The sequence below is a fragment of the Streptomyces gamaensis genome, assembly GCF_042656465.1.
GTDB classification, from domain to species: Bacteria; Actinomycetota; Actinomycetes; order Streptomycetales; family Streptomycetaceae; genus Streptomyces; species Streptomyces gamaensis.
In genome coordinates this window covers 40,886-98,556 of the sequence record NZ_JBHSPB010000003.1, presented here as the reverse complement: position 1 = coordinate 98,556, position 57,671 = coordinate 40,886, and the positions used below count along the sequence as shown (strand labels likewise).

General features: G+C 71.1%; 48 protein-coding genes. 39 read left to right on the top strand and 9 right to left on the bottom strand.

The annotated features are described in order from the left end of the window. The first annotated feature begins 244 nt into the window (after positions 1-244). The 3 genes from ACFP1Z_RS05325 (at position 245) to ACFP1Z_RS05315 (ending at position 1,595) form a co-directional block, all read left to right on the top strand. Entirely contained in the window at positions 245-409 is a 165-nt protein-coding gene (locus ACFP1Z_RS05325) for a hypothetical protein (protein ID WP_390314709.1), read from the top strand. Positions 410-492: 83 nt separating this feature from the next. Continuing rightward, complete coding sequence (gene dcd / locus ACFP1Z_RS05320; protein WP_390314708.1) at positions 493-1,068, top strand: dCTP deaminase; 576 nt, start codon at positions 493-495, stop codon at positions 1,066-1,068. Positions 1,069-1,097: 29 nt separating this feature from the next. After that, the gene (locus tag ACFP1Z_RS05315) at positions 1,098-1,595 is read left to right on the top strand and encodes a phosphoribosyltransferase (RefSeq protein WP_390314707.1); all 498 of its coding nucleotides are present in this window, start codon (positions 1,098-1,100) and stop codon (positions 1,593-1,595) included. Positions 1,596-1,687: 92 nt separating this feature from the next. On the opposite strand, the gene ACFP1Z_RS05310 is transcribed toward ACFP1Z_RS05315, so the two are convergent. Together ACFP1Z_RS05310 and ACFP1Z_RS05305 are read right to left on the bottom strand one after the other, a co-directional pair. Continuing rightward, positions 1,688-2,671: a Yip1 family protein gene (locus ACFP1Z_RS05310; protein WP_390314706.1), complete on the bottom strand. Its 984-nt coding sequence runs from the start codon at positions 2,669-2,671 to the stop codon at positions 1,688-1,690. 185 nt (positions 2,672-2,856) lie between these two features. Further along, a complete protein-coding gene (locus ACFP1Z_RS05305) occupies positions 2,857-5,199 on the bottom strand; it encodes a (Fe-S)-binding protein (RefSeq protein ID WP_390314705.1) in 2,343 nt (780 codons plus the stop codon). Between the two features lie 293 nt (positions 5,200-5,492). Here ACFP1Z_RS05305 and dnaK point away from each other — a divergent pair, with 293 nt between their 5' ends. The 4 genes from dnaK to ACFP1Z_RS05285 are packed head-to-tail and all read left to right on the top strand — an operon-like array spanning position 5,493 to position 9,686. After that, complete coding sequence (gene dnaK / locus ACFP1Z_RS05300; protein ID WP_390314704.1) at positions 5,493-7,358, top strand: molecular chaperone DnaK; 1,866 nt, start codon at positions 5,493-5,495, stop codon at positions 7,356-7,358. Further along, positions 7,355-8,020, top strand: coding sequence for a nucleotide exchange factor GrpE (gene grpE, locus ACFP1Z_RS05295; protein WP_390314703.1), 666 nt, complete (start codon positions 7,355-7,357; stop codon positions 8,018-8,020). Before dnaK ends, grpE begins: the two co-directional genes overlap by 4 nt. A 42-nt stretch (positions 8,021-8,062) precedes the next feature. After that, positions 8,063-9,217 (top strand): molecular chaperone DnaJ, encoded by a 1,155-nt coding sequence (gene dnaJ / locus ACFP1Z_RS05290; RefSeq protein WP_390314702.1) that lies wholly within the window; start codon positions 8,063-8,065, stop codon positions 9,215-9,217. Between the two features lies 1 nt (position 9,218). Next, complete coding sequence (locus ACFP1Z_RS05285; protein WP_390314701.1) at positions 9,219-9,686, top strand: heat shock protein transcriptional repressor HspR; 468 nt, start codon at positions 9,219-9,221, stop codon at positions 9,684-9,686. Positions 9,687-9,756: 70 nt separating this feature from the next. Here ACFP1Z_RS05285 and ACFP1Z_RS05280 read toward each other — a convergent pair whose 3' ends face one another. Continuing rightward, positions 9,757-10,161, bottom strand: coding sequence for a pyridoxamine 5'-phosphate oxidase family protein (locus tag ACFP1Z_RS05280; protein WP_390314700.1), 405 nt, complete (start codon positions 10,159-10,161; stop codon positions 9,757-9,759). Positions 10,162-10,356: 195 nt separating this feature from the next. Here ACFP1Z_RS05280 and clpB point away from each other — a divergent pair, with 195 nt between their 5' ends. Next, entirely contained in the window at positions 10,357-12,990 is a 2,634-nt protein-coding gene (gene clpB / locus ACFP1Z_RS05275) for an ATP-dependent chaperone ClpB (protein WP_390314699.1), read from the top strand. A gap of 106 nt (positions 12,991-13,096) precedes the next feature. Then, on the top strand, positions 13,097-13,630 hold the full coding sequence (locus ACFP1Z_RS05270) for a YbjN domain-containing protein (RefSeq protein ID WP_390314698.1): 534 nt from the start codon (positions 13,097-13,099) through the stop codon (positions 13,628-13,630). Positions 13,631-13,646: 16 nt separating this feature from the next. Here the strand turns inward: ACFP1Z_RS05270 and ACFP1Z_RS05265 are convergent, their stop codons facing one another. After that, the gene (locus ACFP1Z_RS05265) at positions 13,647-14,861 is read right to left on the bottom strand and encodes a hypothetical protein (RefSeq protein ID WP_390314697.1); all 1,215 of its coding nucleotides are present in this window, start codon (positions 14,859-14,861) and stop codon (positions 13,647-13,649) included. 425 nt (positions 14,862-15,286) lie between these two features. Between ACFP1Z_RS05265 and ACFP1Z_RS05260 the strand changes: the two genes are divergently transcribed. The 3 genes from ACFP1Z_RS05260 to ACFP1Z_RS05250 all read left to right on the top strand — a co-directional run bounded on the left by ACFP1Z_RS05260 (position 15,287) and on the right by ACFP1Z_RS05250 (position 19,071). Next, complete coding sequence (locus ACFP1Z_RS05260) at positions 15,287-16,393, top strand: aminotransferase class I/II-fold pyridoxal phosphate-dependent enzyme (RefSeq protein ID WP_390315051.1); 1,107 nt, start codon at positions 15,287-15,289, stop codon at positions 16,391-16,393. A 376-nt stretch (positions 16,394-16,769) separates the two neighbouring features. After that, positions 16,770-17,288 (top strand): DUF2617 family protein, encoded by a 519-nt coding sequence (locus tag ACFP1Z_RS05255; protein ID WP_390314696.1) that lies wholly within the window; start codon positions 16,770-16,772, stop codon positions 17,286-17,288. Positions 17,289-17,511: 223 nt separating this feature from the next. Next, a complete protein-coding gene (locus tag ACFP1Z_RS05250) occupies positions 17,512-19,071 on the top strand; it encodes a polyamine aminopropyltransferase (protein ID WP_390314695.1) in 1,560 nt (519 codons plus the stop codon). Between the two features lie 35 nt (positions 19,072-19,106). Here the strand turns inward: ACFP1Z_RS05250 and ACFP1Z_RS05245 are convergent, their stop codons facing one another. Then, on the bottom strand, positions 19,107-20,018 hold the full coding sequence (locus ACFP1Z_RS05245) for a helix-turn-helix domain-containing protein (protein ID WP_390314694.1): 912 nt from the start codon (positions 20,016-20,018) through the stop codon (positions 19,107-19,109). A 118-nt stretch (positions 20,019-20,136) separates the two neighbouring features. On the opposite strand from ACFP1Z_RS05245, the gene ACFP1Z_RS05240 reads away from it, so the two are divergent. The 13 genes from ACFP1Z_RS05240 to ACFP1Z_RS05180 all read left to right on the top strand — a co-directional run bounded on the left by ACFP1Z_RS05240 (position 20,137) and on the right by ACFP1Z_RS05180 (position 33,315). Beyond that, positions 20,137-20,769: a DsbA family protein gene (locus ACFP1Z_RS05240; RefSeq protein ID WP_390314693.1), complete on the top strand. Its 633-nt coding sequence runs from the start codon at positions 20,137-20,139 to the stop codon at positions 20,767-20,769. A 59-nt stretch (positions 20,770-20,828) separates the two neighbouring features. Beyond that, positions 20,829-21,479, top strand: coding sequence for an NAD(P)-dependent oxidoreductase (locus ACFP1Z_RS05235; protein WP_390314692.1), 651 nt, complete (start codon positions 20,829-20,831; stop codon positions 21,477-21,479). 166 nt (positions 21,480-21,645) lie between these two features. Continuing rightward, positions 21,646-22,539 (top strand): SRPBCC domain-containing protein, encoded by an 894-nt coding sequence (locus tag ACFP1Z_RS05230; protein WP_390314691.1) that lies wholly within the window; start codon positions 21,646-21,648, stop codon positions 22,537-22,539. Between the two features lie 256 nt (positions 22,540-22,795). After that, complete coding sequence (locus ACFP1Z_RS05225) at positions 22,796-23,668, top strand: aldose epimerase family protein (RefSeq protein WP_390314690.1); 873 nt, start codon at positions 22,796-22,798, stop codon at positions 23,666-23,668. A 10-nt stretch (positions 23,669-23,678) separates the two neighbouring features. Then, complete coding sequence (gene pyrE / locus ACFP1Z_RS05220) at positions 23,679-24,218, top strand: orotate phosphoribosyltransferase (protein ID WP_390314689.1); 540 nt, start codon at positions 23,679-23,681, stop codon at positions 24,216-24,218. Positions 24,219-24,413: 195 nt separating this feature from the next. Continuing rightward, positions 24,414-25,436 (top strand): class II fructose-bisphosphate aldolase, encoded by a 1,023-nt coding sequence (fbaA, locus tag ACFP1Z_RS05215; protein ID WP_390314688.1) that lies wholly within the window; start codon positions 24,414-24,416, stop codon positions 25,434-25,436. 191 nt (positions 25,437-25,627) lie between these two features. Further along, positions 25,628-27,130 carry an MFS transporter gene (locus ACFP1Z_RS05210; protein WP_390314687.1) on the top strand — a complete coding sequence of 501 codons (1,503 nt, stop codon included), beginning with the start codon at positions 25,628-25,630 and terminating at the stop codon, positions 27,128-27,130. A 59-nt stretch (positions 27,131-27,189) separates the two neighbouring features. Beyond that, positions 27,190-27,603, top strand: a complete 414-nt coding sequence (locus ACFP1Z_RS05205) for a DUF3151 domain-containing protein (RefSeq protein ID WP_390314686.1) — start codon at positions 27,190-27,192, stop codon at positions 27,601-27,603. Positions 27,604-27,815: 212 nt separating this feature from the next. Further along, entirely contained in the window at positions 27,816-28,652 is an 837-nt protein-coding gene (locus ACFP1Z_RS05200) for a tryptophan 2,3-dioxygenase family protein (protein ID WP_390314685.1), read from the top strand. 33 nt (positions 28,653-28,685) lie between these two features. After that, on the top strand, positions 28,686-29,900 hold the full coding sequence (gene kynU, locus ACFP1Z_RS05195; protein ID WP_390314684.1) for a kynureninase: 1,215 nt from the start codon (positions 28,686-28,688) through the stop codon (positions 29,898-29,900). A 415-nt stretch (positions 29,901-30,315) separates the two neighbouring features. Continuing rightward, positions 30,316-31,260 (top strand): alpha/beta fold hydrolase, encoded by a 945-nt coding sequence (locus ACFP1Z_RS05190; RefSeq protein WP_417801277.1) that lies wholly within the window; start codon positions 30,316-30,318, stop codon positions 31,258-31,260. A 73-nt stretch (positions 31,261-31,333) separates the two neighbouring features. Continuing rightward, on the top strand, positions 31,334-32,659 hold the full coding sequence (locus tag ACFP1Z_RS05185) for a histidine kinase (protein WP_390314683.1): 1,326 nt from the start codon (positions 31,334-31,336) through the stop codon (positions 32,657-32,659). Then, positions 32,656-33,315, top strand: coding sequence for a response regulator (locus ACFP1Z_RS05180; protein WP_390314682.1), 660 nt, complete (start codon positions 32,656-32,658; stop codon positions 33,313-33,315). The genes ACFP1Z_RS05185 and ACFP1Z_RS05180 overlap by 4 nt, the downstream gene beginning before the upstream one ends. Before the next feature lie 380 nt (positions 33,316-33,695). Here ACFP1Z_RS05180 and ACFP1Z_RS05175 read toward each other — a convergent pair whose 3' ends face one another. Then, entirely contained in the window at positions 33,696-34,676 is a 981-nt protein-coding gene (locus ACFP1Z_RS05175) for a hypothetical protein (protein ID WP_390314681.1), read from the bottom strand. A gap of 289 nt (positions 34,677-34,965) precedes the next feature. On the opposite strand from ACFP1Z_RS05175, the gene ACFP1Z_RS05170 reads away from it, so the two are divergent. The 9 genes from ACFP1Z_RS05170 to ACFP1Z_RS05130 all read left to right on the top strand — a co-directional run bounded on the left by ACFP1Z_RS05170 (position 34,966) and on the right by ACFP1Z_RS05130 (position 44,739). Further along, complete coding sequence (locus ACFP1Z_RS05170) at positions 34,966-36,249, top strand: adenylosuccinate synthase (RefSeq protein ID WP_390314680.1); 1,284 nt, start codon at positions 34,966-34,968, stop codon at positions 36,247-36,249. A gap of 116 nt (positions 36,250-36,365) precedes the next feature. Then, entirely contained in the window at positions 36,366-37,637 is a 1,272-nt protein-coding gene (locus ACFP1Z_RS05165) for an AAA family ATPase (protein ID WP_390314679.1), read from the top strand. Further along, positions 37,637-38,371, top strand: a complete 735-nt coding sequence (locus tag ACFP1Z_RS05160) for an RloB family protein (RefSeq protein WP_390314678.1) — start codon at positions 37,637-37,639, stop codon at positions 38,369-38,371. Before ACFP1Z_RS05165 ends, ACFP1Z_RS05160 begins: the two co-directional genes overlap by 1 nt. 131 nt (positions 38,372-38,502) lie before the next feature. Further along, positions 38,503-41,238, top strand: a complete 2,736-nt coding sequence (locus ACFP1Z_RS05155; RefSeq protein ID WP_390314677.1) for an N-6 DNA methylase — start codon at positions 38,503-38,505, stop codon at positions 41,236-41,238. A gap of 262 nt (positions 41,239-41,500) precedes the next feature. Then, positions 41,501-42,487 carry a restriction endonuclease subunit S gene (locus tag ACFP1Z_RS05150; RefSeq protein ID WP_390314676.1) on the top strand — a complete coding sequence of 329 codons (987 nt, stop codon included), beginning with the start codon at positions 41,501-41,503 and terminating at the stop codon, positions 42,485-42,487. Positions 42,488-42,574: 87 nt separating this feature from the next. Further along, positions 42,575-43,435: a Scr1 family TA system antitoxin-like transcriptional regulator gene (locus tag ACFP1Z_RS05145; protein ID WP_390314675.1), complete on the top strand. Its 861-nt coding sequence runs from the start codon at positions 42,575-42,577 to the stop codon at positions 43,433-43,435. Beyond that, complete coding sequence (locus ACFP1Z_RS05140; protein ID WP_390314674.1) at positions 43,426-43,635, top strand: DUF397 domain-containing protein; 210 nt, start codon at positions 43,426-43,428, stop codon at positions 43,633-43,635. The genes ACFP1Z_RS05145 and ACFP1Z_RS05140 overlap by 10 nt, the downstream gene beginning before the upstream one ends. 508 nt (positions 43,636-44,143) lie before the next feature. Next, entirely contained in the window at positions 44,144-44,419 is a 276-nt protein-coding gene (locus tag ACFP1Z_RS05135; RefSeq protein WP_390314673.1) for a hypothetical protein, read from the top strand. Next, positions 44,419-44,739, top strand: a complete 321-nt coding sequence (locus tag ACFP1Z_RS05130; protein ID WP_390314672.1) for a hypothetical protein — start codon at positions 44,419-44,421, stop codon at positions 44,737-44,739. The genes ACFP1Z_RS05135 and ACFP1Z_RS05130 overlap by 1 nt, the downstream gene beginning before the upstream one ends. A gap of 113 nt (positions 44,740-44,852) precedes the next feature. Here ACFP1Z_RS05130 and ACFP1Z_RS05125 read toward each other — a convergent pair whose 3' ends face one another. After that, the gene (locus ACFP1Z_RS05125) at positions 44,853-45,599 is read right to left on the bottom strand and encodes a hypothetical protein (protein WP_390314671.1); all 747 of its coding nucleotides are present in this window, start codon (positions 45,597-45,599) and stop codon (positions 44,853-44,855) included. Continuing rightward, positions 45,599-47,944: a hypothetical protein gene (locus ACFP1Z_RS05120; protein WP_390314670.1), complete on the bottom strand. Its 2,346-nt coding sequence runs from the start codon at positions 47,942-47,944 to the stop codon at positions 45,599-45,601. The genes ACFP1Z_RS05125 and ACFP1Z_RS05120 overlap by 1 nt, the downstream gene beginning before the upstream one ends. Before the next feature lie 305 nt (positions 47,945-48,249). Between ACFP1Z_RS05120 and ACFP1Z_RS05115 the strand changes: the two genes are divergently transcribed. After that, positions 48,250-51,972, top strand: coding sequence for a type I restriction endonuclease subunit R (locus ACFP1Z_RS05115; RefSeq protein ID WP_390314669.1), 3,723 nt, complete (start codon positions 48,250-48,252; stop codon positions 51,970-51,972). A 5-nt stretch (positions 51,973-51,977) separates the two neighbouring features. Continuing rightward, positions 51,978-52,790: a M48 family metallopeptidase gene (locus tag ACFP1Z_RS05110; RefSeq protein ID WP_390314668.1), complete on the top strand. Its 813-nt coding sequence runs from the start codon at positions 51,978-51,980 to the stop codon at positions 52,788-52,790. 119 nt (positions 52,791-52,909) lie between these two features. Here the strand turns inward: ACFP1Z_RS05110 and ACFP1Z_RS05105 are convergent, their stop codons facing one another. Then, positions 52,910-53,113 carry a cold-shock protein gene (locus tag ACFP1Z_RS05105; protein WP_390314667.1) on the bottom strand — a complete coding sequence of 68 codons (204 nt, stop codon included), beginning with the start codon at positions 53,111-53,113 and terminating at the stop codon, positions 52,910-52,912. A 252-nt stretch (positions 53,114-53,365) separates the two neighbouring features. On the opposite strand from ACFP1Z_RS05105, the gene ACFP1Z_RS05100 reads away from it, so the two are divergent. The 3 genes from ACFP1Z_RS05100 to ACFP1Z_RS05090 all read left to right on the top strand — a co-directional run bounded on the left by ACFP1Z_RS05100 (position 53,366) and on the right by ACFP1Z_RS05090 (position 57,457). Next, positions 53,366-54,727 carry an aspartate aminotransferase family protein gene (locus ACFP1Z_RS05100; RefSeq protein WP_390314666.1) on the top strand — a complete coding sequence of 454 codons (1,362 nt, stop codon included), beginning with the start codon at positions 53,366-53,368 and terminating at the stop codon, positions 54,725-54,727. 134 nt (positions 54,728-54,861) lie between these two features. Further along, a complete protein-coding gene (locus tag ACFP1Z_RS05095) occupies positions 54,862-55,536 on the top strand; it encodes a GntR family transcriptional regulator (protein ID WP_390314665.1) in 675 nt (224 codons plus the stop codon). A 58-nt stretch (positions 55,537-55,594) separates the two neighbouring features. Continuing rightward, positions 55,595-57,457 carry a glycosyltransferase family 2 protein gene (locus ACFP1Z_RS05090; protein WP_390314664.1) on the top strand — a complete coding sequence of 621 codons (1,863 nt, stop codon included), beginning with the start codon at positions 55,595-55,597 and terminating at the stop codon, positions 57,455-57,457. Positions 57,458-57,671: the final 214 nt, after the last annotated feature.

The window sequence follows — 57,671 nt, the reverse complement described above, 5'->3', positions numbered from 1 at the left end:
GCCCCCGGCGCATCTGTCGCAGGGGGCCTTGCTGTGTGGGCCGGGCGGCGTGGGGGAGGTTGTGGGAGGGGTTGCGGAAGGGGTGGGGATGCGGGCGTGGCGCGCGGGAGTTGGGGCGTACCGTACGGTCGCGGGAGCCGGTCCGGGGGTGCGGGGGACGTCCCGTGCGAGCCGCGTACAAGTCCGTCCCATGCATCCCCTAATGTGGCTTTTGTCTTTCACGTACATGGGGAAAGGGAGCTCGATGGAGCGCACCGTCGTTCGTTGTGCCGAGGGGCACGTGTTCAGCACCGCTTCGTTCCCGATGCAGAACCTCGGACCCGGCCGGATCGGCCCCGGGCGGCTGCTGCGCTGCCCGCGCTGCGCCCGGCTGCGGCAGTCCGTGCCGGTGGCGCTCCGCAAGCGCTGATCATAGAGCGTCGACGAGCACGCGGGCCCGGTCCGAAACGGACCGGGCCCGCGTTGTCCGTCTTCTCCGCGTATCCTCGACCCGTGCTTCTCTCAGACAAGGACATCCGGAAAGAGATCGAATCCGGTCGGGTGCAGATCGACCCGTACGACGAGTCGATGGTGCAGCCGTCCAGCATCGATGTACGGCTCGACCGTTACTTCCGGGTGTTCGAGAACCACCGGTATCCCCACATCGACCCCGCAGTCGAGCAGGCCGACCTCACCCGCGAGGTGGAGCCGGAGGGCGACGAGCCTTTCATCCTGCACCCGGGGGAGTTCGTGCTCGCCTCCACCTACGAGGTGATCACGCTCCCCGACGACATCGCCTCCCGACTGGAGGGCAAGTCCAGCCTCGGCCGGCTCGGCCTGCTGACGCACTCGACGGCCGGCTTCATCGACCCGGGCTTTTCCGGGCACGTGACGCTGGAGCTGTCGAACATGGCCACGCTGCCGATCAAGCTGTGGCCGGGGATGAAGATCGGGCAGCTGTGCATGTTCCGGCTCAGCTCTCCCGTGGAGCACCCCTACGGGTCCGCGAAGCACGGCTCCCGCTACCAGGGGCAGCGCGGGCCGACGCCCTCGCGCTCCTTCCAGAATTTCCATCGCACGCAGGTCTGAGCGACCACGGACAGGGCGAAGAGCAACAAGTGAGTGAGAACCGCGAGAACCTGACCTACCCGGTCTTCGGGCAGGCCATCCGTGAGCTGGCGCAGACCATCGCGGACGACGGCTACGAGCCGGACATCATCCTCTCCATCGCGCGCGGCGGCGTCTTCGTCGCCGGTGGTCTGGCGTACGCGCTGGACTGCAAGAACATCCACCTGGTCAACGTGGAGTTCTACTCGGGCGTCGGGGAGACCCTGGAGATGCCGGTCATGCTGGCCCCGGTGCCCAACGCGATCGACTTCTCCAACAAGAAGGTCCTGATCGCCGACGACGTCGCCGACACCGGCAAGACCCTCAAGCTGGTGCACGACTTCTGCCTCGACCACGTCGCCGAGGTCCGCTCCGCCGTGATCTACGAGAAGTCGCACTCGCTGGTGAAGTGCGAGTACGTGTGGAAGCGCACGGAGGACTGGATCAACTTCCCGTGGTCGGTCGAGCCGCCGGTCGTCCGCCGCGAGGGCCAGGTCCTCGACGCGTGAGCGCACGCGCATGAGCGCACACGCGTGAGACATGGGGAAGGGCCCGGGTCGACATCGACCCGGGCCCTTCCCCCGTGCGCCTGCCAACTCCCCTACAGCGTCCCCAGCTTGATGATCGACAGCAGGGCGATCAGCTGGATCGACGAGGCGCCCAGCGCCTTCGGCCACGGCAGGTCGTGGGACTTGCTCACCATCGACGTGAACAGCCAGCCCGCCGCGAGCCAGGTCGCCCAGCCCAGCAGTTGCACGAAGCCGCTGTCGCCGCCCAGGAACATCGCGAACAGCAGCCGCGGCGCGTCCGTGATCGACATGATGAGCATCGACAGGCCGACGGTGGGCTGCCAGATGCCGTCGCCGCCGAGCTGCCGGGCCAGGGTGTGGGTGACCGCGCCGAGGATCAGCCCGGAGACCACCACGATCACGCCGGTGATCAGCACCCAGGGGATGCTGTTGGAGAGCGTGGCGTTCAGTACGTCCGAGCGGGCCTTGTCGAAGCCGAAGACCGCGAGCAGCCCGTAGACGAACGTGACGATCAGGGCGGGCCCCCACACCGCGTGGTCGCGTGCCTGCCAGAAGGTCGCGTTGGGGCGCAGCACGATGCCCGACAGCAGTTCCTTCCAGTGCGGGCGGGGGCCGACGGGCGGCGCGGGCGGCTGCGCGCCCGCCTGGTAGGTCCCGGAGTCGTGCCAGCCGTCGTCGTACGGATCCCGCGGCGGGTACGGGCCGGGGCCCGGGCCGCCGTGCGTGCCGCCGCCGGTGCCGTACGGGCCGTACGCGTCCGGTGACTCGCCGACGCCGAACTGCTGGGTGTGGCCCGGGGCGTCGCCCTGCGGCCGCGGGGTGTAGGCGCCCCGGGGGGCGTGCGGGTGCGGCTGTCCCTGGCCGGGGTACGGGCCGCCCGGCGCCGGTCCGGCGGGCTCGCCGAAGTACTCCGGCTCACCGTGCGCGGAGGGGCGCTGCCACTGCGGGGCGCCGGGGCCCGCGTACCCGCCCTCGTACGGCCCCGGGCGCTGTGCTTGCTGCGCGGGGCCGGGGTCGTGAGACTCCCGTCCGCGTCCGATCCTGAATCCAGCCACGTCTTCGAACGTACCCGCTCCGCAACGGGCGGAGCCGGGCCGGGGACCGCCCGGTGGCCTTTGCTGCCGAGCTGTGACATCCCCTAGGGGAAAGCCGGGGACCGGGGTCCGTCGCCGGTACGACGACGGCCGGTCCCCCGGCACTTCGGGGGGACCGGCCGTCCTGCGCGCGGCGGCGGTCGCTGCTACTTCGCGGGCTCCGGCTCCGGGGCCTTCGCGCCCTCGCCCTCACCGTTGCCGTCGTTGTCGTTGTCGCTGTCGTGATCGCTGTCGTCGTCGCTGTCGTTCTCCGGCGCGGCCGGGGTCTTGACCGAGTCGAGGAGCAGCTGGGCCACGTCCACGACCTGGATGGACTCCTTGGCCGTTCCCTCGTTCTTCTTGCCGTTGACGGAGTCGGTGAGCATCACGAGGCAGAACGGGCACGCGGTGGAGACGATGTCCGGGTTGAGGGACAGGGCCTCGTCCACGCGCTCGTTGTTGACGCGCTTGCCGATCCGCTCCTCCATCCACATGCGGGCACCGCCCGCGCCGCAGCAGAAGCCGCGCTCCTTGTGGCGGTGCATCTCCTCGTTGCGCAGGCCCGGCACCTTGGCGATGATCTCGCGCGGCGGGGTGTAGACCTTGTTGTGGCGGCCCAGGTAGCAGGGGTCGTGGTAGGTGATCAGACCCTCGACCGGGGTGACGGGGACGAGCTTGCCCTCGTCGACGAGGTGCTGCAGCAGCTGGGTGTGGTGGATGACCTCGTACTCGCCGCCGAGTTGCGGGTACTCGTTGGCGATCGTGTTGAAGCAGTGCGGGCAGGTCGCGACGATCTTCTTCTTGGCCTTCTCGACCTTGACGCCTTCGTCGCCCGTGGCGGAGCCGCTGTCGGACGGGGTCTCGCCGAAGGCCATGTTCAGCATCTCGACGTTCTGCTGGCCGAGCTGCTGGAAGAGGAACTCGTTGCCCAGGCGCCGCGCGGAGTCGCCGGTGCAGTTCTCCTCGCCGCCCATGATCGCGAACTTCACGCCCGCGATGTGCAGCAGCTCGGCGAAGGCCTTGGTGGTCTTCTTCGCGCGGTCCTCCAGGGCGCCCGCGCAGCCGACCCAGTACAGGTAGTCGACCTCGGTGAGGTCCTCGACGTCCTTGCCGACGACCGGCACCTCGAAGTCGACTTCCTTCGTCCACTGGAGGCGCTGCTTCTTCGCCAGCCCCCAGGGGTTGCCCTTCTTCTCCAGGTTCTTGAGCATCGTCCCGGCCTCGGACGGGAAGGCGCTCTCGATCATCACCTGGTAGCGGCGCATGTCGACGATGTGGTCGACGTGCTCGATGTCGACGGGGCACTGCTCGACGCAGGCGCCGCAGGTGGTGCAGGACCACAGGACGTCCGGGTCGATGACGCCGTTCTCCTCCTGGGTGCCGACGAGCGGGCGCTCGGCCTCGGCCAGGGCGGTCGCCGGGACGTCCTTGAGCTGCTCCTCGGTCGCCTTCTCCGCGCCTTCCGCGGTCTTGCCGCCGCCGGCCAGCAGGTAGGGGGCCTTGGCGTGCGCGTGGTCGCGCAGGGCCATGATGAGCAGCTTCGGGGAGAGCGGCTTGCCGGTGTTCCAGGCGGGGCACTGCGACTGGCAGCGGCCGCACTCGGTGCAGGTGGAGAAGTCGAGCAGGCCCTTCCAGGAGAAGTGCTCGATCTGGGAGACGCCGAACTGGTCGTCGTCCTTGGGGTCCTCGAAGTCGATGGGCTTGCCGCCGGAGGTCATCGGCTGGAGCGCGCCGAGGGCCGGGCCGCCGTCGGACTCGCGCTTGAACCAGATGTTGGGGAAGGCCAGGAAGCGGTGCCAGGCCACACCCATGTCGGTCTTGAGCGCGACCGTGATCATCCAGATGAAGGAGGTCGCGATCTTGATGCCGGCGAAGAGGTAGGTGAGGTTCTGGAGCGTGCCCAGGCTCAGCCCCTTGTACGCCAGGACCAGCGGGTACGAGGCGAAGAACCCGGCCTCGTAGCCGTCGGTCCCGTGCTGGAGGCCCTCCAGCGCGCGCAGGTTCATGATGCACAGGCCGACGATGAGGATGACGGCCTCGACGAAGTAGGCCTGGCCGAAACTGGAGCCCGCGAAGCGGGACTTGCGGCCCGCCTTGCCCGGCTTGCTCAGCTGCCGGATGGCGATCAGGGTGATGATGCCGAGCGTCGTCGTCGCGCCGAGGAACTCGGTGTAGAGCTCGTAGGGCAGCCAGTCGCCGATGAACGGCAGCAGCCAGTCGGCCTTGAAGAGCTGGCCGATGGCGTTGACGATCGTCAGCAGCAGACCGAAGAAGCCCACCGCCACGAACCAGTGGGCGACGCCGACGACGCCCCAGCGGTTCATCCGGGTGTGGCCGAGGAACTCCTTGGCCACCGTGACCGTGCGCTGCTTGGGGTCGTCGGTCCGGGAGCCGGCGGGGACGGGCTGGCCGAGCCGCATGAAGCGGTAGAGCTGCAGAAGTGCGCGGCCGAACAGCGCGACGCCGACCGCGATGAGGACCAGCGACACGATGATCGCGGCGAGTTGCATGGCAGGAGCTCCTCGAACCTGCGAGAGCGACAGGGGATCGATCGGGGTGATCGGGTCGATCGGAATTACCAGGCAGTAACTTATCCGGTCTTCGCCGACACTACCCAGGAATCAAGAGCCCATGAACCCGCCTTGCCGGTGATATGCGTCGCGCAGGCCACCCTTTTCGGGGACGGGGTCGCGGTTGGCCGCGGTCACGAAAGTTGAGCGGGACCGACTCATGTCTGTTGACACCCTCGGATCGCTGTTGCACCCTTGAGTCTGTTCCACTCAAGTCAGCTGGAGGAATCGACATGGCACGTGCGGTCGGCATCGACCTGGGTACGACGAACTCCGTCGTCAGTGTTCTCGAAGGCGGTGAGCCCACCGTCATCACCAACGCCGAGGGCGCCAGGACCACGCCGTCCGTCGTCGCCTTCGCGAAGAACGGTGAGGTGCTCGTCGGCGAGGTCGCCAAGCGCCAGGCCGTCACCAACGTCGACCGGACGATCCGCTCGGTCAAGCGCCACATGGGCACCGACTGGAAGATCAACCTCGACGGCAAGGACTTCAACCCCCAGCAGATCAGCGCCTTCATCCTGCAGAAGCTGAAGCGGGACGCCGAGGCCTACCTGGGCGAGAAGGTCACCGACGCGGTCATCACCGTCCCGGCGTACTTCAACGACTCCGAGCGCCAGGCCACCAAGGAGGCCGGCGAGATCGCGGGCCTGAACGTCCTGCGGATCGTCAACGAGCCGACGGCCGCCGCCCTGGCCTACGGTCTCGACAAGGACGACCAGACCATTCTCGTCTTCGACCTCGGTGGCGGCACCTTCGACGTCTCGCTGCTGGAGATCGGCGACGGCGTCGTCGAGGTCAAGGCCACCAACGGTGACAACCACCTCGGTGGTGACGACTGGGACCAGCGCGTCGTCGACTACCTGGTCAAGCAGTTCGCGGGCGGCCACGGCGTCGACCTGTCCAAGGACAAGATGGCGCTGCAGCGTCTGCGCGAGGCCGCCGAGAAGGCGAAGATCGAGCTGTCCTCGTCCACCGAGACCTCGATCAACCTGCCCTACATCACGGCCTCCGCCGAGGGCCCGCTGCACCTGGACGAGAAGCTCACCCGCGCCCAGTTCCAGCAGCTGACCGCGGACCTGCTGGAGCGCTGCAAGACCCCGTTCCACAACGTCATCAAGGACGCGGGCATCAGCCTGTCCGAGATCGACCACGTGGTCCTGGTCGGCGGTTCCACCCGCATGCCCGCCGTCGCCGAGCTCGTCAAGGAGCTGACCGGCGGCAAGGAGGCCAACAAGGGCGTGAACCCGGACGAGGTCGTCGCCATCGGCGCCTCGCTCCAGGCCGGTGTCCTCAAGGGCGAGGTCAAGGACGTCCTGCTGCTCGACGTCACCCCGCTGTCCCTCGGTATCGAGACCAAGGGCGGCATCATGACCAAGCTGATCGAGCGCAACACCACGATCCCGACCAAGCGCTCCGAGATCTTCACGACGGCCGAGGACAACCAGCCGTCCGTGCAGATCCAGGTCTACCAGGGCGAGCGTGAGATCGCGGCCTACAACAAGAAGCTCGGCATGTTCGAGCTGACCGGTCTGCCGCCGGCCCCGCGCGGCGTCCCGCAGATCGAGGTCTCCTTCGACATCGACGCCAACGGCATCATGCACGTGACCGCCAAGGACCTGGGCACGGGCAAGGAGCAGAAGATGACCGTCACCGGCGGCTCCTCGCTGCCGAAGGACGAGGTCGACCGCATGCGCGAGGAGGCCGAGAAGTACGCGGAGGAGGACCACAAGCGCCGCGAGGCCGCCGAGTCCCGCAACCAGGGCGAGCAGCTCGTCTACCAGACGGAGAAGTTCCTCAAGGACAACGAGGACAAGGTGCCGGCCGAGGTGAAGACCGAGGTCGAGACCGCCGTCGCCGAGCTGAAGGAGAAGCTCAAGGGCGAGGACACGGCCGAGATCCGCACCGCGATCGAGAAGGTCGCCACCGTCAGCCAGAAGCTGGGCCAGGCCATGTACGCCGACGCCCAGGCCGCGCAGGGCGCCGCCGGTGCCGGTGCCGGCGCCGCGGGCGGCGCGCAGCAGCAGCCCAAGGCCGAGGACGACGTGGTCGACGCCGAGATCGTCGACGACGAGAAGCCCAAGGGTGGTGCGTCGGCGTGACGGAGGAGACCCCGGGTTTCGACGAGAAGCCTGACGGCCCTTCGGACGCCGCGACCCCTGACGACGCGGCGCAGGCCGCCGAGTCCGCCGAGCAGGCGGGCCCGGCGGCCCCGGCCGGGGAGGAACTCGTCGAGGTCGGCCTCAAGGCCCAGCTGGACCAGGCCCAGTCCGCGCTCAACGAGCGCACGGCGGACCTCCAGCGGCTCCAGGCCGAGTACCAGAACTACCGCCGGCGCGTCGAGCGGGACCGGGCCGCGGTCAAGGAGGTCGCCGTCGCGAACCTCCTGGCCGAGCTCCTGCCCACGCTCGACGACATCGGCCGCGCCCGTGACCACGGCGAGCTCGTGGGCGGCTTCAAGTCGGTGGCCGAGTCCCTGGAGACGGTCGTCGCGAAGATGGGGCTGCAGCAGTTCGGCAAGGAGGGCGAGCCCTTCGACCCGCTGGTGCACGAGGCCCTGATGCACTCCTACGCCCCGGACGTCACCGAGACCACGTGCGTGCAGATTCTGCAGCCGGGGTACCGTCTCGGCGAGCGCACCATCCGCCCCGCGCGGGTCGCGGTCGCCGAGCCGCAGCCGGGCGTGCAGGCCAAGGGCCAGGAGGCGGCGGACGCCCCGGAGGCGGCCGGCGACGAGGAGAGCGGTGGCCCGGAAAAGGGCTGACGCGATGACCGACCGCAGGGACAGGGAGGAGGGACGCCGGCGGTGAGCACCAAGGACTACGTGGAGAAGGACTACTACAAGGTCCTCGGCGTCCCCAAGGACGCCACCGAGGCGGAGATCAAGAAGGCGTACCGGAAGCTCGCCCGCGAGTACCACCCGGACGCCAACAAGGGCGATGCCAAGGCCGAGGAGCGCTTCAAGGAGATCTCCGAGGCGGCCGACGTCCTCGCCGACCCCAAGCGCCGCAAGGAGTACGACGAGGCCCGCGCGCTGTTCGGCAACGGGGGCTTCCGCCCCGGTCCGGGCGGCGGCGGCTCGTTCAACTTCGACCTGGGCGACCTCTTCGGGGGCGCCCAGGGCGGCGGCTTCGGCGGCGGTCTGGGCGATGTCTTCGGCGGCCTGTTCAACCGCGGCACGGGCACCCGTACCCAGCCGCGGCGTGGCCAGGACATCGAGTCCGAGGTGTCGCTGAGCTTCACCGAGGCGGTGGACGGGGCCACGGTCCCGCTGCGGATGTCCTCCTCGGCGGCGTGCAAGGCGTGCTCCGGCACGGGCGACAAAAACGGTACGCCGCGGGTCTGCCCGACCTGCGTGGGCACCGGGCAGGTCTCCCACGGCTCGGGCGGCGGCTTCTCGCTGACCGACCCCTGCCCGGACTGCAAGGGCCGCGGGCTGATCCCGGAGAACCCGTGCGAGACCTGCAAGGGCAGCGGACGGGCCACCTCCTCGCGCACCATGCAGGTCCGTATCCCGCCGGGGGTCACCGACGGGCAGCGGATCCGGCTGCGCGGCAAGGGAGCCCCGGGCGAGCGCGGCGGCCCCAACGGCGACCTGTACGTCGTGGTGCACGTCGGCACGCACCCGGTCTTCGGGCGCAAGGGCGACAATCTCACCGTGACCGTGCCGGTCACCCTCCCCGAGGCCGCCCTCGGCGGCGAGGTGAAGGTGCCCACGCTCGGCGGCCCGCCGGTGACGCTCAAGCTGCCGCCCGGCACGCCCAACGGGCGGACGATGCGCGCCCGCGGCAAGGGCGCGGTGCGCAAGGACGGCACCCGCGGCGATCTGCTGATCACCGTCGAGGTGACCGTCCCGACGACGCTCGACGGCACGGCGCGGGAGGCCCTGGAGGCCTACCGCGCGGCGACGGCGGGTGAGGATCCGCGGGCAGAGCTGTTCCAGGCCGCGAAGGGAGCATGAGATGGACGGCCGACGACGACGCTTCGGCGAAGGACCGAACCCTTACGAGCTGACCGACGAGTCGCCGGTCTATGTCATCTCCGTCGCGGCCCAGCTCTCGGGGCTGCATCCGCAGACGCTGCGTCAGTACGACCGCCTCGGCCTGGTCTCCCCGGACCGTACGGCCGGGCGCGGCCGGCGCTATTCGGCGCGTGACATCCAACTGCTGCGGCAGGTCACGCAGTTGAGCCAGGACGAGGGCGTCAACCTGGCCGGGATCAAGCGCATCATCGAGCTGGAGAACCAGGTGGCCGCGCTCCAGGAGCGCATCGCCGAGCTCCAGGGCGCGGTCGAGGGCGCCGCCACGGCCATGCGCCAGCGCGAGGCCGCCGTGCACGCCTCCTACCGGCGCGACCTGGTGCCCTACCAGGATGTGCAGCAGGCGAGCGCGCTGGTGGTCTGGCGGCCCAGACGCGACCAGGAGCGCTGAGCTCCCGGACGGCGGTGCCCGTCACCCGTGACCGGGTGGCGGGCACCGTGCGTTGCGGGGCGTGCCGGGTTCAGACGTTGCCCAGGGCCCGGGTGACCGTGATCTCTATCAGGACCCGCTCCGGGTTGGGGCGGGGCGTACGGCCGTAGCGCTCCGCGTAGCGGGCCACCGCGTCGGCGACGGCGGGCGCGTCGGTGCGTACGACCGCCGTGCCCTCCAGGGTCGCCCAGCGCGGGCCCTCGAACTGGCAGAGGGCGACGGGCGCCCCGGCCGAGCCGGCTGCCAGCACATTGGTGACCTTGCGGCTGGTCTTGCGGGTGATGACGCGCGCGGTGCGGGTGTCCGGGTCGTACGTGGCGCCCACGGGGACGACGTGCGGGGTGCCGTCGGGGCGCAGGGTGGTGAGGGAGCAGAGGTGCCGCTCGCGCCAGAAGTCGAGGTAGGCGGGGTCGGGGTCGCGCAGGTCCTGGGCCATGCGCGGCAGCGTAGTGCGTGGTCCGGGCGTTCGGCGCGGTGGTCGTCGGGGGAGCGGATCCCCGGCTCAGGCTGGATCATGGGAAATGTCCACTTTGGTTGGTAGCGCCGCCAAGGTTGAGTGGAATAGGCTCAACTTATTGGACGTTGTCCCAGGCAAGGCCGGCCGGGCCGGAGAGCAGAGGAGCGCACAGTCGTGGATGCCGAGCTGACGAACAGGAGTCGGGAGGCGCTGAACAGCGCCGGGGAGCGGGCGGTGTCCGCGGGGCACGCCGACATGACGCCCGCGCATCTGCTGCTGGCGCTGCTGGCCGGGCAGGACAACGAGAACATCATGGATCTGCTGGCCGCGGTCGAGGCCGACGCGGCCGCGCTGCGCTCGGGGGCCGAGCGGCAGCTGGCGGGCATGCCGAGCGTGCAGGGTTCGACGGTCGCCCCGCCGCAGCCCGACCGCGAGACGCTGGCCGTCATCGCGGACGCCTCGCAGCGCGCCCGCGACCTGGGCGACAGCTTCATCTCCACCGAGCACCTGCTGATCGCGCTCGCGGACAAGGGCGGGCGGACCGGTGAACTGCTGCGGCAGCAGGGCGCGTCCGCCAAGCGGCTGCTGACGGCGTTCGAGGCCGCGCGCGGCGGCCGGCGCGTGACGACGCCGGACCCGGAGGGCACGTACAAGGCGCTGGAGAAGTTCGGTACGGACTTCACGGCCGCCGCCCGCGAGGGCCGCCTCGACCCGGTGATCGGGCGGGACACCGAGATCCGGCGCGTGGTGCAGGTCCTCTCGCGGCGCACGAAGAACAACCCGGTGCTCATCGGCGAGCCCGGCGTCGGCAAGACAGCGGTCGTCGAGGGGCTCGCGCAGCGCATAGTCAAGGGCGACGTCCCCGAGTCCCTGAAGAACAAGCGGCTGGTCTCCCTCGACCTGGGCGCGATGGTCGCGGGCGCGAAGTACCGCGGCGAGTTCGAGGAGCGGCTCAAGACCGTCCTCGCGGAGATCAAGTCCAGCGAGGGCCAGATCATCACGTTCATCGACGAGTTGCACACCGTCGTCGGCGCGGGCGCCGGCGGCGACTCGGCGATGGACGCGGGCAATATGCTCAAGCCCATGCTCGCGCGCGGCGAGCTGCGCATGGTCGGCGCGACGACGCTCGACGAGTACCGCGAGCGCATCGAGAAGGACCCCGCCCTGGAGCGCCGCTTCCAGCAGGTCCTGGTCGCCGAGCCCTCCGTGGAGGACTCCATCGCGATCCTGCGCGGGCTGAAGGGCCGTTACGAGGCGCACCACAAGGTGCAGATCGCCGACGCCGCCCTCGTCGCCGCCGCCACCCTCTCCGACCGCTACATCACCTCCCGCTTCCTGCCCGACAAGGCCATCGACCTCGTCGACGAGGCCGCCTCCCGGCTGCGCATGGAGATCGACTCCTCGCCCGTGGAGATCGACGAACTCCAGCGCGCCGTCGACCGGTTGAAGATGGAGGAGCTGGCCCTGTCGAAGGAGGTCGACGAGGCCAGCAAGGCGCGCCTGGAGAAGCTGCGCCGCGACCTGGCCGACAAGGAGGAGGAGCTGCGCGGGCTGACGGCGCGCTGGGAGAAGGAGAAGCAGTCCCTCAACCGCGTGGGCGAGCTCAAGGAGCGCCTGGACGACCTGCGCGGGCAGGCCGAACGCGCCCAGCGCGACGGCGACTTCGACACCGCCTCCAAGCTGCTCTACGGCGAGATCCCCACCCTGGAGCGGGAGCTGGAGGCCGCCGCCGAGGCCGAGGCCGAAGCGGAGGCGGAGGCGAAGGACCTGATGGTCAAGGAGGAGGTCGGCCCGGACGACATCGCCGACGTCGTCGCCTCCTGGACGGGCATCCCCGCCGGCCGGCTGCTGGAGGGCGAGACGCAGAAGTTGCTGCGCATGGAGGACGAGCTCGGCAAGCGGCTCATCGGCCAGGCCGAGGCCGTGCGCGCCGTCTCCGACGCCGTGCGCCGCTCCCGCGCCGGGATCGCCGACCCCGACCGGCCCACCGGCTCCTTCCTCTTCCTCGGCCCCACCGGTGTCGGCAAGACCGAACTGGCCAAGGCGCTCGCGGACTTCCTCTTCGACGACGAGCGGGCCATGGTCCGTATCGACATGAGCGAGTACAGCGAGAAGCACTCGGTGGCCCGGCTCGTCGGCGCCCCGCCCGGCTATGTCGGCTACGAGGAGGGCGGCCAGCTCACCGAGGCCGTGCGCCGCCGCCCGTACTCGGTGGTGCTGCTGGACGAGGTGGAGAAGGCCCACCACGAGGTCTTCGACATCCTGCTCCAGGTCCTCGACGACGGCCGGCTCACCGACGGCCAGGGCCGCACCGTCGACTTCCGCAACGCCATCCTCATCCTCACCTCCAACCTGGGCTCGATGTTCCTGGTCGACCCGCTGCTGAAGGAGGAGCAGAAGCGCGCGAAGGTCCTGGAGACGGTCCGGGCCTCCTTCCGGCCCGAGTTCCTCAACCGGCTCGACGACCTCGTGGTCTTCCACCCGCTGGGCACCGACCAGCTGGAGGCCATCGCCGGCATCCAGATCGACCACCTCCAGCGCCGGCTCGCCGAGCGCCGTCTGACGCTCGATGTCACCCCCGCCGCCCTGCGCTGGCTGGCCACCCTCGGCCACGACACGCCGGACGGCGCCCTGCCCGACCTCAGCTACGGGGCCCGGCCGCTGCGCCGCCTGGTGCAGAGCGCGATCGGCGACCGGCTCGCCCGCGCGATCCTCGCCGGTGAGGTCCGCGACGGCGACACCGTCCGCGTGGACCGGGCGTCCGGCGAGGACGAGGGACTGTCGGTGACGGCGGTCAGGGCGGCGTGAGCGGCGCCCGTGTGCCCGCCCCTGTAGCGCGCGTGCGCTGCAGGGGTTGCGGGGCGGGGGCGGGTGTGGGGGAGGATGGCGGCATCCGTACGAAGGGAAATACACGGTGAGCATCGACCCGTCCGGGATTCCGAATTTCGGGGGACAGCAGCCCGAGCCGAACGAGACGGGACCGGCCGGCCCGGTCATCCCCGACCAGGACCTGGTCAAGCAGCTCCTGGAGCAGATGGAGCTGAAGTACGTCGTGGACGACGAGGGGGACCTCGCCGCACCGTGGGAGCAGTTCCGTACGTACTTCATGTTCCGCGGCGAGGCCGAGCAGCAGGTCTTCTCGGTCCGTACGTTCTACGACCGGCCGCACGCCATCGACGGCAAGGGCCGCCTGCTGGAGGCCATCGACGACTGGAACCGCCGCACCCTGTGGCCGAAGGTCTACACCCACACCCACGACGACGGCACCGTCCGGCTGATCGGTGAGGCGCAGATGCTCATCGGCACGGGCGTCTCGCTGGAGCACTTCGTCTCCAGCACCGTCAGCTGGGTGCGCGCCTCGATCGAGTTCGACAAGTGGCTGCTGGAGGCGCTGGGCCTGGAGGCCGACGCCGAGTCCGGCGAGGACAAGCCGGACGACGAGGCGTAGCCGAAAGGCCAGCGCCTCACATGGGCATGCGGGCGACCGTCAGCAGGTACGTCCCGTAGAAGAACGAGAGCCCGGCCAGCGCGGTGACCGTCACCACGACGGTGCGCGGCCGGGCTCTCGCCATGGCCAGCGCCGCCGGCAGCAGCAGAGGGAAGGCCGGCAGCAGGAAGCGCGGCTTGGACGCGAAGTAGCTGGAGCCGCCGACCGCGATGACGGTGAGCACCACCGCGTAGACGAGGACCGCCGTCGGCGGCCGGTCCAGGGCCAGCAGCACCAGGGCGACGAGCGCGAACAGCAGGATCGCCACCGTCACGTAGTAGGCGAGCGCGTCCCGGGCGATGATCAGGTGGCGCAGGAACTTCAGCGCGTCCCGCCCGAAGTCGAAGCGCGAGCCCCACAGCCGCTGCACCTCGAAGTAGCCCAGCGGCCCGTAGCCGGAGCGGTAGCCGGCCCAGACCACGTAGCCGGTCCAGCCGAGCGGGGCGAGGGCCGCGCCCGTCCACAGCCGCCAGTCGCCCGTCACCTTGGTCCCGCGGCCGCGCCACAGCACGAGCCCGGCCGCGAGGCACACGGCGGCGGCCACGGCGACCGCGTTCGGCCGGGAGAGCCCCGCGAACAGCGAGAGGGCTCCCGCCCACACCCGGCGGCCGGTGATCGCCGCGTACAGCGCCCAGGCCGCGAACGCGGTCATCAGCGGCTCGGTATAGGCCATCGACTGCACGATCGCGTGCGGCAGCAGTCCCCACAGCAGCACCAGCAGGGTGGCCACGCGCCGGCCGTGCAGCCGCTCTCCGACCGCGTAGATGCCCCAAGCGGCGGCCCCGGCGGCGCTCCAGGCCACGAGCAGCCCCGCGGTGACGACCGTCACCGGCAGGACGGTTGCCACCGCGCTCTGCAGACCGGGGAAGAGCGGGAAGAAGGCGAGGTCGTTGAAGACGATGTGGCGCGAGGTGGGCGGGTGCACGATCAGCCCGTAGCCGTGGCGTGCGATCCCCGCGTACCAGATGCCGTCCCAGGAGTGGCCGAGCAGGGTGCGCGGGTGGCGTCCGATCCACCAGGCCCAGCCCGCCATGAGGCCCATGCCGGTCAGCCGGGCCGCGGCGTACAGGCCGAGGGCGGGCGCGGCCCGGCGCAGGGCGGCGCGCACCCGGTCGGCGCGGGCGGTGCGGGGGCTGAGGGCCGCTCTGCGCGGCTCGGGTGGTCGTACGGGCACGGCGGTGTCGGCTGACACGGGGCGGTTACCTCCGGTGCGGGTCGTGGCCGGGTGTTCCCGTCGCCGCGCACCGGCCGGGCGCTGCGCCGGTCGGGCCCGGGTACGGACGAGGTGGCGGGCTCGGCATACCGACGATGCGGCCGAAGCCTCGCGCGCGCGACCCGGAACGCCCGGAAGCGGTGCGCCTTCCACCCGCTCGGGCGCACGGCGGCGTGTCGTTCTTGCGCGCGGGGGTGCCGTTGTGCTGTGCCCGGACGGCAAGATCGCGGAAGATTGCGGGGGAGCCGCGGCCGGACACGGCCGCGGGACGACTGCTCGGAGCAGGAGGCGGGGACGGGATGAACGACGCGACGGACAACGGGGAGAACACCGGCTGCACGGCCTTCACGGGCTTCACACCGGCGGAGCGGGTGCGGGGCCTGGGCACCTCGGTCTTCACGGAGATGACCGAGCTCGCGCGGCGCACGGGCGCGGTCAACCTGGGCCAGGGCGTGCCGGAGCTGCCGAGCCCGCCGGGGCTGCTGGAGGAGGTGGCCGGGGCGGTGCGCGCGGGCAGCAACCAGTACCCGCCGGCGGCGGGCTTCCCGGCGCTGCGCGAGGCGGTCGCCGGGCACCAGCGGCGCCGCTACGGGCTGGAGTACCGGCCGCAGGACGAGGTGCTGGTGACCACGGGCGCGACCGAGGCGCTCGCCTCCGCGCTGCTGGCGCTGTGCGACCCGGGCGACGAGGTCATCGCCTTCGACCCCGTCTACGACGCCTACCCGGCGGGCGCGCGCTTCGCGGGGGCGCGTCTGGTGCCCGTGCCGCTGGCCGAGGACGGCGACGGCTTCGTGCTCGACGCGGACGCGCTGCGGGCTGCGGTGACCCCGCGTACGCGCGTGCTGCTGCTCAACACCCCGCACAACCCGACCGGCAAGGTCTTCACGGAGGCCGAGCTCGCGGTTGTCGCCGGGCTGTGCGTCGAGCACGGGCTGACGGTCGTGACGGACGAGGTCTACGAGCACTTGGTCTACGACGAGGGGGTGCACCGCCCGCTCGCCGCGCTGCCCGGGATGCGCGAGCGGACCCTGGTGATCTCCTCCGCCGGCAAGACCTTCAACGTGACCGGCTGGAAGGTCGGCTGGGTGTGCGGGCCGGCGCCCCTGGTGGCGGCGGTGGCCGCGGCCAAGCAGTTCCTCACCTACGCCTCGGGCACCCCGTACCAGGAGGCGCTCGCGCGGGCGCTGGGCGGCGTGGAGGCGTGGGCGGCGGAGCTGAGGGGCACGCTGCGGCGCAACCGTGATCTGCTGAGCGAGGGGCTCTCACGCGCGGGGCTGCGCCCGCTGCGCGCGGAGGCGGGGTATTTCCTGCAGGCGGACGTCCGCGCGTGGGGTTACACGGACGGCGTGCGATTCTGCCGCGAACTCCCTCTGCGCGCCGGGGTGGTGGCGATTCCGACCAGCGCCTTCCAGCTGTACCCGGACGCGCCCTCGCATTTCGTGCGTTTCTCGTTCTGCAAGCGTGAAGAGTCGGTGCTGGCGGCCGTGGAGAAGCTGCTGAAGGCTGCTTGAGGGACGGATGTGCAACTGGCCCAGGGCGCACCGCATATGCGCCCGGCGGGTTCTCAAGAACCCCCGGGCGCATGGAGGTTGAACGTTTGAGCTGTGCCGCCCCCGGGCGGATGGAAAGCCTTATGAGATGGGTAAAAACCCTGTGAGCGCTGCTCATTCCATGATTCCCTCTCATTCAGAGACACGTGCCCGGACGCAGGCTCCCGCCGGGGCCCCGGCGGCACGGTCCCCGGACCCACGGAACACTCGCCTGTGGGCATGAGCCGGCGCACTCGAAGACCGTGATCTCCTCGCTCCTCGGACAGGGGATCGGCAAGAGACTGGTCCTCCTCGGCGGGCCGGCCCACCCTCCACTGCGTGCTTGCGGAGCCGACCCATGCTCACCACCCTCAAGACCACCTACACCGATACCCGTGCCGCCGATCTGGCCTGGTGTCTGGGGAAGGCCCCCCTCCCCGCGCTGGCCGTGCTCGATCTCAGGCTCGCCGACTCCCTCGTGCAGCTGCGTCTGCTGGGCGCCTCCCACCAGGTGCTGCTGGAGGAGGAGGGCGGGGTCTGCTCGGAGACCGTCGCCTGTCTGCCGGGCAGCCAGACCCCCCTGCCGCTGGGGGTGGCCAAACGGGTCGGGGCGTGGGAGTACGAGTTCGCGGCGCGGATAGAGACGCTCTCGCACGGCTCCTTCGCGGGGCGGGCACAGGAGCTGCTGGCGCTGGTCGCGGAGCATCCGCACGGGCTGGCGGGCGTCTTCCCGGGCAGTCCGCACGCCTTCACGGCGCTGCTCGCGCAGCGCTGCGACGGGCGGGTCGGCTGGCGCACGTGGCACGCGTATCCGCAGGAGGGGCGCCTGGTGGCGACCCGTACGCGGGTGGGCGCGCGGCAGCCGGCGTCGCTGTAGCGGGGCGCGGATCGTGGCGGGTCGCGTGCCGTCCGGGGGTCGCCCGCGAGGTGTCGCGCGCCCCTGCGGTGCGCGGGGCGTCGCGTCGCACCGCCCCAACACGCCCTGCGGCGCGCATAGTTCTACCGTCTGCCCCGGCCCCCCGGGGTTCGCACGCAGTTCGCAGGCAATAAACCCGTGTGGGTGACAAAAGGTTGTCGGACCGTGACGTAGCGTTCCCATCATGATCTACCGCCCGGTACCGGCGCGGCTGCCCGTACCGGCCGGGCTCGGCCGCTTCGTGGTGCTGACCACCGTCTTCGTCTGCGCCGCCTGCGGGCTGGTGTACGAGCTCGAACTCGTCGCGCTGGCCTCGTACTTGATCGGCGACTCCGTCACCCAGGCATCCGTGGTGCTCTCCGTGATGGTGTTCGCGATGGGCATGGGCTCGCTGCTCGCCAAACGGCTGCGTACGCGCGCCGCGCTCGGCTTCGCCGTCGTCGAGGCGCTGCTCGCGGCGGTCGGCGGGCTCTCGGCGATGGCGCTGTACGCGTGCTTCGCCTGGCTCGGGCAGGCGCGCCCGGCCCTGGTGGGCTTCTCGCTGGCCATCGGCGTGCTCATCGGCGCCGAGGTGCCGCTGCTGATGACCCTCATCCAGCGCATCCGCCGCCAGGACGCGGGCGGTGCCGTCGCCGACCTCTTCGCCGCCGACTACGTCGGGGCGCTGGTCGGCGGGCTCGCCTTCCCGTTCCTCCTGCTGCCGGTCCTGGGGCAGTTGACGGGCGCGCTGGTGACCGGAGCGGTCAACGCGGTCGCCGGCGGGGCCCTCGTGCTGTGGCTGTTCCGGGGCGATCTGACGCGCCGCGCCCGCTGGCTGCTGCTGGCCGCCAACGGGCTGCTCCTGGCCGTGCTCGCCGTGTGCTCGGCCCTCACCGGCCCCTTCGAACAGGCGGCGCGCCACGCGGTGTACGGGGCGGAGGTGCGTGTCGCGGTGCAGTCCGACGTCCAGGAGGTCGTGCTCGCCGGCGGCGGCAGCAGCGGCCGGCCGCTCGCCCTCTTCCTCGACGGGCGGCTGCGGGTGAGCGGCGAGGACGAGGCCCGCTACCACGAGGCGCTCGTGCACCCCGCGATGGCCGGCCCGCGCCGGCGGGTCCTGGTGCTCGGCGGCGGGGACGGCCTCGCGGTCCGCGAAGTGCTGCGCTACGCGGACGTCGCCTCGGTCACCGTCGTCGAACTCGACGACGCCGTCCTGCGCCTGGCCCGTACGGACCCCGGTCTCCTCGCCCTCAACCACGACGCCTTCCGCGACCCGCGGGTGCGGGTGGCCGGCGCCGACGCCTTCGAGTGGCTGCGGGCCCGGCGGCCCGGCGAGGCCCCGTACGACGTGGTCGTCTGTGATCTGCCGGACCCCGCCGGCACGGCCGGCGCCAAGCTGTACACGCAGGAGTTCTACGGGCTCGTCGCCCGCCGGCTGGCCCCCGGCGGCCGGCTCGCGCTGCACGCGGGCGGGGACGGGGCCCGCCCGCGCGTGCTGTGGACCGTGGACGCCACGGTGCGCTCCGTGGGCCTGGTGAGCCGGCCGTACCGGGTCCCGGCCGGAGCCGCGGACCGCTGCGCGCGGGGCGACGGCTGGGGGTTCGTGCTCGCGGCCCGTACGCCCGTACCGCTGCGACTGCCCGACGACCGGCCGCCGTTGCGCGCCCTGACCCCGTGGGGGCTGCGCGAGGCGCGGGCCGGGGCCGAGCGCGGCAGGATCACGGGCGTGCTGCCGTCCACGCTGATGCACCCGCGCTACGGGCAGTGAGAGCCGCGGATGGCGAGGGCCGCGGGCGGTGAGGGCTACGGCGCCGGGGCGGGCGGTTCCGCCCCCGCGCGCAGGGCGGCACGGAAGGCGCCGGGCGAGCAACCGGCCCGGTGCTGGAAGAACTTGGAGAAGTTCGCCGCGTCGTCGAAGCCGAGCCGCCGCGCGATCCGCGCCGCGGGCATCCCGCTGTGCGCGAGCAGCCGCTTGGCCTCCAGCATCACCCGCCGGTCGATGAACTCCTTCGCGCCCACCCCGGCGGCCGCGACCGTCGCCCGGGAGAGGGTGCGTGGCGCGTAGCCCAACTCCCGTGCGTAGTCGGCGACCTTGTGGCGCGTGGCGAAGCGCGCCTCCACGGCGGCCCGGAACGTGACGAACGCGTCCCCGGGCGCGGGCATCCCGCTGCCCACCGGCGCCGTCAGGTGCGCCAGCCGCAGCACCAGCGCCGACAGCAGGTGCCGCAGGATGGCGGTGTGCACGTCGGCGGGCAGCCCGCCGCCCGTCGCGAAATCGGCCTCCAGATGGGTCACCGCGCAGAACACCGCCTGCCGGTCCACGTCCACCGGCTGCCACAGCACCGGCCGGAACGGATCGTCCGCGACCGCCGCGACGGCCGTACCCGGCGGCAGGAAACCCGGCTGGACGAGGATCACGACCCCCTCGATCTCCTCGACCGCGCCGAACTGCTGCACCTGCCCGGGCCGCACCCACAGCACCGAGCCCTCCTCCAGCCGGTAGCCGGTGAAGTCCACGGTGTGCCCGGCCGAGCCCGAGCGCACGGCGACGATCTGGTGGAAGTCCAGCCGCTGCGGCCGCTGGAGCAAACCCTCCGGCGCGCGGCGGCGCAGCTCCGCGAGCGACATGACCTCGACGCCGGCGGGCGTGCCGGGCGGGGCCCGGTAGGCGAGCTCGACGATGGGGGCTTCTTCTGGGTGTCGCTTTTTCACCATGAGGAGACCCGAGCGTACCTGGTTGTGCAGGGGAGCGGCGCTTACGTTGGTCACAACGCACCACACGAGCGGTGCGGACCCCCCACAGGAGACAGCAAGGGAAGGACAGGAAAGGACCATGGCACGGCACAAGCTCACCTACGCGTTCGACGCCTACTGCGGCTGGTGCTACGGCTTCGGCCCGACCGTGCGCGAGTTCGCGACAGCGAACGCCCACCGGATCGAGCTGACCGTGCTCAGCGGCGGCCTGTTCACCGGGAACCGCGCGAAGCCGGTGTCCGCGTACCCCTACATCCCCGCCTCCGACGTGCGCATCGGCGAACTGACCGGCGCGGTCTTCGGCGAGGGCTACACCCGGGCCGTCGCCGAGGGCACCGCCGTCCTCGACTCGGCCGCCGCCGCGACGGCCCTGGCCGCGCTGCGGAAGCAGGCCCCCGGCAGGACACTGGAGTTCGCGGCCGCCCTGCAGCGGGCCTGGTACCGCGACGGACGCGGCCTCGCCGACCCGGCCACCCTGCGCGCGGTCGCCGAGGACCTCGACGGCGTGGACGCCGACGCCGCGGTCGCCGCCTTCACGGACCCCGCGACGCGCCGCGAGGCCGAGCGGGACTTCCGCCAGGTGCGCAGCCTCGGGGTCGACACCTTCCCCACACTGCTGCTGCACACGCCGGGCGGCGTGCAGCGGCTGGGCGGGCCCATGACCAAGGCGCACGCCCTGACCCGCGCGCTCGACCAGTACGAGCAGCGCTGACCCCCACCCCCTGCTTTCTGCATCGTCCGCCTCCCCCCCCATGACTGAGGAGAACCCCCATGGCGAAGATCGCCCTCTTCGGAGCCACCGGCACCATCGGCAGCCGCGTCCTGCGCGAGGCCCTCGACCGCGGCCACCAGGTCACGGCCGTCGTCCGCGACCCCAAGAAGCTCACAGAGACCCACCCGAACCTGACCGTCGTCACCGGTGACGTCCTCGACCCCGCGTCGGTCGCGGCCGTCGCCAAGGGCCAGGACGTCGTCGTCAGCGCCGTCGGCGGCGGCGACGGCCCCGGCCACATCGCCACCATCAAGCCCGCCGCCGAGTCCCTGGTCGCCGGGGTGCGCACGCTCGGCGGCGACGCCCCGCGCGTCATCGCGGTCGGCGGCGCCGGTTCGCTGCGCAAGGCCGACGGCACCCAGGTGTGGGACGCCGAGGGCCTCCCGGAGTTCCTGCTCCAGATCATGCACGCGCACGGCGACGCCCTGGACTTCTACCGCACCGTCTCCGACGTGCGCTGGACCAACCTCAGCCCCGCCGCCCTGATCGAGCCGGGCGAGCGCACCGGCGCGTACCGCACCGCGCTGGACGACCTCGTCGTCGACGCGGACGGCAACAGCCGGATCACCGCCGAGGACTACGCGGTCGCCCTCGTCGACGAGATCGAGAAGCCGCAGCACGTCGGCGAGCGCTTCACCATCGGCTACTGACCGCCACCGCGGGCACCGCGCGCGGCCGCCCCGCCCGGACGCCGGGCGGGGCGGCGCGCCCGTGGACCGAGGCCGTGTACTGCGGCTGTGTACTGCCGCTGTGGACTGCGAAAACTTCCTCCCGGAGCGGTACTGGCGAAGGGCCCGGTGGGTAGGCTCACTTGCCATGGAGCATGAGGTGTTCGTTCCGTTTCCCGTCGACGCCGTGCGCCGGGTCCTCGCCGACCCCGCCCGCGTGGCCCGCTGCGTGCCCGGACTGCAGCAGGACGCCGGGAAGGACGCGGCCGGCGACAGCACGACGGTGGCCGGCCGGCTGCGGCTGCGCATAGGCGGTTCCACCATCACCTACCGGGGCTCGCTGCGGCTGACCGAGCGCGAGGGCGCGTACGAGCTGTCCGGCGAGGGTGCCGAGGTGCGCGGTACGGGCACCGTGACGCTCGCGCTGCGGGCGCGGCTCGCCGGGGCGCCGGGCGGTTCCCGGCTGGACTGCACGGCGAGCGTCGGCAGCGCGGGCCGGCTGGCCGAGTTCGACGAGAAGACCACGGAGGCCACGGGCCGCCGTCTGCTGGAGCGTTTCACCGCCGCGCTGGTGGAGGAGTTGCGCGAGGACGCCGAGGAGGACGCCGGCGGCGGGCCCCGGCTGGAGGGCGGCAGCGTCTTCGCCACCGGTGCCGCCGCGGCCGCGTCCCCGCGCGACGGTGCCGCCGGCACGGCCCCGGACGACGCTCTCGACGGCGACGCTGTCGACGACGCCCTGGACGACGAAACCCTGGACGACGAACTCGACGAACTCGACGGGCTCGACGAGGAGTTGGCCGACGAGCTGCGAGGCGGCGCCGACGGCGAGCCCCCGGCCGAGGCCGCGCACGCCCGCCGCACGATGATCGGCCGCAGCGCGGAGGAGGTCGACCACGCCCCGCCGCGCGGCCGCTACGCGCCCGTCCCCGCCCCCGAGTCGGGTTCCGCCACCGCGACGGCCCTGCGCTGGGCCGCACCCGCCGCCGCCGTGGCCCTGGCCTCCGCCGTCGTCGTAGGCCGGGTCCTGCGCCGCCGCCGCTGACCTTCCCGCCGCGGTCCCGCTGCCGCGAAGGGGGCGGGGGCCGCGCGCCCGTGCTCCTGCTTCGGGGCCGCTCGCGTGCGTACGGGCCGTACCGTCCGCTGCCGCGACGGGTGCGGGCCCGCTGCGGGCCGCGTGTCCGGGCCAGGTGCCGCCGACGGGGCCGCCGTACGTTCCGCTCGTGCTTCCGTGACCGCCCCGCCCGCTCCCGCGCGCGGTCACCCCGGCGTGGCCCTGGCCGCCCCGCTACTGTCGCACCGTGAGCAACGACGTGAGCAAGCACGACGAGACGAGCCCCGCCGGTGTGACCCTGAAGGCGGGCGACGCCGAGGTGACGGTCGATCCGGGCCTCGGCTGCCGGCTGACGAGTCTGCGCATCGGCGGCAGCGAACTCCTGCGGCAGGGCGCGAAGTACGGGGCGTTCCCCATGGTGCCGTGGTGCGGCCGGATCGCGCTCGGACAGTTCCGCAACGGCGGCGAGCTGCACCAGATGCCCGTCAACCACCCCCCGCACGCGATCCACGGGACCGGCCGGGACACCGTCTGGACAACCGTGCGCGCCGACGACAGCTCCGCCGCGTTCACCTACGACCTCGGGGACCCCTGGCCGTACCCGGGCCGCGTCACCCAGCTGGTAGAACTCGCCCCCGACTCCCTCACGCTGACCCTCGGGGTCGAGGCGGCCGAGGACTCCTTCCCGGCCCAGGCCGGCTGGCACCCCTGGTTCCTGCGCAGCCTCGATCCCGGAGAGTCCGGGGCGTCCGGAGAGTCCGGGGAAGCGGTGCGGCTGTCCTTCGACGCCGCCTGGCAGGAGGAGCGCGGCGAGGACCATCTGCCCACCGGCCGCCGTATCCAGCCGCTGCCCGGCCCCTGGGACGACTGCTTCGGCATGCCCGAGGGCGTCGACGTCACCCTGACCTGGCCCGGCCGGCTGGAGCTGAAGGTGGCCAGCCGTGCCGAGTGGGTCGTGATCTACGACGAGCAGGCCGAGGCCGTCTGCGTCGAGCCGCAGTCCGGCCCGCCGAACGGGCTCAACACCCTGCCGCGTCTGGTCACCCCCATCGATCCGCTGGAGATCTCCACGACGTGGACCTGGCGCTCCCTGGCCCGGGCCGGCAGGACGAGCGCTTAGGCTCAGGGGCATGAGCGAAGCGCGTGACGCCCTGCTGCAGCAGATCAAGGACAAGGCCGTGGTCCACGGCAAGGTGACCCTCTCCTCCGGCAAGGAGGCCGACTACTACATCGACCTGCGCCGGATCACCCTGGACGCCGAGGCGGCGCCCCTGGTCGGCCAGGTGATGCTGGACGCCACCGCGGACCTGGACTACGACGCGGTGGGCGGTCTCACCCTCGGCGCGGACCCGGTCGCCACCTCGATGCTGCACGCCGCCCACGCGCGCGGCCGCGGGCTCGACGCCTTCGTCGTCCGCAAGGCGCAGAAGACCCACGGTATGCAGCGCCGTATCGAGGGCCCGGACATCAAGGGCCGCCGTGTGCTGGTGGTGGAGGACACCTCCACCACCGGCGGTTCCCCGCTGACCGCCGTCGAGGCGGCCCGTGAGGCGGGTGCCGAGGTCGTCGCGGTCGCCACGATCGTCGACCGGGGGGCGGCCCAGGCCATCGAGGAGGCCGGGCTGCGCTATGTGACGGGCTACTCGCTGGGCGATCTGGACCTCGCCTGACCTGCGGTTTTTATTCGAGTCGGCGCGGCGGGTGCGGGGTTTCACGTGAAACTCCGCACCCGCTTCGCGTTCTCGCAGGATGCACCATGTGGAGCAATTCGGGGAGTCTGGGAAGATGGGGGCGACGATGAACGTCGCCCCCTAGGTCAGGGCCCCCGCAACGACGCCCACCCGCACATCACAAGGAGCGGACAGATGCCCATCGCAACCCCCGAGGTCTACAACGAGATGCTCGACCGGGCGAAGGCAGGCAAGTTCGCCTACCCGGCCATCAACGTGACCTCGACGCAGACTCTGCACGCCGCGCTGCGCGGTTTCGCCGAGGCGGAGAGCGACGGCATCATCCAGATCTCCACCGGTGGCGCGGAGTTCCTGGGCGGTCAGTACAGCAAGGACATGGTCTCCGGCGCGGTCGCCCTCGCCGAGTTCGCGCACGTGGTCGCCAAGAAGTACCCGGTGAACATCGCGCTGCACACCGACCACTGCCCGAAGGACAAGCTCGACGGCTACGTCCGCCCGCTGCTGGAGCTCTCCGCCGAGCGCGTCGCCAAGGGCCAGAACCCGCTCTTCCAGTCCCACATGTGGGACGGCTCCGCCGAGACCCTGGCCGACAACCTGGCCATCGGCCAGGAGCTGCTGGCCAAGGCCGCCGCCGCCAGGATCATCCTGGAGGTGGAGATCACCCCGACCGGCGGTGAGGAGGACGGCGTCAGCCACGAGATCAACGACGAGCTGTACACCACCGTCGACGACGCGCTGCGCACCGCCGAGGCCCTGGGCCTGGGCGAGAAGGGCCGCTACCTGCTGGCCGCCTCCTTCGGCAATGTGCACGGCGTCTACAAGCCGGGCAACGTCGTGCTCCGTCCCGAGCTGCTGAAGGACCTCCAGGAGGGCGTCGCCGCCAAGTACGGCAAGGCCAACCCCTTCGACTTCGTCTTCCACGGCGGCTCCGGCTCCACCGAGCAGGAGATCCGCACCGCGCTGGAGAACGGCGTCGTCAAGATGAACCTCGACACCGACACCCAGTACGCCTTCACCCGCCCCGTCGCGGCTCACATGTTCCAGAACTACGACGGTGTGCTGAAGGTCGACGGCGAGGTCGGCAACAAGAAGACCTACGACCCGCGCACCTGGGGCAAGCTGGCCGAGGCAGGCATGGCCGAGCGCGTCACCAAGGCCTGCGCCGACCTGCGCTCCACCGGCACCCGGCTGAAGTAAGCAGGGCTGGAGCAAACAAGGTTGAAGTGAGCCGGACTGAGGCAAGCAGGGCTGAGGCAGGCCCACGCTTGAAGCAGTAGGCAGGGCTGTCGCCCGCGGCAGGGCCCGTACGCCGAGCGCGTACGGGCCCTGCCGCGCGTCCGCCCGCCGTTCGCGTGGCCGGACCCGGGCGGCCGGGGGATGATCCGGACATGAGCCACGCGTCGCCGGAGCCCGCTCCCGCCGTGCGCCTGGGCACGCTCACCGGGCGCGCCGTGCTGTCGACGGCGGTCCTCGGCTCGGGCATGACCCTGCTGGACAGCACGGTCGTCAATGTCGCGCTGCCCCGCATCGGCGCCGACCTCAACGCCGATCTGGCCGTGCTGCAGTGGACCGTCAACGCCTACATGCTCACCTTCGCCGGGCTGATGCTGCTCGGCGGGGCGCTGGGGGACCGCTTCGGGCGGCGGCGGGTGTTCGTCGTGGGCACGGTGTGGTTCGCCGTCGCCTCGCTGCTGTGCGGGCTGGCGCCGGACGCGGGGGCGCTGATCGCGGCCCGCGCGCTGCAGGGCATCGGCGGGGCGCTGCTCACGCCGGGCTCGCTGGCCCTGATCCAGGCGGTCTTCCGGCAGGAGGACCGGGCGGCGGCGGTCGGCGCCTGGTCGGGGCTGGGCGGGGTGGCGGCGGCGGTCGGGCCGTTCGTGGGCGGCTGGCTGGTGGACGGGGCGGGCTGGCGCTGGGTGTTCCTGATCAATCTGCCGGTGGCGGCGGTGTCCGTGCTGGTCGCGCTGCGGTTCGTGCCCGAGACGCGCGATCCGGCGGCGCACGGCCGCTTCGACGTGCTCGGTGCCGCGCTCGGCGCGCTCGCGCTGGGCTGTGTGACCTACGCGCTGATCACCGCCCCCGAGCACGGCACCCTGCCGCGAGTGGTCGTCTCCGGGGCGCTGGGCGTGCTGCTGGCGGTGGCCTTCCTGCTCGTCGAGCACCGCCGGAGCGCGCCGATGCTGCCGCTGGAGATCTTCTCGGTGCGGATGTTCTCCGCCGTCAACGCGGTCACGGTCTTCGTCTACTGGGCGTTCGGCGGTTTCTTCTTCCTGTCGGTGCTGCAGTTCCAGATCGTCGTCGGCTGGTCCGCGCTGGCCGCCGGTACCGCGCTGCTGCCCACGACCGTGCTGATGCTGCTGCTGTCGGCCCGCGCCGGGCGGCTCGGGGAGGCCGTCGGGCCGAGGCTGCCGCTGACGGCGGGGCCGCTGGTGTGCGCGGTGGGGATGCTGATGACGCTGCGGGCCGGTCCGGGCGCGGTGTACTGGCGGGACGTGCTGCCGGGACTGGCCGTGCTGGGCCTGGGCATGGTGCTGGTGGTCGCCCCGCTCACCGCGACGGTCCTGGCCTCGGTCGACGTGGCGCGCGCGGGTCTGGCCAGCGGGGTGAGCTACGCGGTGGCGCGCGCGGCGGGGCTCGTCGCGGTGGCCGCGCTGCCGCTGCTGGCGGGTCTGGGCCCGCAGGGCTACCGCGATCCGGCCGCCTTCGACGGGATGTTCCGCCGGGCCATGCCGATGTGCGCGGGCGCCCTGGTGGTGGCGGCCCTGGTGAGCTGGCTGACGATCCGGGCGCCCGGCCGCCGCCGACGCGTGTGCAAGCCGGAGGTCACGTACTCGTGCGGGGTGGCCGCGCCGCCCCTGGACCCCGGCGATCCGGGGTCGCGGGGCGGCTGACGGCAACGGACCCGCCCGCCCCGGTCCGGTCCGCGGGGCGAGCAGGCAGACTGGAGCTCATGGCCATTCACGAGAACCTGCTCGGGGGACCGCCCCCGACCCGTCTGCCCGATGATCCCGAGCCGCGCGAGCTGCTCGCGTCCGGCGCGGCGCCCGCGGAGGTCGCCGCGAAGTACCCGGCGTCCTCGCTCGCGTGGGCCCAGCTCGCCGACGAGGCGTTCGAGGCCGGCCGCGTCGTGGAGTCGTACGCCTACGCCCGCACCGGCTACCACCGCGGGCTCGACGCCCTGCGCCGCAACGGCTGGAAGGGCCACGGCCCGGTGCCCTTCGAGCACGAGCCGAACCGTGGCTTCCTGCGCGCGCTGCACGCCCTCGCGCGCGCCGCGCAGTCGATCGGCGAGCAGGAGGAGTACGAGCGCTGCTCGGCGTTCCTGCGCGACAGCTCCCCGACGGCGGCCGAGACCCTGCGCTGAGCCGCCCGCCGGAGTCGTGAACTCCCGGCTGCCGTAAGGGAGTAGCCGCCCGCCGCACGATGCGTCAGGTGCCCCGGACGTTCCGGGGACCTGGCGCATCGGCATATTCGCGCATCCGTGCGTGCCGGACCCTTGCCCCGGCGGCGCCCCGCCACGGATGATCGCGGCGTGCCCCGTTGACCCCGTTCGAGACGGCGTGGGAGGCAGACGTGATGGCCGCCGCACCGACCGGTACCCCCGGCCAGGAACCCGAACTCACCTTCACCGGCACGACCCCGTACGAGGACTACGTACGGGCCTCCGTACTCAGCGGACTCCAGGAGCCGCTCTCCGACGACCCCGGCGAGATGGTCTTCCTCGTCACCACGCAGGTGATGGAGCTGTGGTTCACCGTGCTCGTGCACGAGTGGCGCACCGCCTGCGAGGCGCTGCGCAAGGACGACCTGCCGGTCGCGATGGCCGCGCTGGGGCGTTCCGTGCGCGAGCTGGAGTCGCTCAACGCGTCGTGGAAGCCGCTCGCGCACCTGACGCCGGCGCAGTTCAACTCCTACCGTTCGGCGCTGGGCGAGGCGTCCGGGTTCCAGTCCGCGATGCACCGCCGGATGGAGTTCCTGCTGGGCGACAAGTCCGCCGCCATGCTCGTCCCGCACCGGGGCGCCCCGCAGGTGCACGCCGAACTGGAGCAGGCGCTGCGCGAACCCGGCCTGTACGACGAGGTGTTGCGGTATCTCGCCCGGCAGGGCCACGCGATACCCGAGGCGGTGCTGCACCGCGACGTCAGCGGGCTCTACACCCCCGACCCCGGCGTCGAGGCCGTCTGGCAGCGCGTCTACGCGGGCGACCAGGGCAGCGACGCGTGCCGGCTGGGCGAGGTCCTCACGGAGATCGCCGAACTCGTGTGGCGCTGGCGCAACGACCACCTCGTGGCCACCCGCCGGGCCATGGGCGCCAAACGCGGCACGGGCGGCTCCTCGGGCGTGGCGTGGCTGGAGAAACGCGCCGCGAAGAGCGTCTTCCCCGAGCTGTGGACGGCCCGCAGCCATGTGTGAGGACCGGGTGGGCACGGGTCGCGGGACCGCGCGATGAGGGTCGTGAGGGAGCAGGCCGGCAGGGCGGCCGCCCTCGACGCGGCCGACGAACTGCGCGCCAAACGCGCCGAGTTCGTCCTGGACACCCCGGACGAACCGGACGGGACGGTCTACCTGGACGGCAACTCGCTCGGCGCCCTGCCCCGTACGGTCGCCCCCCGCCTGGCCGCCGTCGTCGAGCGCGAGTGGGGGCTGCTGCGCATCCGGGGCTGGCGGGAGGCCGGCTGGTGGGGCGCGCCGGAGCGGGTCGGCGACCGGATCGGGCGGCTCGTGGGCGCCGGGCCGGGCCGGATCGTGGTCGGCGACTCGACAAGTGTCAATGTGTTCAAGGCGGTTGTGGCGGCGGCGAGGCTCGCGGGGGAGGGGCGTGACGAGATCCTCGTCGACGCCGGAACGTTCCCGACGGACGGTTACATCACCGCGTCCGCCGCGCGGATGACGGGCCGCCTGCTGCGGTCCGTACCCGCGCCGGAGCTCGCGGGCGCGGTCGGGGACCGTACGGCCGTGGTGCTCGTCAACCACGTCGACTACCGCACCGGCCGGCTGCACGACCTGCCCGCCGTGACCGCCGCCGCGCACGCGGCCGGGGCGCGCGTGGTGTGGGACGTGTGCCACAGCGCGGGCGCGCTGCCCGTCGGACTCGACGCGCACGACGCCGACTTCGCGGTCGGCTGCACCTACAAGTACCTCAACGGCGGCCCCGGGGCCCCCGCCTTCCTCTACCTGCGCCCCGGGCTCCAGCCGCGCTTCGACTCCCCGCTGCCCGGCTGGAACTCGCACGCGGACCCCTTCGGCATGGCCCCCGTCCACGTCCCCGCCGACGGCGCGGCACGCGGCCGGGTGGGCACGCCGGAGATCCTCTCGCTGCTCGCGCTGGAGGCGGCACTGGAAGTGTGGGACGGGGTCGACCTCGCGGCCGTCCGCGCCAAGAGCCTCGCCCTGACCGACTTCTTCCTGCACTGCGTCGAGGAGTACGTACCCCGGGGCCGCGTCACGTGCCTGACCCCCGTCCCGCACGGCGAGCGCGGCAGCCAGGTATCACTGCGCTGCGAGGCCGCCGCCGCGGTGATGAAGGAACTGGCGGCCCGAGACATCGTGGGCGACTTCCGCCCCCCGGACGTACTGCGCTTCGGCTTCGCCCCGCTGTACACGAGCTTCACGGACGCGGAGAGAGCGGCGCGGGCGTTGGCGGGGGTGCTGGGGCGGTGAGGGGGCAAGAGGGGGGTGGGGCTGCTGTGGGGTTTGGTGGGGGCGTGCTGGGGTCGGGTTTTGCGGCTGGGGCAGGTGGGGGTGCTGAGTCGGTGGAGGATGCGAGGGGGCGGGGATCCGCCTGGGGTTTGGTGGGGGGCGTGCCGGGGTCGGGTTTTCCGGCTGGCCCGGGTGGGGGTGCTGAGTCGGTGGAGGATGCGAGGGGGCGGGGATCCGCCTTGGGGTTTGCTGGCGGCGTGCCGGGGTCGGGTTTTGCGGCTGGGGCAGGTGGGGGTGCTGGGCCCGTGGGTGGACGCGATGGGGGCGGGGGCCCGCCTCGGGGGTCGGTGGTGGCGTACCGGAGGCTGACCCTCCGGCCGGGACGGGCGGTGGCGTGCGGGACGCTGGCCTCGCTGCCCCGGGTGAGGGCCGTCCGGTGACGGCCGGCCAGGGCCCTGCCGTCCCGGTCGGCGGGGCGGAGCCGGGGCCGCCGGTCGGCGGTTCCGGTGCCGTCGCCGAGGAGGCCGCGCTGTTCGGGCTCGGACACGTGCCGGCGGACGCCACCGTCGCGTACGGCCCCCACCCGGACCAGGTCGTCGACTTCTACCTGCCGCGCCGGCCCTCCGGGCTGCGGGTGACCCTGCTGCACGGCGGCTTCTGGCGCGCGGCGTACGACCGCCGCCACCTCGCCCCGCTGGCGGCGGCCCTGGCCGCGCGCGGGGCCGAGACGGCCCTGGTGGAGTACCGGCGGGGGCCGGGCGCCTGGGAGGCCGCGGCGGAGGACGTCCTGCGGGCGACGCGCTGCGCGGCCCCGTACGGGCCCGGCGGCGCCCGACGGCACGTCCTTGTCGGCCACTCCGCGGGCGGGCAGCTCGCGTTATGGGTCGGCACGGTGTGCGCCGGCGGGCCCGTGCCCCCGTACGGGCCGCTCCGCGCGGACGCGGCCGGGAGCGCGGGCCCGCACGCCGGGCCCGGGGACACCGGCGCGTGCGCGCCGCCACCCGTGAGCCGTGTCGTCGCCGTGGCCCCCGTCGCCGATCTGCTACGGGCGCGGGACCTGCGGACCGGCGGCGGAGCCGTCGAGGACTTCTTCGGCCCCGGCACGGGGGAGCGCACGGGGGAGCGCCCCGGGGAAGCCCCCCGCCCCGCGGACCGTCTCCGCGAAGCCGACCCCGTCCGGCTGCCGCCCCCGCCCGTCCCCGTCGTGCTGCTGCACGGGACCGCGGACCCGGACGTGCCCCCGGAACTCTCGCTCCGGTACGTTTCCGCACAGCGCGCCGCGGGCGGCGACGTGACGCTCCACACCCTGGACGGAGTCGGCCACTACGCCCCCGTCACCCCGGGAACTCCGGCTTGCGAACGGCTCCTTACGGGCCTGTAGTCCTTGAGACGGATGCCCACAGATCCCCTTCCTTGGGGACGACGTTACCGAGCGGTTTGCCTACGGTTGACGCGTGACCCAGAGCCATGACCACCCGTCGCTGCGCAGCGAGGCCCGCATCGTGATGGGCGTCGTGCGCAGGATCCGCGAGGACCTGTTCACCGACGCCTTCGCCCTCCGGCCGCTGCCGCCCCTGCCCGCCGACCACCGGCTGGTCCGGGCGCTGCCGCGCCGGGCCGCCCGCTATACGCGCTGGCTGCCGCACGCCGTGCTGGTGGCATTCGCCTGCCTGGTCATGTTCGGCACGGCCGCCGAGGGCCACGTGTGGAATCTGGGCATGGCCCTGCTCTCGGGAGCGGCGATCCTGATGACGCTGTTCCGCCCGGTCGGCGCCTGGTGGCTGACGCTCGGCATGATGCTGGTCAGTTCCGTGGGGGTGGGCCATTCCCCGACCTGGCCCTGGCATCCCGCCGGATTCGTCGCCCAGTTCACGGTGATATTCGTCGTCGCGCTGCGCACCCGGCCGCGCATCGCCGCCGAAATGTGGCTGCTGACGATCGCGACGGCTGTCGCCCTGGGCTTCGGCGTGAGCATCCTGCGGCCCTACAGCTACGGCTACGGCTCCGAAATCCTCCAGATGATGTTCTTCACCGGGGTCGTGATCTTCGGGGTGCTGGCGGCGCGCGGTCTGCGCGAGTCCAAGCAGCAGGTGGCCGCGCAGGCGGCCGTCACCGAGGTCGAGCGCTCCCGGCGCACCGTGCTGGAGGAGCGCACGACGATCGCCCGCGAGCTGCACGACGTGGTCGCGCACCACATGTCGGTCGTCGCGATCCAGGCGGAGGCCGCGCCGTACCGGGTGCAGGATCCGCCGCCGGAGCTGACCGCCGCCTTCCAGACCATCCGGGAGAACGCGGTCACCGCGCTGACCGAGCTGCGCCGGGTCCTCGGCGTGGTCCGCTCGGAGAACCCGGAGGCCTTCGCCGACCCGGAGGCCCCGCAGCCGACGCTCGACGCGCTCGGCGCGCTGCTGGACAATGTGCGCGCCGCCGGGCTGTCCGTCGAGCAGGTCACGACGGGCGCGGTCCGCCCGCTGCCGCAGGGCGTGGAGCTGTCGGCGTACCGCATCGTGCAGGAGGCGCTGAGCAATGTGCTGCGGCACGCCCCGGGCGCCACTGCCAGGGTGGAGATCGCCTATGTCCCCGTCGGTCTCGGCCTGCGCATCGTCAACGGCCCGGCGGACCGTCTCGCCAAGCCCTCGCCCGGCGCGGGCCACGGCGTGCTCGGCATGCGGGAGCGGGTGGGCATGCTGGGCGGCGAGATGACGGCGCAGGGCACGGAGGAGGGCGGCTACGAGGTGTCCGCGTTCCTGCCCGTGACCCCCGAGGAGGCGGCCGCGTGACCATCAAGGTGCTGATCGTCGACGACCAGATGATGGTCCGCGAGGGTTTCTCCGTCCTGCTGGGCGCCCAGCCCGACATCGAGGTGATCGGGGAGGCGGTGGACGGCCGGCAGGCCGTCGAGAAGGTCGCGGAGCTGCGCCCGGACGTCGTGCTCATGGACATCCGGATGCCCGTGCTCAACGGCCTGGAGGCGACCAAGGAGATCATCGCGGCCGACGGCGACGCCAAGGTCCTGGTGCTGACGACCTTCGACCTCGACGAGTACGTGTACCAGGCGCTGCGGGCCGGAGCCAGCGGCTTCCTCCTCAAGGACGCCTCCGCGCGGCAGCTCGCCGACGGGGTGCGGGTCGTGGCCGACGGCGAGGCGCTGCTCGCGCCGACCGTCACCAAGCGGCTCATCCAGGAGTTCTCCCGCCTGGGCACCCCGAAGGTCCCCAACCTGGAGCGGGTGAAGGACCTCACGGAGCGGGAGACGGAAGTCCTGGTCCTCATCGCGCAGGGCCGCTCCAACACGGAGATCGCGGAGCATCTCGTCGTCGCCGAGTCCACGATCAAGACGCACGTCAGCCGCATCCTGGTGAAGCTGGGCCTGCGGGACCGCACGCAGGCGGCGGTCTTCGCCTACGAGACGGGGCTGGTCACCCCGGGCGGCTGAGGGCTCGCCTCCGGGGCGGGGTGCGGGCCGGGCGCCCCGCTGTCGGCCGGTGGCCCGCGAGGCGCTGTCGACCCGGCGTCGGCGGTGCGCCCGGTCGGCAGAGTGGCGGGCCGGGGCAGGCGCGCCGTGGCACTGCGGGCGGTCGAGGGCGGGGCCGTGCCCGCTCGGCGCCCCGGGGCAGCGGGCAGCAGCCGCGCGGCCCGGAGCCGGTCCGGCACCGTCTCCCCTTCCGGGTGCCCGGTGCGCTTCGGGCAGTGCCCTGGAGGGGCGCGGGTCGGCTGCATGGTGCGGCTCCGCCGCGCGGGCGCGGCCATCCCCCGGAGGGGCCCAGACGCGCCCGCAGCCGACGTACCGGACGTCCAGCGCTTTCAGCGGGGCACTCAGTAGCGCGGCACCACCAGCCGCCACGCCCCCTCCCGCACGGTCCAGGTGCGCCTGCGTACCGGGCCCGCGAGGAGGCCGTCGGCGCGGTAGCGGAAGTCCGGGCCGGTGACCATGACCGTCCGGGCGCGGGCCCGCAGCGGCTCCGGTGCCCCGTCGTGCGCGGCGCGCGGCCGCACCGCGACCTCCGCCAGGCCGTCCGTCAGACACACCGTGACCCGGTCGACCGACCGGTCCAGATCCGTGAGCAGCACGCTGTCGGCCTCCACCCGCAGCCGGGTGCAGGCCGGCAACTGCTGCCGGGCGGCCGGCCCGGCGAGCAGGGTGGCCAGGGCCGTACGGGCCGTACGCGCGGCGGGCGACCACCACGGCTGGTGCGCGCCGTCACGCAACTCCTCCGCCTCCCCGGGCGCGAGCTCCCCGGGCACGGGCTCCTCGGGCGCGAGCAGCCCGGCACCGCCCCGTGGCGCGTCCTCGCCCGCCGCCGGGCCGGGCACGCCCGGCAGGCCCGTGCCGTCCGGCTCCCGGGGGACGGCACCGCCCGGGATCGACACGCCGCCCAGCACCACCGCCCCGCTGTCGTCGACGAGCGCGTCCTGCGCCCGCTCGGCGCCGTCGAGAACGGCCCGCGCGGCCCGTACCGCGTCCAGCGGCAGGCCCAGCGCACCGGCCAGCACCAGCGACTCGGGGGTGCCGACCGGGACGATCGCCAGCGGCACCCCGGCCAGCTCATGGCGCCGGCCGAGCACCCGTACGGCCTGCAGCAGCATCCGGTCGTCGCCGACGAGCACCGGCCGCCGCCGGCCGCGCCGGGCCAGGGCGCGCTCCACCTCCTCCGGCCCGTCCGGGAATGTGAGCTTCGCCGGGGCGCCCGCGCACAGCACGTCCCTGGCGATCCGTACGGACTCGCCGTCCACGCGCCGGGCGGACCGGCCGACGACCACGAGCAGCGGCTGTCCGGTGGAGTCTGGAGCCGGCACTTCGGTCCTTCCTCAGGTGCTGTCCTGCCCCGGGGGGACCGGGCTCCGGCGCGGCGGCGCCGCGGGCCGGACCCCCGGCCGCGACCCGGGGCGCTGGTGTTCCTGTTCGTCGCCCGAGAGAAATATTCGGTAATCTCTCGGTGCAAGAGCCCCTGTCGTTGTTGCGCCGGGGGCTTCGTCTATCCGGGGCACCGGTTCGACGGCCAGGCGGAACGCACGGACCCCGTCCCATGGGTCCGGCACCACCTGCGCACGTTGGACATGCCCCGCCCGGAAGGGGTGTACGCCTGTGCCCGCACTTGTGCTGCTCGGTGCTCAGTGGGGTGACGAGGGCAAGGGAAAGGCCACCGACCTGCTCGGTGGGTCCGTCGACTATGTAGTGCGCTACCAAGGTGGCAACAACGCCGGCCACACGGTCGTCGTGGGCGACCAGAAGTACGCGCTGCACCTTCTCCCTTCCGGGATCCTCTCGCCGGGGTGCACCCCGGTCATCGGCAACGGTGTCGTCGTCGACCCGGCGGTCCTGCTCTCCGAGCTGAGCGGACTGAACGAGCGCGGCGTCGACACCTCCAAGCTCCTCGTCAGCGGTAACGCGCACCTGATCACGCCGTACCACACGACGCTGGACAAGGTCGGCGAGCGCTTCCTCGGCAAGCGCAAGATCGGCACCACGGGCCGGGGCATCGGCCCGACCTACGCCGACAAGATCAACCGGGTGGGCATCCGGGTTCAGGACCTCTACGACGAGTCGATCCTGACCCAGAAGGTCGAAGCCGCCCTCGACTTCAAGAACCAGATCCTGGCGAAGCTGTACAACCGCCGGGCCATCGTCCCCGCGCAGATCGTCGAGGAACTGCTGGGCTACGCCGAGCAGATCAAGCCGTTCGTGGCCGACACGACGCTGATCCTCAACAACGCCATCGACGAGGGCAAGGTCGTCCTCTTCGAGGGCGGCCAGGGCACGCTGCTCGACGTCGACCACGGCACGTACCCTTTCGTGACCTCCTCCAACCCGACGTCCGGCGGCGCCTGCACCGGCGCGGGCGTGGGCCCCACGAAGATCAACCGCGTGATCGGCATCCTCAAGGCGTACACCACGCGCGTGGGCGCCGGCCCGTTCCCGACCGAGCTGTTCGACGAGGACGGCGAGAAGCTGCGCACCATCGGCGGCGAGCGCGGTGTCACCACCGGCCGTGACCGCCGCTGCGGCTGGTTCGACGCGGTCATCGCCCGCTACGCCACGCGCGTCAACGGCCTGACCGACTTCTTCCTCACCAAGCTCGACGTGCTCACCGGCTGGGAGCAGATTCCCGTCTGCGTCGCCTACGAGATCGACGGCAAGCGGGTGGAGGAACTCCCCTACAGCCAGACCGACTTCCACCACGCGAAGCCGGTCTACGAGATGCTGCCGGGCTGGTCCGAGGACATCTCCAAGGCCAAGACCTTCGCCGACCTGCCGAAGAACGCGCAGGCCTATGTGAAGGCGCTGGAGGAGATGTCGGGCGCCCCGATCTCCGCGATCGGCGTGGGCCCGGGCCGGGACGAGACGATCGAGATCAACTCGTTCCTGTGACCTGAGACGTGGTGGCCGGTGGCCGGCGGGCAGTGTGCTCGCCGGCCACTGCCGTACCGCCAGGGCGGGTGGGCGCCGGTCAGTGTGGCTACGCTGTGCGCCGTGAAGGAGACGGGATGCTGCTGAGATTCCGGGTGGCCAACGTACGGTCCCTGCGTGACGAGCAGGAACTCTCGTTCGTCGTGCCCGAGGGTGACGAGGGCAGGGGATCGCGCGGTCTGACGCTGTCCGACGGCAAGGAGCTGTCCCTCTACCCGGTGCTGGGGATCTTCGGTGCCAACGCGTCGGGCAAGTCCAACGTCATCACCGCGCTGAAGCGGATGCGTGACGCCGTCCTCAACTCGTATGCGGCGTGGACCTCGTACGACGGTATTCCGCGCGACGAGTTCGCGCTCGACCCCCGGGCGGCGGAGGAGAACACCTTCTACGAGGCGGACATCGTCCTGGCGGACGGGGTTCGCTGGACGTACGGCTTCGAACTCGGTGCGCGGCGCGTGGAGTCGGAGTGGCTCTTCGCCTATCCGAAGGGGCGTCGCCAGGTCTGGTTCGACCGGGACGCGTCGCGTGAGCAGGTCTACGAGTTCCCCGGCGGACGTCTGCAGGACCGGGCCCTGCTGGCCCGTATCACCCGCCCCGACTCCCTGCTGCTCACCCGTGCCGCCGACGACGCGCATCCCCAACTCACTCCCGTCTACGACTGGTTCAGAAGCAACCTCTGGGACATCACCCCCGAGGCGGAGCGGCCGCAGCGCGAGGCGTACACCGCGCAACGGCTGCTGGAGAGCGCGACGACGCGGCGCCGTATCGAGGAGCTGCTGCGCGTCGCCGATCTGGGGATCGCCGGGGCGGAGGTGGTGCGCGAGCCGGGCAGAGCGCCCGTGGTGCGCCTGCGGCACTCGGGCGGCGGTGCGGAGGCCGTGCCGCTGGACTGGCAGGCGGAGTCCTTCGGTACGCGCTCGTGGTTCGCGCTGATCGGCCCGCTGCTGCTCGCCCTCGACACCGGCGCGGTCCTTCTCGTCGACGAGCTGGACGCCAGCCTGCACTCGCGGTTCGCGGCCGAGGTCGTCCGGCTCTTCCAGACGCCGTGGGCCAATCCCAAGGGGGCGCAGCTGGTGTTCACCGCGCACGACCCCTCGCTGTTCCGCAACCCCAGCGGCCGACGGCTGCTGCAGCCGGGGCAGCTGTGGCTCACGGAGAAGGACGAGCGGGGTGCCACCGAGCTGTTCCCGATCTCCGACTGGGAGCCGACGGAGGAGGCGGACCTGATGACGTCCTACCTGGAGGGCAGCTACGGGGGCGTTCCCAGGGTTTCGGAGGGGCAGGTCGTGCGGCGGCTGCTGGCGGTGGACACGGCCGCGGAGGCGGGGACGGAGACGGAAGAGGGCTGATGGCGAGGGACAAGGGGAGGGACAAGCAGGGCCGGCAGAAGGGCCCGAAGAGGGACCGCAGGCGGCTTCCGCGCAAGGTGCACATCTTCACCGAGGGCGAAGTGACCGAGGTCGAGTACATCGAGCACATTCTCAGGCACGGGGAGCCGGAGCGTGCGGACCGGCGGGTCGAGCACCGCATCGAGAACGACACCTCCGAGAGCAAGTACCGCAAGCCGCTGCGCATGGTCAAAGAGGCCGTCGATCTCCTGCGCGAGGTCGAGCGCAGAGCCGCCGCCGACGGCCTGGACAAGGAGAAGGACTGGAACTGGCCGCAGGTGTGGGTCCTCTTCGACCGGGACGACCACCCCGGCATCCTCGAAGCCCGGACCATGGCCCAGCGGGCCGGGGTGGGGATCGCCTATTCCCACCCGTGCTTCGAGCTGTGGCGGCTTCTGCACTACCAGAACTACACGAGTACGTTCGGCGGTGCGTGCGGGAGCGCGAATGACCGTCTGCGGCAGTTGCCCGAGTTCGTGAAGACGTACGGGAAGGGCGTGAAGAGGGTCTCTGAACCCCTCTCGAAGCAGGTCAAGCCCGATCAGGTCTTGGGTAATGGCCGGTACGCGGCTGCCAAGGCGCACGCGAAGAAGATCAACTCTGAGCATGGTCACGGGTCGCATCCGAACGGATGGGACCCGTACACCGACGTGTGGGAGTTCGTGGAGAAAGGTCTGCTGCTGCGCGGCTACTAAGCTGCGCAGGTGCCCGCCGTGGGTCGGCGGTGCCCGCCGCCGGACGTGGCCGGCCTTCCCGCCGGGTCCGGGGTCTCAGCCCCGGACCGGCAACGCAGGACCTCAGGAATCAAGGAAGCAAGGAGCCGTTCGTGGCCAAGCTCACACTCGCCCAGTTGGAGCGCCACCTCTTCGCGGCGGCCGACATTCTGCGCGGCACGATGGATGCCGCCGAGTACCGCGACTTCATCCTGGTCCTGCTCTTCCTCAAGCGCGTCAACGACGAGTTCGAGGCTGCTCGGGAAGCGATCATCAAGGAAGCGCTCGCGGAAGGAAGATCGCGGGAGGAGGCCAAGGAGGAGGCCGATTTTCCGGCGAACTACACGATCCGCAGGGTCATGTACGTCCCGAAGGAGTCCCGCTGGGGCCGACTGGCCGGGGCCGTCGACGATGTCGCCACCAAGTATCTGGAGCCCGCCCTCGATGCCCTGGCGGGCCAGCGCGGCAATAGCCAGCTGCAAGGACTGTTCTCCCACGTCAACTTCAACCGTATCGGCGGGGGCGGCGGCAGCGGGGCCTCCGCCGCCAAGCTCGCCGACAAGCGGCTCGCGGCGCTCATCGAGCACTTCGGCAGTCTGCGGCTGCGCGGGGAGGACTTCGAGTTCCCCGATGTGATCGGCGCCGCCTACGAGTACCTCCTCAAGGACTTCGCGGACACGGCCGGCAGCAAGGGCGGCGAGTTCTACACCCCTCGCGAAGTCGTGCGGATGATGGTCGAGCTCGCGCGGCCGAAGGCCGGGGACCGGGTCTACGACCCGTGTGTCGGCTCGGGCGGCATGCTCATCCACGCCAAGGAGTACGTCGAGGAGCACGGCGGGGACTCCGCCGACCTGAACCTGGCCGGGCAGGATGCCAACAGCGGTTCCTGGGTCATGGCCACCATGAACATGCTCTTCCACGGGGCCCGGCACTTCAGCCTCAAGACGGGTGACACGCTCACCAGTCCACAGCATGTGGACAAGTCCTATGACATCGTGCTGAGCAATCCGCCGTTCTCCATGGACTACAAGGAGTCCGAGGTCGCGCTCATCGAGGAGCGCATGCCGTACGGCCGGACCTCCGAGCGCGGCAAGGCCGACCTGATGTTCCTCCAGCACATGCTGTACATGGTGCGTGGGAGCGGCGGTTCCGTCTTCACGGTCATGCCGCACGGTGTGCTGTTCCGGGGCGGCGCGGAGGAGAAGATCCGGGCGAAGCTCGTCGAGGACAATCTGCTGGAGGCCGTCATCGGTCTCGCGCCCAACCTCTTCTACGGGACGGGTATTCCGGCGTGTGTGCTGGTGCTGCGTTCGCCGGGCCGGAAGGTGCAGGCTCGGCAGGACCACGTGTTGTTCATCAACGCTGATCGGGAATTCCACGCGGAGCGGGCACAGAACGTGCTGCTGCCGGAGCACGTGGAGAAGATCGTCTCCACTTTCCATGCCGTGGGGAAGGAGGAAGTGGAGCGCTTCTCCCGGTTGGTGAGCAAGAAAGACATCGCGAAGAACGGCTACAACCTCAACATCCGCCGGTACGTGGACAATACGCCGCCGCCGGAGCCGCAGGACGTACGGGCGCATCTGGTGGGCGGTGTGCCGAAGGCGGAGATCGAGGCGAAGAAGGAGCTGCTCGACGCGTACGGGGTACGGATCGCGGACCTGTTCGCCGAACGGGACGGTGATCCGGCGTACGTCGACTTCCTGCCGGAGGGCGAGCGCCCCGACGCGGAAAGGCTGACGCTGCTGGCCGAAGCGCGTGAGCGGGTGCTCTGGGCCGCCTTCGAGAAGTGGTGGAAGGCGGAGACCGAGCAGATCGCGAAGCTCGCGCCGTACGACGGCGACGATCGTACGGAGTCCGAGCAGCGCGGCCAGCTCGCGCGGCTGCGGGCCGACTTGATCACCTCGTTCCGGGCGAGCCTGCTGGGTGTCGGGTTGCTCGACGAGCACGCGCTGGCGGGCGCGGTCGCCGGCTGGTGGCAGGACGCGAAGAACGACCTCAAGACACTGCTGGCCAACGGCTTCGAGGGCGTCGTCGAGGGCTGGGTCGAGACGGTCGAGACCCTGCTGGAGCCCGAGCCGAACCCGTGGACCGGCGGCGCGCGCAAGCGGTCGGCGGCGGAACGGCGCCAGGCGTACGACCACAAGGTGGTCGCGAAGATCGCCCCCGACTTCCTGAAGGAGCTCGCGGACGCGGATCGCCGGAAGGCGGAGCTGGACGCGAAGGTGAAGGCGGCCGAGGAGGCGGAGGCCGCGCGGGCGGCGCTGGAGGCGGGTGTCTCCGAGGAGGGGGACGGGGACGGTACCGGGGACGCGGAGGGCGTCGACGGCTCCGAGGCCGCCCGGGGCGCGCTGCCGCCGGAGATCGCGGAGGCGCTGCTCAGCGAGGCGGACCTGAAGAAGCTCAAGCGGGAGCGGACGGCGGCCGGGAAGGCCGTGAAGGAGCTGGAGGACGACTTTTGGCCGCTGGACGGTGGGTCGTCGCGGCGGTCGGCGAAGCCGAAGCGGGGGGCTGCGGTTTCTGCTGCTGCGGATTCGGGGCAGATGGCGCTGGATGTGTCCGGGGCGGATGCGGATGCGGGCGGGGACGAGGAGGCGGTTGAGCCTCGTCTGCACCGGGCGCGCGGTGCGTTGGACGCGGCGCGTCGGCGGGACGTGGTGCTGGAGATTCTGCACGACGACTTCGTGACGAAGCTGGACGGTCATGTCGTGCGCCGCAGGCGCGAGTTGATCGACATGTACCGGGTGTGCGAGGAGAAGTACGCGGTGTCGTTGCGGGATATTGAGACGCGGCGGGTGGAGGCCGCGGAGCGGCTGAATGGGTTCCTGGAAAGGTTGGGCTATGTGGGGTGACGTTCGCCAAACGGTCCGACTTGGTGACTGCCTGCGTCGGATCGATGCTGGGTGGAGCCCCGCCTGTGAGCAGCGTCCGCCGGGGCCCACTGAATGGGGGGTTATCCGCGTCAGCGCGGTTACGTCTGGAGAGTTCCGGTCGGCGGAGTCGAAATGTCTTCCCTTTGGGCTCGTTCCTCGCCCATCGTTGGAGATTAAGCAGGGAGATCTGCTGATGGCCCGTGCGAACGGGGCTAGGAAGCTAGTGGGAACGGTATGCCTGGTGGGCCAGACGCGTTCCGGTCTCATGCTGAGCGACAAGACTCTGAGGCTGGTTCCAGACGAGCGCCGAGCGAGCGCGAGGTTTCTAGCCCTTGTCCTGAGCTCGTCTCATGTGCGAAGTCAGGTCGATTCGCTGCTGAGTGGTAGTACTGGGCAGGGCAACATTTCTCAGGAATCTGTGGAGGAGCTACGCATTCCTGATATTCCAGTGGTGGACCAGCGGAGCCTGGTCGAGGTCTTGGACGAGCTTGCCGAGGCCGAGAGTGCCTTGGAAGCGTCGATCGCGAAGCTGCGCACCGTGCGGAGCAGCGTTGTGGCGTCTGTGATTCCGCGTGGACACGAGCTGGGAATGTTGGCTGAGAGCACTGGATGTGCCACCTCGGTTCGGTGGGTTCCAGTTAACGAAGTCGGCTCAGTACGCATGGGCAAGCAGCTGTCGCCTGGTAGTCGAGCCTCGTCAGAACAGTACCCATATCTCAGAGTCGCCAATGTCCTGGAAGAGAGAATCGACTACTCGGGCGTCAAGACTATGGCCTTCAGTGATGGTGAGCGTTTGGCTTATCGCTTGGAGCCAGGTGACATCCTTCTCAATGAAGGACAGAGCCTTGAGCTTGTAGGGCGCAGCGCCATCTATGAACGGGGGCCTGGAGAGTTCTATTTCCAAAACACGTTGGTTCGGTTTCGTGCAGGCGATGGAATGCTGTCGCGATATGCGCAAGCAGTGTTCAACTGTTGGCTTAACGCAGGCGTATTTGTTCAAATCGCCAAGAAGACGACGAGTATCGCACATTTGGGGGCTGAACGTTTCGGATCCCTGCTGTTTCCGCTCGTTCCGCTTGCCGAGCAGAGGCGTATCGTCGATCTGGTCGATGCATGGGACACGCGAATCCGCAGTAGTGAAGATGAGTTGAGCAAGTTGCGGGGGCTTAAACGAGGGGTGATGGACGACTTGCTCAGTGGGCGCGTGCGAGTCGGCTCCGCTGAGTAAAAGTGGTCGCCCAGCGGCCATGGGTGATGCTACAAAACCAGCATTGGCACACAGCCTTCTCGGAAGCAGTCAGTAAGGATGAGACCGGTGGCAGCGAGGAAGCCCCCGACCGAACGGCAACGCCGGTTGGGCACGGAGCTCCGTAAGATGCGCGAGCACGTGGGCCTGTCGCTGACCGAAGCTGCCACGATGCACGGCACCGACCGGACCACCGTCAGCAACATCGAGTCCGGCCGCTTCGGCGTCAGTGTCGACCGAGTCCGCGTCTGGGCAGCCAACTACTCCTGCCGCGACCGTGTCTACATCGATGCGCTCGCCGCGATGGCGAAGGAGAGGCGTTCCTCTGCCTGGCACTGGTGGGACGAGTACGAGGGCATGCTCAGCGCATCGTTCCTAGACCTTGCGGAGTTGGAGCACTACGCGGTCTCACTGCGAGCCGCGCAGATCACGCACATGCCGGGGCTGCTTCAGCACGAGGACTACGCACGCGCGGTCTTCGAGGAGGCGACTCCGCCCCTGGCGCCGGACGACTTCGAGCGTAAGATCGCGTTCCGGCTTCGCCGCAGTCAAGTTCTCGATCCACCGAGGCTCTTGGATTGCGTATTCATCATCCACGAGGCCGCGCTGCGTATTCCGTTCGGCGGCCGGGGAGTTGCTCGAACCCAACTGAACCACTTGCTGGAACAGTCCGAACGACCGAACGTGAAGGTCTGCGTGCTGCCGTTCGCAGCCGGCGGTTTCCCTTCTGCTGCAAGCTCCACTTGCTACGTACGCGGACCGGTCCCGCAGCTCGACACGGTGCAGACGGACACACCTGTGGGGTTGTCCTTCCTTCAGTCCGAGACGCATCTTGCGAACTACCGTGCGGTATTGGACCGTATGGAGAAGCGGGTTCTCACTCCAGGGCGCTCGCGGGACTTCATTCGCGAAGTGGTGCAATGTCTGTGAAAGTGCAAGAGGCGGACGTTGGTTGGCTCAAGTCTTCCTTCTCGGAGCAGAACGGCGCCTGCATCGAACTCGCGCTGAGCGAAGGGGCCATCTTGCTGCGGGAGAGCGATGTCCCGGGTGTGGTGGTCAGGACGACGCCGGGCAAGTTGTATGCGCTCCTGGCTGGCGCCAAGTCCGGTGCGCTAGATAGTTCGCTGTAGCGCACTTGGTTGACGGTCTCCATCATCATTCCAGGTGGACGCCCTCTTGCTCTTTGGGTGTGACTGTGTCGTATGCACTTTCGGGTGGAGCTTCATACAACGCGTTGTGAGTTCGCAAGTGCCGCCGCTACGGTCATGGCAACCCGGCTCATCCACATGCCAGTTGAGCAGGAAAACAGACGCGCCCCGGCGGTGTATGCGGCACCCCGGGGCGTGGCCAACGCCACTCAGGAGCGTCAGCATGCCCCACCGTATCTGGCCCACCCTCCGGCGAACACTCGCCCACCTCGTCAATCTGCTCATCCCGGCCACCGGCCAACGCCGTCACACCTCAACCACCCCCAGAACACAGGCCGCACCCGGAACCCCCACCCGCACCGAACCCCGCACCTTCTCCGGCCTCCGCCTCCTGATGCGAGCCCTCACCCCGCCCCGGCTTCCCGAAAAGCGGAGGCCACAGCCCTGCTTGCCCGGTCATGCGCACCCCGTCGCGTCGCCCGGACCGCTCGTGCGCCCGTACGTCCTGGCCTACGAGCAGCAGGCGCCCTCACCCGAGCCGTACGGACACGTCCACGGCCCGCACAACCCTGTCGAAGTACCGCGCCATCACGCACCGTACGAACCGGCTCCCGAACCACGGCCCGGGCTCACCCCCGACCAACGCAACCGTCGTACCGCCCTCGCACTCGCCCTCGACGGCATCGACATCGGCCCGTCCGTCATCCACGGGCATCGCATCGGCACGCCCGCCGTGCCGGCGCCCAGGACGGCGGTGGCCGTCTGATGGACGCACGTACGCCCAGCCATCCCACCGACCAACCCGCCCCGCGCAACGGCGGCTTCCCGCACGGGCTGCGTATCAGCCGTGTCCCCTCCAAGCCCGTCCGTCGGGAGACCGAGGAGACGCTGGCCATCCCCCTGTGGCTGCAACGTGACGGCAAGTTCGACGGGGACGTCACGCTCCGACTCTCGTTGTCCGAGGCGGAGTTGTTGCATGCGCAGCTGTGCCGAGCGCTCGACGGCGTGCCGGTGACAACGCCGCCGGACCGGACGCCGGAGTGCCGCAAGGACGTACGTGGCAGCAAGGGCGTCCACTGGCCGTAGACGGCCTGAGGTGCATCCTCGTGCGCCCGGCCTTCCGGAACCGGTGACTACATCCAGGTCATGCCTGTTCCTGAGGGTCGGGCACCTCTGTCGTGGCTCACCCCGGATGGCTCTCACCCCGGCTGATGGGTGAGACCCTCGATATAGGACGCAGCCTCTCGCTCGGAGATTTCCGTGAGATAGACGGAATTGGCTCCCTCGTGCTCGGGCGCGGCCAACTTCAGCTGTTCGTCAGTCGATTGCCAGGTCAACTGGAGGCTCAACGTTTCCTCGTGGGTGCCGTCGTAGTCGACCCTGCGTCGCATCAGGCCGCCGGGAATGGAGTAATAGGTGATCGCACCTTCGCCGTCAAGGGCGTTGAGCGTGACCGGACTCAAGGTCAGGAAAGGGGGAGCATTCAGATTGCTCGCTACGTTTCCTTCCCGGATCGCGATGCCGTTGAGTTCGATGAATTCTTCAACGTAGAAGCCGCCACCCCGCTCGTACATGAGCAGCAGCGGCTCGTACGGATCCGGAAGCTCAGGAAGCGGTACGTGTTCGGTCGCGTACACGGCCGCCCAGTGAACCGCACTGCGGCAGGTCTTCTTGACACTGTCCCGGGCGATAAGCCGCCTGAGGAACTCCTCGGTCTCAGCCGCCACAGCCGGGTCAACAGTCACAGAGGGTGCTGCGTGTTCTGCGATGTCGAAGAAGGGCCAGAGGGCCTCCACCCCGTACTCTCGTGCCCAGAGCGCGGCACGACGCAGGTACTCGCGCATCAGAAGGGCACGGGAGCGTGCGTGATCGAACGCCGCATCGGAATCGTCCCACTCGACGGCGCGCAGTCGATCCAGAACGACGCGCGGTGCCTTGTCACTCACTACAGTTCCAGCCCCTTCGACCTCAGCTTCTGAACAATATCCTTGACGACCTCGTCGATGTTGGACAAGTCCTCCGCCAGCTTCGTCCCTGGAGGTTCAGTGCGAAAGGCCCTCTTCCAGTGGTTGAAGTGACCTTCGACCGAGTGTGGGGCCAATTCGTGCGCACCTGCGAGTCGTACATCCTGGGGAAACCGCCTGCTGAATGTTCCATCCTCATCCAGCATGTAGAGACTTGGATGCTCACGGGTATAGGGAAGGCCGGCCTTCATCAGGCGACTCTCGATGTACTCATGGGCCATGAGACTCCGGAACTCGTGTGTCCTGGCAGCATCGAGAGTACCGGCATGGGCGTCCTGCCAGAGATCGGCGATGTCGTCCCTCGGTTCGAAGAGTCCTCTCTTCACTTCGCCCGGCCCGACTGGTACGTCATGCTGAGACCGGAAAAGGTGGCTCTTGACCTGTCGCAGTACTCCCTCGTCAATTCCAGTGTTCTTGGCGATTACAGGAAGGTCGATTTTGTTGGGCGTTGCCCGGACCTGTTCGTAGATCCTGCCTGCATATTCAGAGGGTTGAGTGACCCATCCCGCACCTGCCGCGTGCGGACCCGTCTCCGTTGGGTGCGGTGGCTCGCCACCAGCATCGTGGGTGGCTCCGGGAGTTTTGCTGTGATTCTCGCCAGGCGAGCTTTCGGCGGTGTGCCCGGAGTGTGCAGGCCCGCTGCTGTGCGTGGTGTCGACACCGGGTGCGTCGCCGCCACTCGTCGGGTGCTCGTGTGTCGCTGCCTCGTTGCGAGGTCCCGTTGGTGATTCATAGTTGGCCGACGGCCGTCCGCCAGCCTTGTCAGCTGGGCCACGGGGCACGTAGTCCGCCGAACCGCCGGGAGCATGCCTGGAAGTGCCACCCGGTATGTGTTCCGCCGCCTGGCCCACGGACACCTGCGCGTCCGAGCCGCCGCCCCCACCGGCCAGTACTGGCTCCTTCGTGGTCAGCTCCGTCTTCCCCAGCACGCGTTCAGAGGCGGGAACCTCATGCGGGACGGATCTCGCAGCCTGGACCGGCGCCCCGTCGGCATAGCTCAGCTTCCCGGATTCCTTCTCCATGAAGGCCGGCTTCCCCTGGTGGTCCCAGACCTGGACGAACCTCTCCGACGGGAAGGCCGCGCTCTCAACCCCCTTGAGTGCCCCCTCAGCCCCACGGACGCTGGCACCCATCCGCATGGTGAAGTCGAGGTTCTTCAGACTCCCCATGAGGTCGCCGACCTTGGTGACCCCGAACGATCCGGCCTTGCCGAGATACGTCAACGGGTCGACGGCCCTGGCCACCTTGCCCGTCGTGGACAGGGCCTTGACGACGGCACCTCCCTTGGCGGCGGCTCCGGCCCCGGCGGTCAGGACGGTGGAGACCACGTTGAAGGACACCGCACCGGCCGCCCGGGCGGGATTCTTGTCCCACTCGTCGTAGGCGACCATCGCCTTGCCGGTCTGCTTGACCGCCTGCCGCGAGTCCCGGAGCCAGGAGGGGAGTTGGTCGTCCCGGGCCGTCCAGAACGCGGCACCTGCCGGGGTGACGGTGATGACCAGACCGGTGGCGAGTTTGCCGAGGTTCGTCCATGCCTCGCCGGCCTGGTCCCAGCCGTCCACGCCGACGAGGGTGCCCAGGCCGCGGATGTTGCCCCAGAGCCCGTCGACGATGACGCCGTCCCACACGAAGCTCTTGACCTGGTGCCACGCCCACTCGAAGCCCTCTAACTCACGCTCCGCGTTCTTGCCCCACGGCACCTCTTCCGCGTGCTGGAGGGTCTCCAGGGTGTAGCCGTACATGTTGGGCTTGTGGCTGCCGTCGTCGGGTATGAGCGGGCCTTCGCCCACGAGGGCCAGGATCTTGCTGGCGCAGGTCCGTTCGGCGTCCCGGAAGGCGGCGTCCGCCGCCTTGACCCCGAAGATCAGACCGTTGTTGCGGTCGACCTTCTTCTGGTCCTTCTTCCAGTCGTCGTCACCCTGCACGCTCGCGACGAACGCATCCGCCTGTTCCCGCAGCGTCTGCAGCCGGTCCACGAGCGGTTTGACCTCTGCCGCGTACGCGTCCAGCGCCGCCGACACCTTGTCCACGTTGTCCGCGAAGTGCCCGGACTTCTCCTTCACGGGCGCCGTCGTCGCGAACAACTGGTCCGCCTCGGGCGCGTGATAGCAGGAGGCCAGTCCCTGGAACTGCGAGTGAATCCCGGCACCGGCGTCCCGGAACTTCCCGGCCTGCGTCTTCAGAACACCGGAAGCCTTCCCCAGCTCGCCCAGGTCCCCGGTGAAGACGGGTATCCTCCAGGGCTTGATCAGCTCGTCGTCGCTCACCGGCCACCCCCGCCCGCCGTGCCGGAACGGTGCCCGCCGCCCTGGCGCACGCTCTTCACATCCGACGGGGATATATCCCAACCCAGCAACTGACGCGCCCCCTCACCTCGTTTGCGCCCGAACGGTAGGTTACGCAGACACCACTGACAACCACCCCGCACCACAGCGCGAACCAGCCGCTCCCGCCCCCGCCCCCGCAAATCGCCGCCCTCCCTGAGCCCTCCCGCGCCCCGGCCCGGCGCACAATGGACCAGCGAGCCGAACGGTGCGCAGGGGACACGCAACACAGGGGAGGCGCACGGCGCATGGCAGCCGGCGGAGTCAGAGGTACGGCCGAGCGGGACGAGGCGGAGCTGCCGCTCCTGGAGCACCTCAAGGCGATGGGATGGCAGCACATCCCCGGGCGGGAACTCCAGAGCGCCGAAGGGCGCTCCTACCGTGATGTCTTCCTGACCCGGCGCATGGCCGCCGCCCTGCGCCGTATCAACAAGCTGCCGGGTGCAGCCTCCGGCTGGATGTCCGAGGACGACGCCCTGCGGGCAGCGGAGCGGATGAAGAACGCCGCCCGCAACGTGTCCGGAGCCTCGCTGCCTCGCGCCAACAGGGACGCCACCGATCAACTGCTCCACGGCGTCCTGGAGAAGGGCCCGGACACCCGTGACGCGAAGGTGCACTTCGTCGACTGGTCGGCCGAGGCGCTGGGGGAGAACCGGGCCGAGGTGCTGGCCCGTAACGACTTCCTCGTTGTCGACCAGCTGCGCGTCTGCAACGCCGACGGCAGAGACCAGGTCCTCGACCTCGTCCTCTTCGTCAACGGCATCCCGGTCGTCGTCATCGAGTGCAAGTCCCCTTACGTGAACGACGGGATCGCGAAGGCCATACAGGACCTGCGGGCGTACTCGGGACGACCGCTGGACGGCGGCCCCCGCGGTTCCGGCACGGTCCCGGGCGGTGGCATCCCCGAACTCTTCACGCCCGTACAGCTGCTGGTCGCCGCAGACGGTCGTGACGCCGTCCTCGGGACGATCTCCTCCGCCGAGGAGCACTACGCGCTGTGGCGGAGCCTGGAACCGGACTACGACTCGTCGGAGGAGCTGCGGCGAGAGCTGCGCGCATGGCGGCTGATCGGCCCGAACGAACCGGTGACTCTCCAACACCGCCTGACCGCCATGGTGTTGAAGCCACGTAACCTGCTCAACATCCTCCGCCACTACGTCTTCGAGATGCAGCTGAAGAGCAAAGGCGGCAACGGTCGGGGCGGCGGCTCCGCAGCGCGTACCGGGGACGACGAAGCGGCGAAGACCGTGAAGGTCGTCTGCCGTCACCAGCAGTACCGCGCCGTGGAGAAGATCATTCGCAAGCTTGGCACCGGCCGGACCCGGTTGCAGACCGGTACGGACCAGGACGAGCGCGGCGGGGTCATCTGGCACACGCAGGGCGCGGGCAAGAGCTTCACGATGATGTTCCTGGCGCGGCGGCTGCACCTGAGCCCGGACCCGGAACTGAACAAGATCACAGTGGTCGCGGTCACCGACCGCAGGGATCTGCAGCGGCAGTTGCGCAAGGCCGTCGAGCGCGGCGGCAGCACCGTACGTGAGGCGGCCTCGCAGACGGATCTGCAAGGAATGCTGGAGCGGGCCGGGCAGGACGGCGGCCGCGCGGTGATCTTCGCGACGATCCAGAAGTTCCTCGGTGAACTCCCCGGGCTGGCCAAGGACTCCGACGGCGCGGACACGGCCGACGGGGAGGACCGGGCGCTCGCCGAGGACTTCGAGCAGGCGCAGGCGCGCGTCGCCGACGGGGAGGACCCGGAGCAGATCGCGGATCCGGCGCCGGACGACAAGACTCTGAAGGCGGCTGCCCGGATCTTCCCTGAGTGCAGCACCTCTCCCAGAGTGCTGGTGCTGGTGGACGAGGCGCACCGCTCGCACACCTCGGTGCTGCACGCCTGCCTGCGCAAGGCGCTTCCGAACGCCGCCCGGGTGGGCTTCACCGGTACGCCGCTCATGCAGGGACGGCTCACGGACACCGGGCGGATCTTCGGGCTGGAGCCGTGCCGTGAGACCGGCGGCGTGCCGCGGTTCCTCGACGAGTACACGATGGACGAGGCGGAAGCGGACAAGGTGATCGTCCCGGTTCGCTACGAGGGACGCACCACGACCGCCGAGGTGTGGCAGAAGCCGGGCCTGAACCAGCGGTTCGAGGACCTGGTCGAGCCGCTGGACGAGGAGCAGCGGCAGAAGGTGCGCGAGCGCTATGCCACGCCCTCGGGGCGCGACGTCGCGGAGTCCTTCCCGCTGATCCGGGCGAAGGCTGCCGATATGCTCGCGCATTACGTGACAGGCCCGCTCACCGGAGGTTTCAAGGCCCAGGTGGCCGTGGTCAGCCGGCGCGCGGCCGTGTACTACCGCAACGCGTTCCGCGATGCCCGGGCTGAACTCCTCCAGGAACTCAAGGAGTTCGACGAGAGCGGCGAGCACGAGGCCTTGCGGCTGCGGAAGCCGGAGACGTACGACCCTCGCGAGATCAAACTCTTCTGGGCCTGGCGGCACCGGGAGGTCCTGCGGCGCATGGACTTCGTCCCGGTCATCTCGGCCGGCTCGGAGCAGAAGAGCGGAGTGTGGCGGGAATGGACCGACGAGACCAAGCAGCGCGACCACATCGACCGTTTCCTGCGGGAGATCCCCGAGTACGAACCCGACAAGCCGTGGACGGACAACGATCTGCCCGTGGCCGGCGGCCGTACCGGTGCGCCGAATCCGTGGAGCGGCCTCGCCCCGCACCGGTCGGCCGAGGAGGTGCAGGCGCCGGTCACGTTCCTCATCGTGAAGTCCATGCTGCTGACCGGCTTCGACGCGCCCATTGAACAGGTGCTCTACCTGGACAGGCCGATCCGTGACGCCGAACTGCTCCAGGCCATCGCCCGTGTCAACCGGCCTGCGGTGGGGAAGACCGAGGGGCTGGTCGTCGACTACTACGGGGTGCTGGACAACCTCGGGACCACGCTCGCCGCCTACCGGAATAAGTCCGAGGTGCGTGCTTCGCTGCGCAGCATGGACGAGGAGATCCCGGGGATGCGGGCCGCGGCCGAAAAGGTCGCACTGTTCCTCTCCCGTACGGGGATCGACGGTACGGACCTCGGTACTCGGGACGGTCTGACCCGCGCGATGCTCGCTCTGGACGACTCCGCGCAGCGTGCCGAATTCGACCGGCTCCTCGGGGAGTTCCTCGGCGCGGTGGACCGCGTACTGCCGCACGAGGGGGCGCTGGAGTGCATTCCCGACGTGCGCCGCTGGAGCCTGCTACAAATGCGTGTCCGGCGGCACTACCGGGACGGGCCGGGCGGCGGTTTCTCGATCCGCGGCTATGGGCGCAAGGTGCGCGAACTGATCGCCGAGCATCTGCGGGTCCAGGGGATAGAACAGGCGATCCCACCCGTGTCGATCCTCGCCCCTGACTTCGACGAGACCGTCGGCCGGCTGCCGGTGCGGGAGGCGGCGGCGGAGCAGGCACAGGCGCTCCGCTACCACCTGGAAGAGCGCCGCGCACGCGAGGACCGGGCTGTGTACCGGCAGATCGCCGAGGAACTGGAGCGTGTTCTGGAGGAGTTCGCCGGGCGCTGGGAGGAGATCAAGGCGCACTTGGGTCCGCTGGTCGAGCGGGCCCGGCGTGCTGAGGAGACGGATCCGCGCGTGGCCGGCCTGTCGCACGCGGAGCGGCTGTTGTACGTCCGCCTGGGGGAGAAGCTGGAGGAGGATCCGGACTTCGAGACGCCGGAACCGGAATTCCTCCACCGGCTCGTCATGGAAGTCCGGGACGTGGCCGTCGGCTACGTGGGCCGCGCGTCGTTCGAGGCGGAGGAGGCGCACGTCCAGGAGCTGGAGTCGCACATCTGGGGCCGGCTGCGCGGGGCGGGGCTCAGGCCGCGCTCCGGAGGGCTGGCGGCGCTGGAGCGGCTGGCGGGAGTGCTGGCCGGGCACGTCATGCTGCACCTGCGCGACTTCCAGGCCGAAGCACGGCGACAATAGGGGGCATGTCCCCCCAGCCCGGCTGCCGCTCCCGCCCGACCGGCGGTGCTCCGCTCGCCGAGGGCGGAATCCTGGCCGTGGACGGGCTGGCGCTGCACGTACGCGTCAGTACCCGCCGCAAGCGGCTGGGCCTGACCGTCGAGCGGGACGGCTCGCTCACCCTGCGGACGCCGCAGGACTGCGACCCACGGCGGGCCGAGGACTTCGTACGGGCCAGCATGCACTGGATCGACAGCAAGCTGCGGCTGCGCGAGGACCGAAAGCAGCTGCATCCGGTGCGGTCATTGCGGGACGGGGAGATCCATCGTTACCTCGGGCGCGACTACCGGCTGCTGGTGGTGGACGACGAGGGCGACAGCGGTGAACGCGGCGGACCGGTACGGCTGGTGGCGGGCCGCCTGCGGCTGCCCCGGACGGTGGCTGCGGACCCACGGGGAGCCCGGAAAGCACTCGCCGCCTGGTACCGCGAGGCCGGGTTGCGCTGGGTACAGGGGCGGCTGCAGCCGTGGGCGGCCCGTATGGACGTGCCCGAGCCGACCGTGGAGGTGCGGGACCTCGGCCACCGGTGGGGCGCCTACTGGCCCGGGCCGGGTGACGGCGGGCGCGTGGCACTGCACTGGGCGACCTTCCAGCTGCCCATCCATCTCGTCGACTACGTGGTCGCCCACGAAGTGGCGCACGTCCGCGTTTCGGGACATGGCGGTGACTACTGGCGGCTGCTGGGGAGGGCGCTGCCCGAATGCCGACAATTGAAGGACGAGCTGGACGAGCTGGGGCGGCGTGTGTGGATGGGGGACATCGGACCGGGAGCCGGGTGAGGCCCCGGGCCTGGAGCCGCTCGCAACGCAGCAGCCCTCCGGCCCGAAAGCCCATGGCAAGAGCCGGACCCCGCGCCCACAAGCGGCGCGGAGCCCGGCCCCGCCCCCGGAGGGGAGGGTCACGCCGGCACGATGTTCTCCGCCTGCGGCCCCTTCTTGCCCTGCCCGATGTCGAACGTGACCTTCTGGCCCTGCTGGAGCTCCCGGAAACCCGTGGTCGCGATGTTGGAGTAGTGCGCGAAGACGTCGGCGCCGCCGCCGTCCTGCTCGATGAAGCCGAATCCCTTTTCCGAGTTGAACCACTTGACGGTGCCGGTGGCCAAGACGATCTCCTTGCTGCGTTCGGTGCCGGAGGACACGGGCGGGCACCGAGGAATTGAATGGCTCGGTGATGATCCCATTCCGGGCGGCGGGGACACGGAATTTGTGTGCGGCAATTCGGGTGGCCGCTCGGGGCCCGGCAGGGTGTCCGGGTGCGTGGTGAGCGCCATACAGACTGCCGGTGTCGGGCGGGCCGCTGTGCTCCCTAGGCTGGCCGGGTCCGTGTCCCTCGCACCGATTCCGAGGTAACGACCGTGAGCAACGGGCCCGACCCCCGCACCCGCGCCGGGGCTGCCGTCAAGGCCGCCGACCGCGCGCACGTCTTCCATTCCTGGTCCGCGCAGGGCCTCATCGACCCGCTGGCGGTGGCCGGGGCCGAGGGCTCGTACTTCTGGGACTACGACGGCAACCGCTACCTCGATTTCTCCTCGCAGCTGGTCAACACCAACATCGGGCATCAGCATCCGAAGGTCGTCGCCGCCGTTCAGGAACAGGCGGGCAGGCTGTGCACGATCGCCCCGGGCTTCGCCGTGGACGTGCGCTCCGAGGCGGCCCGGCTGATCGCCGAGCGCACCCCCGGCGACCTCGACAAGATCTTCTTCACCAACGGGGGCGCCGAGGCCGTGGAGAACGCGGTCCGGATGGCCCGGCTGCACACCGGCCGCCCCAAGGTGCTCAGTGCCTACCGCTCGTACCACGGGGCGACGGCCGCCGCGATCCATCTGACCGGCGATCCGCGCCGCTGGCCCAGCGACTCCGGTACGGCCGGGGTCGTGCACTTCTGGGCGCCGTTCCTCTACCGCTCGCCGTTCCACGCGCGCACCGAGGAGGAGGAGTGCGAGCGCGCCCTGCGGCACTTGGAGGACACCATCGGCTTCGAGGGCCCGCAGACGATCGCCGCGGTCCTGCTGGAGACCGTGCCCGGCACCGCCGGGATCATGGTGCCCCCGGCCGGCTATCTCGCGGGCGTGCGCGAGCTGTGCGACCGGTACGGCATCGTCTTCGTCCTCGACGAGGTCATGGCCGGCTTCGGGCGGACGGGCCGCTGGTTCGCCGCCGACCACTTCGGGGTCGTCCCCGACCTGCTGACCTTCGCCAAGGGCGTCAACTCCGGCTATGTGCCGCTCGGCGGCGTCGCCATCTCCGCGGAGATCGCGGCGACCTTCGAGACCCGCCCCTACCCCGGCGGCCTCACCTACTCCGGGCATCCGCTCGCCTGCGCCTCCGCCGTCGCGACGATCAACGCGATGGCCGAGGAGGGCATCGTGGAGAACGCGGCGCGCATCGGCGAGGAGGTGCTGCGTCCCGGCCTCGCCGAGCTGGCCGCGCGGCACCCGAGCGTCGGCGAGGTGCGCGGGACGGGCGTGTTCTGGGCGCTGGAGCTCGTCAAGGACCGTACGACGCGCGAGCCGCTGGTGCCGTACAACGCCTCCGGCGCGGACGCCGCCCCCATGGCCGGGTTCGCGGCGGCCTGCCGGCGCGGCGGGCTGTGGCCGTTCGTGAACATGAACCGCACCCACGTCGTGCCGCCGTGCACGATCACCGAGGCCGAGGCCAAGGAGGGCCTGGCCGTCCTCGACACGGCGCTCTCCGCGGCCGACGCGCACACCGTCTGACCCCGCTCCCGCACCGGGCTCCCACAGGCCCGTAACGGCCCCGACGGCCCTCGCCTATCGTGTTGCGGGGGCCGTCCGCGTGCGCGCGGGCGGTGTCAGGGGAGGCCACGGGGGAGACAAGAGGAGAGGCGAGGATGCCCGGCAGCGAGGCTGTCAGACGGACGACGCTGCGCTCGCAGATCGCCGACGCCCTGCGCGACGAGGTGATAGCCGGACGGCTCGCTGCGGGACGCCAGTTCACCGTCAAGGAGATCGCCGAAAGCTACGGGGTCTCGGCCACGCCCGTCCGTGAGGCGCTGCTCGACCTGTGCGCGCAGGGGCTGCTGGACGTCGAGCTGCACAAGGGCTACCGGGTGCGCCAGTTCTCGTACGCCGACTTCCGCGACATGGTCGAGGCCCGCTCGGTGATCGTCGAGGGCATACTGCGCCGCTCCGCCGCGCGGGCGCTGGCCGAGGCCGCGCCCGAGGCCCTGGCCTCCGTACGGCGCCGGGCCGAGGAGGCCGGGCGGGCCGCGCTCGCGGGCGACCTGGACATCCTCATCGGCTACGACCTGCGCTTCTGGCGCGAGCTGAGCGGCCTCATCGGCAACCCGTACATCACGGACTTCCTGGACCGGGTCCGGGTGCAGAGCTGGATCTTCATCGTGCCGGTCCTGCGCCGCGCGGCGGACGACCTGCGCGGGCGGCTGTGGCACGGCCACGGGGAACTCGTCGAGGCCGTGGCGGCCCGGGACGTGGCCGCCGTGGAGCGGCTCATCACGGACTACAACGCACACTCGCTGGCACTGATCGGAAGCCTGAGCGCATAGGGTCGAAAGCCGCGCACAGTCGCGCATATCCGCAAGCGAACAACGGAAACGGGACGGAATGCGGCACGACTCCGGCATCGAACGGCGACCGACGGCGGTACCCGGACCGCGCCCGGCCAGGGACGAGGGGGAGGGGGAGGCCCCCGGCCCGGCGGCCGCCCCGGCCCGGCCGTGGTGGCGTGCCGTCCCCGCCTCGCGTGCCGCGATCCCGCTGCTGTACCTGCTGGCGGCCTTCGTGCTCTACCACGGGCTGTGGGGCGGACCCGCGCGGCACTACCTCGTCGACTCGGGGTCGGACCAGACACAGTTCGAGTGGTTCTTCGCGGTCGCCGCGGACAACGTCACGCACCTGCGCAACCCCCTCTTCAGCGGCCTGCAGAACGCGCCGCTCGGCGTGAGTTTCATGGCGAACGCCGCCATGCTCGGCCTCTCCGTCCCGCTGACGCCCGTCACGCTCCTGTTCGGCGCGCCCGTCACCTGGGCGCTCGTGGTGACCGGCGGGCTCGCCGCGACCGCGTGGGCCTGGTACTGGCTGATCGCCCGCCGTCTCGTGCGCTCGCGGTGGGCCGCCGCGCTCGGCGGGGCCTTCTGCGCCTTCGCGCCGCCGATGATCTCGCAGGGCGTCGCGCACCCCAACTTCCTCGTCCTGTTCATGATCCCGCTCATCGTGGACCGTGCGCTGCGGCTGTGCGAGGGCCGCCGCACGGTCCGCGACGGGGTGGTCCTCGGTCTGTTCGCCGCCTACCAGGTCTTCGTCGGCGAGGAGGCGCTGCTGATCGCCGCGTGCGGGATGGCGCTGTACGCCTTCGGGCACGCGGTGGCCGACCCGGACGCGGCGCGGGCCGTCGCCCGGCCCCTGCTGCGCGGGCTCGGCATCGCCGCCCTGGTGAGCGTGGCGCTGACGGCCGTCCCGCTGTGGTGGCAGTTCTACGGGCCGCAGAGCTACCAGGGGCTGCTGCACGGCGACACCGGCAACCACCCCATGGCCCTGCTGGAGTTCGCCACCCGCTCCCTCGCCGGGGACGAGCGGATCGCGGCCTCGCTGTCGCTCAACCGCACCGAGGAGAACGCGTTCTTCGGCTGGCCGCTGGTCGTCCTCGCCGTGGTGATCGTGGTGCGCCTGTGGCGGCAGCCGGTCGTGCGCGCCCTGGGGTTCACCGCGCTCGCCGCGGCCGTCCTCTCCCTGGGGAAGAACATCCCGCTGCCGGGAACGGACCGTACGCTGCCCGGCCCCTGGCGCCTGGCCGGTGAACTCCCGCTGCTCGACTCCGTCATCGAGTCGCGCATGGCCATGGTGTGCGCCCCCGCCCTCGGCATCCTCCTCGCGCTCGTCTGCGACCGGCTGGCCGTGCGCCGGCTGCGCAGCGAACGCGAGCGCTCGCGCCGGCTGCTGGGCTGGGCGGCCCTCGTCGTGGCGCTGCTGCCGCTCGTGCCGACCCCGTACCGGACGGTGGAGCGGGCGCCCGTACCGGCCTTCGTCGCGGACGGCGAGTGGCGCGAGCACGTACGGCCCGGCCGCACCCTCGTCCCCGTCCCCGTGCCCAGCCCCGTGCACACCGACGCCCTGCGCTGGCAGGTGGTGGCCGGCCTCGGCTTCGCCGTCCCGGGCGGCTACTTCAACGGCCCCTGGGGGCCGGACCGTACCGGCATCTACGGGCCGCAGCCGCGCCCCACCTCCGACCTGCTGGCGAAGGCCCGGGAGACCGGGGAGGTCCCCGCCATCGGCGACAGGCAGCGCGAGGAGTTCCTGCGCGACCTGCGCTTCTGGAAGGCGGACGTGCTCGTCCTCGCCCCGGACGACAGGTCCGGGCCGCTGCTGCGGGCCGTCAACCGGCTCACCGGGGAGCAGCCGGCGTACCTCGGCGGCGTCTGGGTGTGGGACGTGGGGGACCTGTGGGACGGCACCGGGGGCGAGGGCTGAGCCCGTGCCCCGGGCCGGCGCGAGCCCGCCGGCCCGGGGCACGCCCGGTATGACAAGTCGCCGCAGCGCACTACGCTGTCCCGACCGCCCGACCGCCCGACCGCCCGACCGCCCGACCGCCCGACCGCCCGACCGCCCGACCGCCCGACCGCCCGACCGCCCGACCGCCCGACCGCCCGACCGCCCGACCGCCCGACCGCCCGACCGCCCGACC

Excerpts from the sequence above, each read along its gene's own strand:
- ACFP1Z_RS05160 (WP_390314678.1), top strand. The coding sequence starts at position 37,637 with ATGGCGAGGGACAAGGGGAGGGACAAGCAGGGCCGGCAGAAGGGCCCG.
- dnaK (WP_390314704.1), top strand. The coding sequence starts at position 5,493 with ATGGCACGTGCGGTCGGCATCGACCTGGGTACGACGAACTCCGTCGTC.
- fbaA (WP_390314688.1), top strand. The coding sequence starts at position 24,414 with ATGCCCATCGCAACCCCCGAGGTCTACAACGAGATGCTCGACCGGGCG.
- ACFP1Z_RS05210 (WP_390314687.1), top strand. The coding sequence starts at position 25,628 with ATGAGCCACGCGTCGCCGGAGCCCGCTCCCGCCGTGCGCCTGGGCACG.
- ACFP1Z_RS05285 (WP_390314701.1), top strand. The coding sequence starts at position 9,219 with ATGGACGGCCGACGACGACGCTTCGGCGAAGGACCGAACCCTTACGAG.
- ACFP1Z_RS05240 (WP_390314693.1), top strand. The coding sequence starts at position 20,137 with ATGGCACGGCACAAGCTCACCTACGCGTTCGACGCCTACTGCGGCTGG.
- ACFP1Z_RS05230 (WP_390314691.1), top strand. The coding sequence starts at position 21,646 with ATGGAGCATGAGGTGTTCGTTCCGTTTCCCGTCGACGCCGTGCGCCGG.
- ACFP1Z_RS05200 (WP_390314685.1), top strand. The coding sequence starts at position 27,816 with ATGGCCGCCGCACCGACCGGTACCCCCGGCCAGGAACCCGAACTCACC.
- ACFP1Z_RS05165 (WP_390314679.1), top strand. The coding sequence starts at position 36,366 with ATGCTGCTGAGATTCCGGGTGGCCAACGTACGGTCCCTGCGTGACGAG.
- ACFP1Z_RS05095 (WP_390314665.1), top strand. The coding sequence starts at position 54,862 with ATGCCCGGCAGCGAGGCTGTCAGACGGACGACGCTGCGCTCGCAGATC.
- ACFP1Z_RS05245 (WP_390314694.1), bottom strand. The coding sequence starts at position 20,018 with ATGGTGAAAAAGCGACACCCAGAAGAAGCCCCCATCGTCGAGCTCGCC.
- ACFP1Z_RS05255 (WP_390314696.1), top strand. The coding sequence starts at position 16,770 with ATGCTCACCACCCTCAAGACCACCTACACCGATACCCGTGCCGCCGAT.
- ACFP1Z_RS05325 (WP_390314709.1), top strand. The coding sequence starts at position 245 with ATGGAGCGCACCGTCGTTCGTTGTGCCGAGGGGCACGTGTTCAGCACC.
- ACFP1Z_RS05140 (WP_390314674.1), top strand. The coding sequence starts at position 43,426 with ATGTCTGTGAAAGTGCAAGAGGCGGACGTTGGTTGGCTCAAGTCTTCC.
- ACFP1Z_RS05305 (WP_390314705.1), bottom strand. The coding sequence starts at position 5,199 with ATGCAACTCGCCGCGATCATCGTGTCGCTGGTCCTCATCGCGGTCGGC.
- ACFP1Z_RS05250 (WP_390314695.1), top strand. The coding sequence starts at position 17,512 with ATGATCTACCGCCCGGTACCGGCGCGGCTGCCCGTACCGGCCGGGCTC.
- ACFP1Z_RS05130 (WP_390314672.1), top strand. The coding sequence starts at position 44,419 with ATGGACGCACGTACGCCCAGCCATCCCACCGACCAACCCGCCCCGCGC.
- ACFP1Z_RS05090 (WP_390314664.1), top strand. The coding sequence starts at position 55,595 with ATGCGGCACGACTCCGGCATCGAACGGCGACCGACGGCGGTACCCGGA.
- kynU (WP_390314684.1), top strand. The coding sequence starts at position 28,686 with ATGAGGGTCGTGAGGGAGCAGGCCGGCAGGGCGGCCGCCCTCGACGCG.
- ACFP1Z_RS05280 (WP_390314700.1), bottom strand. The coding sequence starts at position 10,161 with ATGGCCCAGGACCTGCGCGACCCCGACCCCGCCTACCTCGACTTCTGG.
- ACFP1Z_RS05235 (WP_390314692.1), top strand. The coding sequence starts at position 20,829 with ATGGCGAAGATCGCCCTCTTCGGAGCCACCGGCACCATCGGCAGCCGC.
- ACFP1Z_RS05260 (WP_390315051.1), top strand. The coding sequence starts at position 15,287 with ATGACCGAGCTCGCGCGGCGCACGGGCGCGGTCAACCTGGGCCAGGGC.
- pyrE (WP_390314689.1), top strand. The coding sequence starts at position 23,679 with ATGAGCGAAGCGCGTGACGCCCTGCTGCAGCAGATCAAGGACAAGGCC.
- ACFP1Z_RS05205 (WP_390314686.1), top strand. The coding sequence starts at position 27,190 with ATGGCCATTCACGAGAACCTGCTCGGGGGACCGCCCCCGACCCGTCTG.
- ACFP1Z_RS05115 (WP_390314669.1), top strand. The coding sequence starts at position 48,250 with ATGGCAGCCGGCGGAGTCAGAGGTACGGCCGAGCGGGACGAGGCGGAG.
- ACFP1Z_RS05110 (WP_390314668.1), top strand. The coding sequence starts at position 51,978 with ATGTCCCCCCAGCCCGGCTGCCGCTCCCGCCCGACCGGCGGTGCTCCG.